The organism is Amycolatopsis sp. NPDC054798 (assembly GCF_053611505.1).
In genome coordinates this window covers 1-56,293 of the sequence record NZ_JBSHAM010000056.1, presented here as the reverse complement: position 1 = coordinate 56,293, position 56,293 = coordinate 1, and the positions used below count along the sequence as shown (strand labels likewise).

At 70.8% G+C, this 56,293-nt stretch carries 56 protein-coding genes and 2 pseudogenes (1 of these 58 cut by a window edge); 30 read left to right on the top strand and 28 right to left on the bottom strand.

Annotated features, from left to right (window positions below; translation table 11 throughout):
- The 4 genes and pseudogenes from ACWGIC_RS29585 to ACWGIC_RS29570 form a co-directional block, all read right to left on the bottom strand.
- On the bottom strand, positions 1–476 hold the start of the coding sequence (locus ACWGIC_RS29585; protein ID WP_452079198.1) for an isochorismate synthase. The gene continues 847 nt to the left of window position 1, outside the view; 476 of the gene's 1,323 nt are visible here — the first part of the coding sequence; its start codon is at positions 474–476; its stop codon lies beyond the left edge, outside the window.
- Positions 477–629: 153 nt separating this feature from the next.
- The gene (locus tag ACWGIC_RS29580) at positions 630–1,382 is read right to left on the bottom strand and encodes a 2,3-dihydro-2,3-dihydroxybenzoate dehydrogenase (protein WP_452079207.1); all 753 of its coding nucleotides are present in this window, start codon (positions 1,380–1,382) and stop codon (positions 630–632) included.
- Between the two features lie 240 nt (positions 1,383–1,622).
- A pseudogene (locus tag ACWGIC_RS29575) lies at positions 1,623–1,769 on the bottom strand (SDR family NAD(P)-dependent oxidoreductase); the annotation flags it as partial.
- Between the two features lie 89 nt (positions 1,770–1,858).
- Positions 1,859–4,096, bottom strand: a complete 2,238-nt coding sequence (locus tag ACWGIC_RS29570; protein WP_452079197.1) for a heavy metal translocating P-type ATPase — start codon at positions 4,094–4,096, stop codon at positions 1,859–1,861.
- 188 nt (positions 4,097–4,284) lie between these two features.
- Here ACWGIC_RS29570 and ACWGIC_RS29565 point away from each other — a divergent pair, with 188 nt between their 5' ends.
- Positions 4,285–4,518, top strand: a complete 234-nt coding sequence (locus ACWGIC_RS29565) for a hypothetical protein (RefSeq protein ID WP_452079196.1) — start codon at positions 4,285–4,287, stop codon at positions 4,516–4,518.
- Between the two features lie 53 nt (positions 4,519–4,571).
- Here ACWGIC_RS29565 and ACWGIC_RS29560 read toward each other — a convergent pair whose 3' ends face one another.
- Together ACWGIC_RS29560 and ACWGIC_RS29555 are read right to left on the bottom strand one after the other, a co-directional pair.
- On the bottom strand, positions 4,572–6,512 hold the full coding sequence (locus ACWGIC_RS29560) for a cytochrome c oxidase assembly protein (RefSeq protein ID WP_452079195.1): 1,941 nt from the start codon (positions 6,510–6,512) through the stop codon (positions 4,572–4,574).
- Between the two features lie 327 nt (positions 6,513–6,839).
- Positions 6,840–7,409, bottom strand: coding sequence for a sigma-70 family RNA polymerase sigma factor (locus tag ACWGIC_RS29555; protein WP_452079194.1), 570 nt, complete (start codon positions 7,407–7,409; stop codon positions 6,840–6,842).
- A 100-nt stretch (positions 7,410–7,509) separates the two neighbouring features.
- On the opposite strand from ACWGIC_RS29555, the gene ACWGIC_RS29550 reads away from it, so the two are divergent.
- Complete coding sequence (locus ACWGIC_RS29550; protein ID WP_452079193.1) at positions 7,510–8,247, top strand: zf-HC2 domain-containing protein; 738 nt, start codon at positions 7,510–7,512, stop codon at positions 8,245–8,247.
- Positions 8,248–8,601: 354 nt separating this feature from the next.
- On the opposite strand, the gene ACWGIC_RS29545 is transcribed toward ACWGIC_RS29550, so the two are convergent.
- Positions 8,602–9,210, bottom strand: a complete 609-nt coding sequence (locus tag ACWGIC_RS29545) for a DUF5134 domain-containing protein (RefSeq protein WP_452079192.1) — start codon at positions 9,208–9,210, stop codon at positions 8,602–8,604.
- Positions 9,207–10,556 carry a PepSY-associated TM helix domain-containing protein gene (locus ACWGIC_RS29540; RefSeq protein ID WP_452079191.1) on the bottom strand — a complete coding sequence of 450 codons (1,350 nt, stop codon included), beginning with the start codon at positions 10,554–10,556 and terminating at the stop codon, positions 9,207–9,209. The genes ACWGIC_RS29545 and ACWGIC_RS29540 overlap by 4 nt, the downstream gene beginning before the upstream one ends.
- 190 nt (positions 10,557–10,746) lie before the next feature.
- Between ACWGIC_RS29540 and mftA the strand changes: the two genes are divergently transcribed.
- The 7 genes from mftA to mftD are packed head-to-tail and all read left to right on the top strand — an operon-like array spanning position 10,747 to position 16,390.
- On the top strand, positions 10,747–10,851 hold the full coding sequence (mftA, locus tag ACWGIC_RS29535; protein WP_452079190.1) for a mycofactocin precursor MftA: 105 nt from the start codon (positions 10,747–10,749) through the stop codon (positions 10,849–10,851).
- Positions 10,841–11,134 (top strand): mycofactocin biosynthesis chaperone MftB, encoded by a 294-nt coding sequence (mftB, locus tag ACWGIC_RS29530; protein WP_452079189.1) that lies wholly within the window; start codon positions 10,841–10,843, stop codon positions 11,132–11,134. Before mftA ends, mftB begins: the two co-directional genes overlap by 11 nt.
- Positions 11,134–12,321: a mycofactocin radical SAM maturase gene (mftC, locus tag ACWGIC_RS29525; protein ID WP_452079188.1), complete on the top strand. Its 1,188-nt coding sequence runs from the start codon at positions 11,134–11,136 to the stop codon at positions 12,319–12,321. The genes mftB and mftC overlap by 1 nt, the downstream gene beginning before the upstream one ends.
- A gap of 1 nt (position 12,322) precedes the next feature.
- On the top strand, positions 12,323–13,012 hold the full coding sequence (gene mftE / locus ACWGIC_RS29520) for a mycofactocin biosynthesis peptidyl-dipeptidase MftE (protein WP_452079187.1): 690 nt from the start codon (positions 12,323–12,325) through the stop codon (positions 13,010–13,012).
- Positions 13,009–13,797: a mycofactocin-coupled SDR family oxidoreductase gene (locus tag ACWGIC_RS29515; RefSeq protein WP_452079186.1), complete on the top strand. Its 789-nt coding sequence runs from the start codon at positions 13,009–13,011 to the stop codon at positions 13,795–13,797. Before mftE ends, ACWGIC_RS29515 begins: the two co-directional genes overlap by 4 nt.
- On the top strand, positions 13,794–15,221 hold the full coding sequence (gene mftF, locus ACWGIC_RS29510; protein WP_452079185.1) for a mycofactocin biosynthesis glycosyltransferase MftF: 1,428 nt from the start codon (positions 13,794–13,796) through the stop codon (positions 15,219–15,221). Before ACWGIC_RS29515 ends, mftF begins: the two co-directional genes overlap by 4 nt.
- Positions 15,218–16,390, top strand: a complete 1,173-nt coding sequence (gene mftD, locus ACWGIC_RS29505) for a pre-mycofactocin synthase MftD (protein ID WP_452079184.1) — start codon at positions 15,218–15,220, stop codon at positions 16,388–16,390. The genes mftF and mftD overlap by 4 nt, the downstream gene beginning before the upstream one ends.
- 11 nt (positions 16,391–16,401) lie before the next feature.
- Here mftD and ACWGIC_RS29500 read toward each other — a convergent pair whose 3' ends face one another.
- The 3 genes from ACWGIC_RS29500 to ACWGIC_RS29490 form a co-directional block, all read right to left on the bottom strand.
- Positions 16,402–17,154, bottom strand: a complete 753-nt coding sequence (locus ACWGIC_RS29500; protein WP_452079183.1) for an alpha/beta fold hydrolase — start codon at positions 17,152–17,154, stop codon at positions 16,402–16,404.
- Positions 17,155–17,213: 59 nt separating this feature from the next.
- Entirely contained in the window at positions 17,214–17,798 is a 585-nt protein-coding gene (locus tag ACWGIC_RS29495) for a nuclear transport factor 2 family protein (protein ID WP_452079182.1), read from the bottom strand.
- A 64-nt stretch (positions 17,799–17,862) separates the two neighbouring features.
- Positions 17,863–18,555 carry a helix-turn-helix transcriptional regulator gene (locus ACWGIC_RS29490; protein WP_452079181.1) on the bottom strand — a complete coding sequence of 231 codons (693 nt, stop codon included), beginning with the start codon at positions 18,553–18,555 and terminating at the stop codon, positions 17,863–17,865.
- Positions 18,556–18,825: 270 nt separating this feature from the next.
- Here ACWGIC_RS29490 and ACWGIC_RS29485 point away from each other — a divergent pair, with 270 nt between their 5' ends.
- The 5 genes from ACWGIC_RS29485 (at position 18,826) to ACWGIC_RS29465 (ending at position 22,130) form a co-directional block, all read left to right on the top strand.
- Positions 18,826–19,653 carry a MerR family transcriptional regulator gene (locus ACWGIC_RS29485; RefSeq protein WP_452079180.1) on the top strand — a complete coding sequence of 276 codons (828 nt, stop codon included), beginning with the start codon at positions 18,826–18,828 and terminating at the stop codon, positions 19,651–19,653.
- An 82-nt stretch (positions 19,654–19,735) separates the two neighbouring features.
- Entirely contained in the window at positions 19,736–20,665 is a 930-nt protein-coding gene (locus ACWGIC_RS29480; RefSeq protein WP_452079179.1) for a hypothetical protein, read from the top strand.
- Positions 20,666–20,672: 7 nt separating this feature from the next.
- A complete protein-coding gene (locus ACWGIC_RS29475; protein WP_009076800.1) occupies positions 20,673–21,038 on the top strand; it encodes an RNA-binding S4 domain-containing protein in 366 nt (121 codons plus the stop codon).
- 94 nt (positions 21,039–21,132) lie between these two features.
- Positions 21,133–21,564 (top strand): hypothetical protein, encoded by a 432-nt coding sequence (locus ACWGIC_RS29470; protein WP_452079178.1) that lies wholly within the window; start codon positions 21,133–21,135, stop codon positions 21,562–21,564.
- Complete coding sequence (locus tag ACWGIC_RS29465) at positions 21,561–22,130, top strand: TetR/AcrR family transcriptional regulator (protein WP_452079177.1); 570 nt, start codon at positions 21,561–21,563, stop codon at positions 22,128–22,130. Before ACWGIC_RS29470 ends, ACWGIC_RS29465 begins: the two co-directional genes overlap by 4 nt.
- On the opposite strand, the gene ctaD is transcribed toward ACWGIC_RS29465, so the two are convergent.
- The 4 genes from ctaD to ACWGIC_RS29445 all read right to left on the bottom strand — a co-directional run bounded on the left by ctaD (position 22,131) and on the right by ACWGIC_RS29445 (position 25,415).
- Positions 22,131–23,837: an aa3-type cytochrome oxidase subunit I gene (gene ctaD / locus ACWGIC_RS29460; protein ID WP_452079176.1), complete on the bottom strand. Its 1,707-nt coding sequence runs from the start codon at positions 23,835–23,837 to the stop codon at positions 22,131–22,133.
- Between the two features lie 102 nt (positions 23,838–23,939).
- Positions 23,940–24,182 carry a hypothetical protein gene (locus tag ACWGIC_RS29455; RefSeq protein WP_452079175.1) on the bottom strand — a complete coding sequence of 81 codons (243 nt, stop codon included), beginning with the start codon at positions 24,180–24,182 and terminating at the stop codon, positions 23,940–23,942.
- Positions 24,183–24,187: 5 nt separating this feature from the next.
- Entirely contained in the window at positions 24,188–24,613 is a 426-nt protein-coding gene (locus ACWGIC_RS29450) for an SPW repeat domain-containing protein (RefSeq protein ID WP_452079174.1), read from the bottom strand.
- A 34-nt stretch (positions 24,614–24,647) separates the two neighbouring features.
- Complete coding sequence (locus tag ACWGIC_RS29445) at positions 24,648–25,415, bottom strand: acetate uptake transporter family protein (RefSeq protein ID WP_452079173.1); 768 nt, start codon at positions 25,413–25,415, stop codon at positions 24,648–24,650.
- A 199-nt stretch (positions 25,416–25,614) separates the two neighbouring features.
- On the opposite strand from ACWGIC_RS29445, the gene ACWGIC_RS29440 reads away from it, so the two are divergent.
- From ACWGIC_RS29440 to ACWGIC_RS29425, 4 genes are all read left to right on the top strand, one after another.
- Entirely contained in the window at positions 25,615–26,709 is a 1,095-nt protein-coding gene (locus ACWGIC_RS29440) for a calcium:proton antiporter (protein ID WP_452079172.1), read from the top strand.
- Between the two features lie 513 nt (positions 26,710–27,222).
- Positions 27,223–27,453 carry a hypothetical protein gene (locus ACWGIC_RS29435; protein ID WP_452079171.1) on the top strand — a complete coding sequence of 77 codons (231 nt, stop codon included), beginning with the start codon at positions 27,223–27,225 and terminating at the stop codon, positions 27,451–27,453.
- Positions 27,450–28,892, top strand: a complete 1,443-nt coding sequence (locus ACWGIC_RS29430) for an MDR family MFS transporter (RefSeq protein ID WP_452079170.1) — start codon at positions 27,450–27,452, stop codon at positions 28,890–28,892. The genes ACWGIC_RS29435 and ACWGIC_RS29430 overlap by 4 nt, the downstream gene beginning before the upstream one ends.
- A 5-nt stretch (positions 28,893–28,897) precedes the next feature.
- Complete coding sequence (locus ACWGIC_RS29425; protein WP_452079169.1) at positions 28,898–29,302, top strand: hypothetical protein; 405 nt, start codon at positions 28,898–28,900, stop codon at positions 29,300–29,302.
- A gap of 883 nt (positions 29,303–30,185) precedes the next feature.
- Here ACWGIC_RS29425 and ACWGIC_RS29420 read toward each other — a convergent pair.
- The 3 genes from ACWGIC_RS29420 to ACWGIC_RS29410 form a co-directional block, all read right to left on the bottom strand.
- Positions 30,186–31,745 (bottom strand): FUSC family protein, encoded by a 1,560-nt coding sequence (locus ACWGIC_RS29420; RefSeq protein ID WP_452079168.1) that lies wholly within the window; start codon positions 31,743–31,745, stop codon positions 30,186–30,188.
- A gap of 688 nt (positions 31,746–32,433) precedes the next feature.
- On the bottom strand, positions 32,434–34,596 hold the full coding sequence (locus ACWGIC_RS29415) for an ATP-binding protein (RefSeq protein ID WP_452079167.1): 2,163 nt from the start codon (positions 34,594–34,596) through the stop codon (positions 32,434–32,436).
- 62 nt (positions 34,597–34,658) lie between these two features.
- Positions 34,659–34,802, bottom strand: coding sequence for a hypothetical protein (locus ACWGIC_RS29410; protein WP_452079166.1), 144 nt, complete (start codon positions 34,800–34,802; stop codon positions 34,659–34,661).
- A gap of 519 nt (positions 34,803–35,321) precedes the next feature.
- On the opposite strand from ACWGIC_RS29410, the gene ACWGIC_RS29405 reads away from it, so the two are divergent.
- Complete coding sequence (locus ACWGIC_RS29405; protein ID WP_452079165.1) at positions 35,322–36,281, top strand: hypothetical protein; 960 nt, start codon at positions 35,322–35,324, stop codon at positions 36,279–36,281.
- A 286-nt stretch (positions 36,282–36,567) separates the two neighbouring features.
- Positions 36,568–37,218, top strand: a complete 651-nt coding sequence (gene shbA, locus ACWGIC_RS29400; protein ID WP_452079164.1) for an RNA polymerase sigma factor ShbA — start codon at positions 36,568–36,570, stop codon at positions 37,216–37,218.
- Between the two features lie 115 nt (positions 37,219–37,333).
- On the opposite strand, the gene ACWGIC_RS29395 is transcribed toward shbA, so the two are convergent.
- Positions 37,334–37,750 carry an STAS domain-containing protein gene (locus ACWGIC_RS29395; RefSeq protein WP_009076775.1) on the bottom strand — a complete coding sequence of 139 codons (417 nt, stop codon included), beginning with the start codon at positions 37,748–37,750 and terminating at the stop codon, positions 37,334–37,336.
- Between the two features lie 260 nt (positions 37,751–38,010).
- On the opposite strand from ACWGIC_RS29395, the gene ACWGIC_RS29390 reads away from it, so the two are divergent.
- The gene (locus ACWGIC_RS29390) at positions 38,011–38,718 is read left to right on the top strand and encodes a S1 family peptidase (RefSeq protein WP_452079163.1); all 708 of its coding nucleotides are present in this window, start codon (positions 38,011–38,013) and stop codon (positions 38,716–38,718) included.
- 48 nt (positions 38,719–38,766) lie between these two features.
- Here ACWGIC_RS29390 and ACWGIC_RS29385 read toward each other — a convergent pair whose 3' ends face one another.
- The 4 genes from ACWGIC_RS29385 to ACWGIC_RS29370 form a co-directional block, all read right to left on the bottom strand.
- A complete protein-coding gene (locus tag ACWGIC_RS29385) occupies positions 38,767–42,006 on the bottom strand; it encodes a helicase HerA domain-containing protein (RefSeq protein WP_452079162.1) in 3,240 nt (1,079 codons plus the stop codon).
- Positions 42,003–42,635, bottom strand: a complete 633-nt coding sequence (locus ACWGIC_RS29380; RefSeq protein ID WP_452079161.1) for a hypothetical protein — start codon at positions 42,633–42,635, stop codon at positions 42,003–42,005. Before ACWGIC_RS29380 ends, ACWGIC_RS29385 begins: the two co-directional genes overlap by 4 nt.
- 73 nt (positions 42,636–42,708) lie before the next feature.
- A complete protein-coding gene (locus tag ACWGIC_RS29375) occupies positions 42,709–44,319 on the bottom strand; it encodes a KGGVGR-motif variant AAA ATPase (RefSeq protein ID WP_452079160.1) in 1,611 nt (536 codons plus the stop codon).
- Positions 44,320–44,322: 3 nt separating this feature from the next.
- Entirely contained in the window at positions 44,323–44,898 is a 576-nt protein-coding gene (locus tag ACWGIC_RS29370; RefSeq protein WP_452079159.1) for a toll/interleukin-1 receptor domain-containing protein, read from the bottom strand.
- Between the two features lie 177 nt (positions 44,899–45,075).
- Between ACWGIC_RS29370 and ACWGIC_RS29365 the strand changes: the two genes are divergently transcribed.
- Positions 45,076–46,029, top strand: coding sequence for an SEFIR domain-containing protein (locus tag ACWGIC_RS29365; protein WP_452079158.1), 954 nt, complete (start codon positions 45,076–45,078; stop codon positions 46,027–46,029).
- Between the two features lie 280 nt (positions 46,030–46,309).
- Here the strand turns inward: ACWGIC_RS29365 and ACWGIC_RS29360 are convergent, their stop codons facing one another.
- A complete protein-coding gene (locus tag ACWGIC_RS29360) occupies positions 46,310–47,215 on the bottom strand; it encodes a serine hydrolase (protein ID WP_452079157.1) in 906 nt (301 codons plus the stop codon).
- Positions 47,216–47,219: 4 nt separating this feature from the next.
- Complete coding sequence (locus tag ACWGIC_RS29355; RefSeq protein WP_452079206.1) at positions 47,220–48,104, bottom strand: LysR family transcriptional regulator; 885 nt, start codon at positions 48,102–48,104, stop codon at positions 47,220–47,222.
- Between the two features lie 104 nt (positions 48,105–48,208).
- Here ACWGIC_RS29355 and bla point away from each other — a divergent pair, with 104 nt between their 5' ends.
- From bla to ACWGIC_RS29320, 7 genes are all read left to right on the top strand, one after another.
- Complete coding sequence (bla, locus tag ACWGIC_RS29350; RefSeq protein WP_452079156.1) at positions 48,209–49,105, top strand: class A beta-lactamase; 897 nt, start codon at positions 48,209–48,211, stop codon at positions 49,103–49,105.
- Entirely contained in the window at positions 49,102–49,623 is a 522-nt protein-coding gene (locus ACWGIC_RS29345) for a D-alanyl-D-alanine carboxypeptidase family protein (protein ID WP_452079155.1), read from the top strand. Before bla ends, ACWGIC_RS29345 begins: the two co-directional genes overlap by 4 nt.
- Before the next feature lie 136 nt (positions 49,624–49,759).
- Positions 49,760–50,518 carry a hypothetical protein gene (locus ACWGIC_RS29340; RefSeq protein ID WP_452079154.1) on the top strand — a complete coding sequence of 253 codons (759 nt, stop codon included), beginning with the start codon at positions 49,760–49,762 and terminating at the stop codon, positions 50,516–50,518.
- A 175-nt stretch (positions 50,519–50,693) separates the two neighbouring features.
- Positions 50,694–51,428 carry a hypothetical protein gene (locus tag ACWGIC_RS29335; protein ID WP_452079153.1) on the top strand — a complete coding sequence of 245 codons (735 nt, stop codon included), beginning with the start codon at positions 50,694–50,696 and terminating at the stop codon, positions 51,426–51,428.
- Between the two features lie 40 nt (positions 51,429–51,468).
- Positions 51,469–52,194 carry a maleate cis-trans isomerase family protein gene (locus ACWGIC_RS29330; protein WP_452079152.1) on the top strand — a complete coding sequence of 242 codons (726 nt, stop codon included), beginning with the start codon at positions 51,469–51,471 and terminating at the stop codon, positions 52,192–52,194.
- 66 nt (positions 52,195–52,260) lie between these two features.
- Positions 52,261–52,623, top strand: a complete 363-nt coding sequence (locus tag ACWGIC_RS29325) for a VOC family protein (RefSeq protein ID WP_452079151.1) — start codon at positions 52,261–52,263, stop codon at positions 52,621–52,623.
- 32 nt (positions 52,624–52,655) lie between these two features.
- Positions 52,656–53,111, top strand: coding sequence for a MarR family winged helix-turn-helix transcriptional regulator (locus tag ACWGIC_RS29320; RefSeq protein WP_452079150.1), 456 nt, complete (start codon positions 52,656–52,658; stop codon positions 53,109–53,111).
- Here the strand turns inward: ACWGIC_RS29320 and ACWGIC_RS29315 are convergent, their stop codons facing one another.
- Positions 53,112–53,741, bottom strand: a complete 630-nt coding sequence (locus ACWGIC_RS29315) for a hypothetical protein (RefSeq protein WP_452079149.1) — start codon at positions 53,739–53,741, stop codon at positions 53,112–53,114. It lies immediately after the preceding gene.
- Between the two features lie 129 nt (positions 53,742–53,870).
- On the opposite strand from ACWGIC_RS29315, the gene lexA reads away from it, so the two are divergent.
- On the top strand, positions 53,871–54,527 hold the full coding sequence (gene lexA / locus ACWGIC_RS29310) for a transcriptional repressor LexA (protein WP_452079148.1): 657 nt from the start codon (positions 53,871–53,873) through the stop codon (positions 54,525–54,527).
- A 52-nt stretch (positions 54,528–54,579) separates the two neighbouring features.
- Here the strand turns inward: lexA and ACWGIC_RS29305 are convergent, their stop codons facing one another.
- Together ACWGIC_RS29305 and ACWGIC_RS29300 are read right to left on the bottom strand one after the other, a co-directional pair.
- Positions 54,580–55,848, bottom strand: a complete 1,269-nt coding sequence (locus tag ACWGIC_RS29305) for a Bcr/CflA family multidrug efflux MFS transporter (protein WP_452079147.1) — start codon at positions 55,846–55,848, stop codon at positions 54,580–54,582.
- Positions 55,849–55,953: 105 nt separating this feature from the next.
- Positions 55,954–56,293: pseudogene (locus ACWGIC_RS29300) on the bottom strand (GH92 family glycosyl hydrolase); the annotation flags it as partial.

Sequence of the window (56,293 nt, the reverse complement as noted above, 5' to 3'; positions counted from 1 at the left end):
GTCCAGGGGGTTTGGCCGTCTGGCAATGGTGTTGCGGTGTTTTCGGGACCTTCAGGGCCCGGGCCTTCGGGATCTTCGGGGCCGTCGGAGCCTTCGGGGCTTGAACCGCTGCGGGATCCGGTCAGGGAACCCGCGGCTGGCCGCTCCCCGGAGTCCGCCGCCCGCGCGGCCTCGTCGCCCGGCGCCCCGGCCCGGCGCACCACCGCGGGCACGATCAGGCTGCTCCCGGAGTCCGGCCGGAATCCGATCGCTCCGGCCACGACCGGATTCGCGACCCCCGCCAGCACCGCGGCTTCCAGCGCCTCGGCAGCGGCCGCGGCCCGGTTGCCGGGCGTGCCGCGGACGTGCGCGTGCACCCCGTCGGCGAGCAGCACCCCGCGGGCCGACGAGTAGTAGAACGACCCCGGCAGGTACGCGGCCAGGAGATCCGCCGCCCGGTGGACCGGCCGCGGACGGGCCGGAGCAGGTGAGGACACGAGGTGAATTCCCTTTCGCACACGCGCAGGCGGCCGAGCCGCCCTCGTCCGTTCCTCGCGCAGGCCCGGACGTCGACTGTTCGGTTAGCCTAACCTAATGGACACTAACGTACCCGGACGAAAAGGAAAAGCCGCCCGGCGGGTCGACCCGGATCACGCGCGAAGCGTGGCGCCGCCGTCGACATAGAGGTTCTGCATGGTGATGTGCCGCGCCCGGTCGGACGCGAGGAACAGCACCGCGTCCGCGATGTCCGCCGGATCGGCGATCCGGCCGAGCGGGATCCCGACGCGGAATTGCTCCGGATTCCCCGCGATCACCCGGGCTTCGCCGGAATCGTCCGTCCACAGTAGACGTTGCATGTCGGTGTCGGTCGAACCCGGCGAGACGATGTTGCACCGGATCCCCGAACCGGCGAGTTCCAGGCCGAGACAGCGGGTGAGCATGGTCGCCGCCGCCTTCGAAGCCGCGTAGGCGGCCATCCCGGTGCGCGGGACACCGGCCGCGTTCGACCCCACAGTGACGAGCGCGCCGCTCCCCCGCGGCTGCATCCGCCGGGAGATCTCGCGCAGCACAGTGAAAACCCCGGTCGAGTTGACCGCGAACGTCGCCGCCCAGTCCTCGTCGCTGGTCTCGCCGACCGACCCCGGCCGCAACACCCCCGCGACGGACACCCCGATCCCGATCGGCCCCAGCTCCCGCTCGACGTCCGCCACGACCCGCACGACCGCCCCCGGATCGCCGACATCCGCGACGAACGGCACCACCCGCCCGGCGTTCGCGCCGACCGGCAGCGCGGCATCAACCGGGAGTTCGGCACCGAACTCCGCACGAGCCCGCGCCGCCTCCGCACCCGCCTGCGCCGCACCACGACCCGGGCGCGCCCCTGCCGCCGAATCGGCCGACAGGCGCGCGGAATCGCCGCCGCTCGTCACCCCGCCCGCTGGCACATCGCCTGAATTTCGCGCGATACCGCCACCCACGGAAGCCCTCGCCAGGGCGCTCTCCGAAAGTCGCCCACCAGCACGACTCTCCGACGCGCCCGCTGCAACAGAACCCGGCGCGGCAACGGCAACCGCTCCACCGTCCGAAGCACCCGCGGCAGGCACCGGACCCGGCCCCGCGCCGTAGTCCCGCGCGGCAACCTCCCGCAGCCCCTCCTCGTCGATGTCCACCGCGGCCACCACGGCACCGGCCCGCGCGAGCGCCTCCACGACGGCCGCCCCGATTCCGCGCGCACCGCCGGTGACCAGCGCGATCCGCCCTTCGATCCCGGCTTCCGCGTCCCGCGTCACCGCGCACCTCACCCTCCGTCGCCGACTGATTAGGCAAACCTAACCTAATCGAGTGACGGTCGACCAGGGTGATCCCGCCCACCTCTCGTTCAGCGGCTGGGCAGGAAGTTCCGCAACCGCAGGCTGTTGGCCACCACCAGCACCGACGACAGCGACATCGCGGCCCCCGCGATCAGCGGGTTCAACAGCCCGCACGCGGCGAGCGGCAGCGCGGCAACGTTGTATCCGAACGCCCAGACGAGATTGCCCCGGATGGTGCGCAAGGTCCGCTGCGCGAGCCGGATCGCGTCCGGCAGCACCGACAGGTCGTCGCGGACCAGGATGATGTCGGCCGACCGCAGAGCCAGATCGGTTCCCTCGGCGACGGCCAGCCCGAGGTCGGCGGTCGCCAGAGCCGGAGCGTCGTTCACTCCGTCGCCGACCATCGCCACCCGGTGTCCCTTGCGCTGCAACGCCGCCACCGCCGCCGCCTTCTCGCTCGGCAAGACCCCGGCGAGCACCTCGGGGATCCCGACCTCCGCGGCGACCGCCTGGGCGGTCACCTCGTTGTCGCCGGTCAGCAGAACCGTTTTCAGCCCCAGCCGATGCAACTGCGCGACCGCCGCCGACGCCGACGGTTTCACCTCGTCCCGCACTACGAGCATGCCCGCGACCTCTCCTGCCGCCGCCACGAGCACAACGGTCGACCCGCCAGCCTCCGCCGACGCCACCGCGGCCTCGACCCCCTGACCGATCGAAACCCCTTCGTCGACGAGCAGTCTCGGCCGCCCGACCACGACGGCTGTTCCCTCGACCACGCCGCGCGCCCCCAGCCCAGGCAATGCCTCGAACTCGGCGACTGCCGGAAGAACCTCCGGCCCACCGGCGACAATCGCTGCCGCGATCGGATGTTCGGACGAAGCTTCCACCGCGGCTGCGAGACGAAGCGCTTCCGGCGGCGAGAACGACCCGAACGCCTGGGTCTCAACGAGAGTCATCCGCCCCTGAGTCACCGTGCCGGTCTTGTCCAGCACGACGGTGTCGACCGTACGACTCGCCTCGAGCGCGTCCGGCCCCTTCACGAGAATCCCGAGCTGCGCACCCCGCCCGACGCCGACCATCAAGGCAGTCGGTGTCGCGAGCCCCAACGCGCACGGGCACGCGATGATCAGCACGGACACCGCCGCGCCGAACGCGTCGCGGACTGGGTTCCCGGTGAGCAGCCAGCCCGCGAGGGTCAGCACCGCCAGCGCCGAAACCACCGGGACGAACACCGCGCACACCCGGTCGGCCAGCCGCTGCACCGCCGCCTTCCGCTCCTGCGCGCGCTCGGCCAGCGCACTCATCTGCGCCAGCTGCGACCGCGCCCCGACCGCCTCCGCGCGCACCACCAGCCGGCCGTTCAGGTTGATACTCCCGCCGATCACCCGGTTTCCCGGCCCGACCTCTGCCGGGACCGGTTCCCCAGTGATGGCGCTGACGTCCACTGTGGACAGACCGCTGTCGACCGTTCCGTCAGCGGCGATCTTCTCCCCCGGCCGCACCGCGAACCGGTCGCCGACCGCCAGTTCGCCGATTCCGGCCAGCACTTCGCCGTCCGCGCGCAGAATCCGCACGTCCTTCGCCGCCAGCGCGTCCAGCGCGCCGAGCAGGTCCGCCGCGCCTCGCCGGGACCGCGCCTCGAAGTACCGCCCGGCGAGCAGGAACGTCGTCACTCCGGCCGCGACGTCGAGGTACACCGAATCCGCGCCCGGTGCGGTCGCGCCGAATCCGATCCAGTAACCCGCCTCGCTGCCCGAGCCGATCAGCACCGAGGCCGCCGACCACAGGTAGGACGCCAGCACACCCAAGGAAACCAGCGTGTCCATACTGGACGATCGATGCCGCAGATTGCGCAGTGCGGCCCGGTGGAACGGCGCCGCCGACCAGAAGACCACCGGGGTCGCGAGCAGCAGGCACACCAGCTCCCACAACGGGAATCGCAGCGACGGCACGAGCGCGAGCGTGATCGACAGATTGCCGAGCGGAACAGCCAGCACCGCGGCCACGATCAGCCGGCGGCGCAGATCGCGAACCCGCGCGTCGCGGTTTTCCGGGCTCGTTTCGCCGCGGACGGTCGCGGTGTAGCCCGCCCGCTCGATCGTCGCGATCAGCGAGGCGGGGTCGAGGTCGGCCGGATAGTGGACGCTCGCGCGTTCGGTCGCGTAATTCACCGTGGCGCGCACGCCGCCGAGCTTGCCGAGGGAACGCTCGACGCGCGCCGCGCAAGCAGCACAGGTCATCCCGCCGACGGCGAGATCGAGGTGACGGGTCGGGGTCGCCGCGGGGGCGGCGGTCTGCGTGGACATGGTTCTCCGGATTCCAGGACGGGCACGAGGCGGTGGCAGTGCCGGCTCCGGGAAGGCGGACTGATTTCCATCCTACGCCGGTTTTTCCGCCGCCACTCCTTCGGGTGACTTGGGAACCTTTCGCCTCGTTCTGACGACTATCCGGATGGTGGCAGTGTCCGACCCGACCCGACCAGACAGGAGCGACAATGTCCGAAACCCTTGCCGCGTCAGGCAATCTCCAGCACGTGACCACATTCTGCGGCAACTGCGACTGCGGCTGCCCGGAGCTGTTCCTCGACGAGGCCGCCCCGCCGGAGCGCCGCGTCGTGCTGACCGACGACTTCGGGCAGCGAGTGCAGATGAGCTTGGCGCAATTGAAAGTTCTCGTCGACGACGTCAAGGGAGGTTCCTTGGACAAGGTGGTGACTGCCGTGGTTTAGCGAAGGAACCCGGCTTGGCACAACGAGATCGCCGCAACTTCGCCGCCCGACGGCTACTGCCTTCTGGTCGCCAGGTTGGCGAGCATCGCGTTGTAGGCGGCGAAATCGTCGTCCTCGCCTTGGTCGAAGCGGCGGTCCAGCCGGGCGGCTTCGCGGTCGTCGTGGCGGCCCCACTGCACCAGCAGCGCCACGACGACCACAATCATCGGGATTTCCCCGGTGGCCCAGGCGATGCCGCCGCCCAAGCGCTGATCGGAAAGGAGGTCGGGCATCCACGGCAGGGACAGGTAGCGGTAGAACGTTTCGGCGATCACCGTCTGCTTGTTCATCAGGATCACTCCGAAGAACGCGTGGAACGGCATCACCGCGAACATCATGCCGAGCCGCGCGAGGTGCGGCAGCGAACGCGGCGGGCGGTCGAGGCCGATCACCAGCCAGAAGAAAACGTAGCCGGACACGAGGAAATGGAGGTTCATCAGCTGGTGCGCCCAGTGGTAGCGCATCGCCTCGCCGAACAGGCCCGAAAAGTACAGCGCGTAGTACGAGCCGACGAACACCACCGACGCCACCAGCGGGTGCGCGACCAGGCGCGTGAACCGCGAGTGCAGCAGCGCCACCAGCCACTCGCGCGGGCCGTCCGGTCCCTTGCCCGCCACCGGCGAAGCGCGCAGTGCGAGGGTCACCGGTCCGCCGAGCACGAGCAGCACCGGGGCGAGCATCGCCAGCGTCATGTGGATGACCATGTGCAGGCTGAAGGTTCCGGACGAGTACTTGCCCAAGCCGGACGACGTCGCGATCAGCACCGTCGCCCAGCCGCACGTCCACGCCCAGAACCGGCCGCGCGGCCACTCGTCGCCGCGGCTGCGCAGACGGCGCACCCCGGCCGCGTAGGCCACGACGGCGAGTATTGCCACGACACGGAGCAGCAAGTCCGGCCGCCAATCGAGAAAAAGCCGGGCGAACGTCGGAGGGTCAGGCAGGTCGTAGCCGAGCACAGTCTCGCCGACGGTCGCCGGATCGTTCACGAACGCCGGCGGCACCAGATGCGCCAATCCGGCCGAGACGCCCATCGCCCCGGCCAGCACCACAACCTCCGCCACGAGAGCTGCCGCCCCGCTGCCGCACCGGCGGCGCGCGACGGCGATCAGCACCGCCAACACTGCCGTGATCACGACCTTCACCCCGAGGAGCAAGCCATAGCTGGTAAGTAATCCGTCCGGACGAGCAAGTGCGAGACCGTCGACTGTCCCGGACGCGACGAGCACGACGAGACACCACGTCGCCACCCGCCGATACCGACGGAGCGCCACCTCTCGCGCCGAGCCCGAACCGCGGACGTGGATCAGCAGCGCGACCAGGGCCCCGGTCCACACCGCTGCCGCGATCACGTGCCACACCAAGGCATTCGTGGCCAGGTCGTGCCACGCACCGATGGAAACGTGCCCAGCGATCGCCCGCGGCAGCAACCCGATGACGGCGAGACCTAGCCATAACACCGTGGTGCGCCAGGTCAACGTGCGCCAGACGCCGATCGCCACCACCGTTGCCACCGCCAGGACGCAGAGCCACGCCTTGGGTTCCTCCATGGCGTCAACGAGGACGGTGAGATTCGCCAGATGCAACGCCTCGGAAACCGGTCGCCCGGATGCGTCAGCCGCGTCGAACGGCACCAGCACCGCGGCTGCGAGCGCCCAGACGCCCGCAGCCCCCGCCGCGGTGCGGGTCGCCGCGTACCCGTCCGGGGAGAGCCGCCCCGATTCGCCCGGCGGGCTCAGAAACGCCGCGAACACAAGCGCCCCGACGCAGACCACCCCGGCCGCGTCGGCGACCAACCTGAGCAAGGAGGTGCCCACGGACGTCAGCGAACCGGGAGCCGGATTGCCGACCACGGCGTAGACATCGCCCGCCGCCGCGACCGCCACCACGACAACCACCGCGGCAATACCGGCGGCGGCAAGCAAACCCCGCCGGTGCGGGGCCGGAATAGTGCGCACAGCAGAGTGGTCGGGCGGAAGCGGCGGCTAGTTCCCGCGATCTGGGTCACGGTCGTGATCGAGCGCCGGGGACAGCGGGCTGCCGGGTCGGCGGCTCTCGGCTCTCGGCTCTCGGCACCAGCGAGTTGCGGAAACGGCGGTTCCGACTCTAGTTCCCGGGCATTAGCGGGCGCCGGACCGACTGCTTCTGGCTCTCCGCTTGTCATCCGACGCGAGCAACGCCCCGCCCAGTCACCAAGAGATCCGCCTGCCCCGAGCAGCAACCCACCCGAACAGCCAAAGCATCCGCCTGGCCGCCGAACGACCACCAACCACCCAACCCCCGCATCACATCGCGGTGTCGCTCTCCTCCTGAGCACGCAGCAGATCGTCACGGGCGCGGGACACCCGCGACCGCACCGTCCCGACCGGGCAGCCGCACACCTCGGCCGCCTCCGCGTACGACAGGCCGAGGAACTGGGTCAGCACCAGGGCTTCGCGGCGGTCCTCGTCGAGGGTGTCGAGCAGCAGGCCGAGTTCGATCAGGTCCTCGAAGCCCGCCGTGCGCGTCCGGGCCGATTGTTCTTCGGCCGCGCGCTGCCAGTCGGCCGTCGTGGATTCGCGGGGGCGGACCGAGCGCGCCCGGATGCGGTCGACGACGACCCGGCGGGCGATGGACAGCAGCCACGTCCGCGACGACGACCGGCCCGCGAACCGCGGCAGCGAGCCGAACGCGCGCAGGTACGTTTCCTGGGTGAGGTCGTCCGCTTCGGCCGGGCTGGTGCGGTGGGCCAGGAACCGCCACGCGTCGGCCTGCGTCGCGCGGACCCAGGCTTCCAAAGCGGCGCGGTCGCCGCGGCCGGCGGCGAGGGCCAGCGCGGTGATCCGCTCGTCGTCGTGGTCGCGGCCGGTGGACACGGACCTCACGGTAGTCCATGCCTGCCGGGGGCGGTTCCGTGACCAGCCCCGGGAAAAATCGCCGAACCCGCCGGGAACCCGGACGCCGCTGCGAGCGACTATGACAGACGTGAGCTGTGAAATCTTCCGCGAAGCGCTGTCCGCGCGGCTCGACGGCGAAGCGGGTCCGCTGCCCGAACCGCAGGTCGACCAGCATCTCGAGACCTGCGCGTCCTGCCGGAGCTGGTACGAGCGGAGCGCGACGCTGCGCCGTAGCCTGCTGGTCCGCAGTGCGCCCGAGGTGCCCGACCTCACCGACCGGATCCTCGCCGAAACCCCGCCCCCGCCCCGCGAAAAATGGGGGCTGCGGGTCGCGCTGGGGCTGGTCGGGCTGGTCCAGTGCGGGCTGGCGTTCGCACAGCTGCTCGGCATGGACAACGCCCACGGCGGCGGGTTCATGGAAGGCCACCTCATCAACGAAAGCGCGGCCTGGAACCTCGCGGTCGGCGTCGGGCTGCTGTGGGCCGCGCTGCGGACCCGCGCCGCGGCCGGCCAGCTGCCGATGATCACCGGATTCGTGCTCGTCCTCGCGGTGCTCACGACCAGCGACCTGATCGGCGACCGGGTGACCGTCGCCCGGGTGCTGTCGCACGTCTTCCTCGTCGTCGGACTGGCGCTGCTCTACGCGGTCCACCGGCAGCACCGGCTCCGGCACCAGCCCGGCCCGGACCTCGCCGACACCGCCGGCGACCCGGACCAGACCACCGTCACGGCCCACGGCGCGCTCGCCCTGGTCCGCCCGCACCCGAAGCGCGGCCGCGATTCCCAACGCCCGACCGGACGGCACCGCGCCGCCTGACACCCGCTCGGAAATCCCGGCCCAGACAGCTCACACGGCCGGGAACGCGCGCCATCGCACATCCGGAAGACGGCCGCGCAGCCTGAAACAACCCGCCGCGCCAGACCTGCCCCGCCAAAGATCCGCCTTGGGCTACCAGGCTCCGCGCAGCCCAAGGCAAACCCGTGACGCGCGACCAGCCCGCCTCTAGCAACGCCACCACCAGAACAGGCCCGCACGATCTGCCCTAGGCACGCCAGCCAAATCCGCGACAGCCCCGGAAAACGACGTGCCGAACAAGGACAGCCCACCCGAACTCTCAGCCGCGCCAAACCCACGTCGGCCCCAGGCACCAGCGCCCCGACACCGACCAGCTCAGATCATCGCCACCGCCATCACCGCCATCCCCAAGCTCATCACGCCTTCCATCGCCAGCCCGATCTCCCGCCGCCCAGGCCGGGCGACCGTCCGGGCGTGATCGATCGCCCGGGCGAGCCATCCGATCCCCGCGACCAGGAAAACCACCGCCAGCACCGCCGCGACGACCACCACGTGCGCCGGAGCGTGCCCGGTCATGGTCATCCCGGCGCCGCCCATGTCCATCCCGGCGTGCTCGCCGCCCATCGCCGTCGCGGACATCGTCATTCCCGCCATGGCCGACGGCATCGCGAACGCCATCCACGCCATCCCGGCCATCATCAGCGCGTGGTGCGCTCCCGGCAGGCGTCCGTGCCCGAATCCCAGCGCCGTGCTCACCGCGAACCATCCGGCTGCCGCCGCGAACAGCACGACCTGGGGCAGCCGCGCGAAAGTCATCGTCGCCGGCCAGGCCATCGTGACCATCCCGGCGCACATCGCCGCGTGCAGCGCGTCCGCGACTCGTCCGCTCAAGACCGGCCGCCGCACGCATCGGTACAGGCAGAACGCCCCGGCCGCGGCGAACAACACGGTGAGAATCCATCGCAAACCCGGTTCGGCGATCATCGGACGGCCTCCCGGCGCGAGCCCAGCAGGCAGTCCACTGCCAGGAATCCCAGCAACGACACCCCGAACACCGGCAGGAACCACCCCACCACCGCCGCCCCGACCAGTACCGGAGCCAGCACTCGCCCGGGAATTCGCCGCCACGCGCCGCGCGCCGGCAATCTGCCGAAGCGCGCCAAGCCGTGCACGCCACCCGTCGACGACCTTCCGGATCGGCCTCGGAGCCACCACATCCGGTACCCCCAAACGACAACGCAGATCAGCACCGCCCCCAGCACCGTCAGCACAATCTGATTCGCCACCCCGAACAGCAATCCCATATGCGCGTCGATCCCCCACCGGCTCAGCTTCGCCGCGAGCGGATAGTCGGCGAACCTCAGCGTCCCGGTGATCTTCCCGGTACCGGGATCAACCGCCATCGAGTCCTGTTTGGACGGCCAGCTTCTCCCGATCTGCTGCACCACGTACCCGCCCCCGGAAGGCGGCCGGATCTCCACCGGGCCGGACAACCCGGCCCGCGCCGTCGCGTCGCGGACCGCCTGCCATCCGACGTCGCCCGGAGTTCGTGCCGCGGAAGAGACTGACGGCGTAGTCCAGTCCAAAGAGGACCGCAGATCGGTGATGTTCGCGCCCGCGTGCAGCGACCACGTCAACCCGGTGGCGGAGAGAAACAGCAATCCCGCCGCGATCCACAGGCCCGCCGAGCCGTGCCAGGAACGCAGCCGCCGCCGTCCGGGCTTGCCCGCGGACGGCAGCAGCACGGCACGCAGGCGTCGGCGGCGGCCGAGCCACAAAGCCACTCCGGCGAGCGTGATGACCCACAGCCAACTCGCCGCCAGCTCGCTGTAGAGCCGACCGAAATCGCCGAGATGCAGGTTGCGGTGCAGGGTGTCGATCCAGCCGCGGACCGGCATCGCCTGCCCGGAACCGTAGGTCTCCAACGCGCCCCGGACCTCGCCGTCGTGCGGGTTGACGAACACTGTGTACCGATAGCTCGGTGCCAGGCCCGGACGGTCGAAAATCACCTGCGTGGTGTCGGTTTCCGACGGTGCCGGGCGCACGCCGATGACCTTCCCGTCCGGCGCCTGACCGCGCGCGACACGAACCTGCTGGTCGAGCGGAACCGCGCCAGCGGCGGCCGGGACGTGCAGTTCCCGCGCGTAGACAGCCTGTTCCAGCTGCGGCGTCCACACGTACGCGATCCCGGTCAGCGCAGCGACCAGGAGGAACGGCCCGACGAACACTCCGGCGTAGAAGTGCAGCCGCAGCACCAGCGGGCGCAGCGCGGCCCATCCGGTCGCCGGTTCTCGTTCGGTGCGTGGCGCGTCGTCGATGCCGATGGCCATCCTGCTCCCTTCGCGTGGTCCGCCTCCTGAGGAGTCGGACCGGCGGGGCAGTCGGTTCCCGGCCGTGCCGAACCCCCGATCGGGTGTCCGGCGCGAGCGGGCCATTGCTTCTGGCACTGAGTGACAGTATTGTCGCCCTCACATTCGACACCGAGTGTCAAATATCGCCGGACGAGACAAGGGAGTCACGATGAGCGAGACGACAGCCGCTGCCGAGACCGCCGCCGAAGAGGTCGTAGCCGACGAATTGCTCGTCGAGGAGGTCTCGATCGACGGAATGTGCGGTGTCTACTGATCGCGGCGCCGCGGCGTTCGATCTGGACGGCGCTTGGGAGCTGGACAGCCGGGTCTCCATCCGGCCGGAGCGGTTCGGCGCGCTGCTGTACCACTTCGGCACCCGTCGGCTGTCCTTTCTCAAGAGCCGCACCATGCTCGCCGCGGTGCAGGCGCTGACCGACCACCCCTCCGCCCGCGCCGCCTGTGTGCGGGCCGGGGTCGCGCAGGCGGAACTGCCCCGCTACCGCGCCGCCCTCGCCGCCCTCGCGGCGTCGGACATGATCCATCCGAGGAGCGTGTGATGTCGCTTGTGGACGAATTCCAGTTCGGGCTCGACGCGCCGATCTGCCTCACCTGGGAACTCACCTACGCCTGCAACCTGTCGTGCGTGCACTGCCTTTCGTCGTCCGGCCGCCGCGACCCGCGCGAGCTGAGCACCGCCGAGTGCAAGGCGCTGATCGACGAGTTCGAGCGGATGCAGGTGTTCTACGTGAACATCGGCGGCGGCGAACCGACCGTCCGGCCCGATTTCTGGGAGCTGGTCGACTACGCGACCGAGCACCACGTCGGCGTCAAATTCTCCACCAACGGCGTCAAGATCACCGAGGACGTCGCGAAACGGCTCGCCGGCAGCGATTACGTCGACGTCCAGATCTCCCTCGACGGAGCCACCGAGGAGGTCAACGACCACGTCCGCGGCCCCGGTTCCTACCGCACCGCCATCCGAGCGATGGAGAACCTGCACGCCGCCGGGTTCGGGAACTTCAAGATTTCTGTCGTGGTGACCCGGCAGAATGCGGGGCAGCTCGACGACTTCAAAGCTCTTGCCGACCGCTACGGCGCCCAGCTGCGGCTCACCCGGCTCCGCCCGTCCGGCCGCGGCGCGGACGTCTGGGACGAGCTGCACCCCACCGCGCGGCAGCAACGGGAACTGTACGACTGGCTGGTGAAGCACGGCGAAAACGTGCTCACCGGCGATTCGTTCTTCCACCTCGCCGGGTACGGCGACGGCGGCCTGCCCGGGCTGAACCTGTGCGGGGCGGGCCGGGTGGTGTGCCTGGTCGACCCGGTCGGCGACGTCTACGCCTGCCCGTTCGCCATCCACGACACTTTCCTCGCCGGGAACATCCGCGGCGAAGGCGGATTCACCGGCGTGTGGCGGGAATCCGAGCTGTTCGCGCGACTGCGCAGCCCGCAGAGCGGCGGGGCGTGCACGTCGTGTTCGGCGTTCGACGCCTGCCGCGGCGGGTGCATGGCGGCGAAGTTCTTCACCGGGCTGCCGCTCGACGGCCCGGATCCGGAATGCGTGCGCGGCCACGGCGAACGCGCGCTGGCCGGGGTCGCCGCGGGCAGCGCCCCGAAACCGTCGCTGGACCACTCGCACCGCAAACGCAAGCGCGAACCGGTGCCGGTGAGCATCGGCATGCGCCGCCCGCCGGAACGGGCCTGCGACGAGAACCCGCTCGCCGGCTTCGCCCCGGGCCGCTGAGATGCGCCTGGCCGACCTGTCGTCGCCGGACGTCGCCGAACGCGCGGCGTCCGGCGCGATCCTCGCCGTGCCGCTCGGGGCCACCGAGCAGCACGGCCCGCACCTGCCGTTGAGCACGGACACCGACATCGCGACAGCCTTGTGCGACCGGCTCGCCGCGGAACGGCCGGACGTGCTGGTCGCGCCCGCGGTCCCCTATGGATCGAGCGGCGAACACGCCGGATTCGCCGGGACGCTGTCGATCGGGCAAGCAGCCACCGAACTCCTGCTCGTGGAGCTGGGCAGGTCGGCCTGCGAGACGTTCCGGCGGCTGCTTTTCGTGTCCGCACACGGCGGCAACGCGGCTTCGGTGGCACGCGCGGGCGCGACCCTGCGCACCGAATCACGGGACGTCTCGGTGTTCGAGCCGCGCTGGCAAGGAGATCCGCATGCCGGACGGCCGGAAACCGCTCTGCAGCTGGCTCTTCGGCCGGGCGCGGTGCAGATGGAGAAAGCCGTGCCGGGCGATAACCGTCCGCTGGGCGAGTTGCTTCCGGCTCTGCGCAAGGGCGGCGTACGCGCGGTGACCGACACCGGAATTCTCGGCGACCCCACCGGAGCGACGGCGGACGAAGGCCGGGATCTCCTCGACGACCTCACCGCGCAGTTGCGCGCGCACGTGCGTGACTGGACTTCCGCGGTGGCACCATGAGAGTCGCCCTAGTGACCGGTGCGGCGCGCGGCATCGGCGCAGCCACCGCGATGAAGCTGGCCGAGCAAGGCTGGGCCGTGCTCGCGGTCGACCTCGCCGAAGACGATCCCGCTCTCCCCTACCCGATGGGAACCGGCGAAGAACTGTCCACGGTGGTCTCCACGATTCGGGAAAACGGCGGCACCGCTGAGGAATTCCGCGCAGACGTCCGTGACCGGGCTCAGTTGACCGCAGCGGTCACGGAAGCGGAACAACGCTGGGGCGGACTCGACGCAGCCATCGCGGCGGCAGGCGTTATCGCAGGCGGAGTGCCGCTGTGGGAGATGCCTCAGGAACAGGAAGACGCCGTCCTCGACGTCAACCTTCGCGGCGTCCTCAACCTCGCCCACGCAGCGATTCCCGCGATGCTGCGCCGCCCGAAACCCCGCTCCGGCCGTTTCCTCGCCGTCGCGTCCGCCGCCGCCACGCGCGGACTGCCGACGCTCGCCGCGTACTGCGCGGCGAAAGCCGGGGTCGCCGGGTTGATTCGCGCGCTCGGCACCGAATTGGGCGACTCCGGCGTCACCGCCAACGCGGTCAGCCCGGGCTCCACCGACACGCCGATCCTCGCCGAAAGCGCCCGGCTCTACGACCTCCCCACGGCGCAAACGTTTGCCACGCAACAACCTCTGCAACGGCTGCTCGATCCCGCGGAGGTCGCGGCCGTCCTGGCTTTCCTCGCCGGACCGGAAAGCAGCGCGATGACCGGCGCGGTGCTCCCGGTGGACGGAGGGCTGGCGCTGTGACTACCCCGCTGCCCGCCGGATTCCGCCTCGCCAAAGACCCGAGCGTCAAACAGCTCTCCGACGGTCTCCTCTTCGGCGGCTCCCCCGCTCGCGTTCTGCGCCTGACTAAAGCCGGGCGCACGGCATGGACCCGCCTGGCCGAAAACCCAGTCGAGACCCCGGCAGAAGGCGTGCTCGCCCGGCTGCTCACCGACGCCGGGTTCGCGCATCCGTTGCCACCAGCCAAAACCGCCGACGCCACCGTCGTCGTCCCGGTCCGCGACCGCGCCGAGCTGCTGAGCCGCTGCCTCGCCGGACTCGACGGCCGCTACCCCGCGCTGGTCGTCGACGACGGATCCGCCGACCCAGCCGCCATCGCCGCAGCAGCCTCCGCGTACGGCGCGAAACTCGTCCGCCGCGACGTCAACGGCGGCCCCGGCGCCGCCCGGAACACCGCCCTGGCGCAGGTTTCCACCAGCTTGATCGCCTTCCTGGACAGCGATTGCGTCCCGTCGCCGGATTGGATCGACCAGCTCGCCGGGCATTTCGCCGACCCGCTCGTCGCCGCCGTGGCTCCGCGTGTGCGTCCGCTCGCTCCAGATACCTGGGCTGGCTGCTACACCCGCGCCGCCAGCAGCCTCGACCTGGGCACCGCCGCCGCGCGCGTCGCCCCCGGCACGCGACTGTCCTATGTGCCCACTGCCGCCCTCCTGGTTCGCCGGAGCGCACTGGAATCCGTCGCCCGCGACGGCTCGGTTTTCGATCCGGCAATGCGCGTCGGCGAAGACGTCGACCTCGGCTGGCGGCTCCACGACGCTGGCTTCCGGATCCGCTACGACCCTTCCGCACACGTCGACCACCACGAACCGACGACCTGGCGCGCCTTGCTCCGCCGCCGAGCCAGTTACGGCACCTCCGCCGCGCCGCTAGCCCTCCGCCGCCCGGCCGCGATGGCCCCGCTCGTCCTGCACCCGTGGCCGACACTCACCGTCGCCGCACTCCTGGCTCGGCGTCCGCTTCCGGCCGCTGCCGCGTTCACAGGCGCAGTGCTGAGCATGTCCCGCGCGCTGCGCCGAAAGGACGTGCCGACTCACGGTGTCGTGCGCACGATGGGCACCGCCGTCGGTCAAACTTGGCTCGGATTCGGCCGCTACAGCACACAATTCGCCGCTCCCCTGCTCGCCGCGCTCCTGCTGCCCGGCGGGCGAAAACGCTGGGGACGGCGAGCCGCGGTCGCTTCGCTGCTCGCCGGACCGCCGCTGACCGCCTGGCTGCGGCAACGCCCCGATCTCGACCTGTTCCGCTACACCACCGGCGCGGTCGCCGACGACCTCGCGTACGGCGCCGGGGTGTGGGCGGGCTGCCTCAACCACCGGACCGCGGTCCCGCTGCGGCCGCGCGTCGCCTGGCGCCCTCTGCGCGTCGACCCGAAGGGAAAACGATGAGCACCACCTGGTTCGAGTCTGTCGCCGAAGCACAGCGGCGGGCGAAGAAACGCCTGCCCGCGTCCGTCTACTCGGCACTGATCGCCGGTTCGGAAAAAGGGCTGACGCTGCAAGACAATCTGGCCGCGTACGACGAACTGCGGTTCGCCCCGCGCACCGCCGGACTGCCCGGAGAACGCGATCTGAGCACGAACGTGCTCGGCCGGGATGTCGCGCTGCCCGTGCTGATTTCGCCCACTGGCGTGCAGGCCGTGCACCCCGACGGCGAGGTCGCGGTTGCCCGAGCGGCCGCCGCGCGCGGGACGTCGATGGGGCTGTCGTCGTTCGCCAGCAAGCCCGTCGAGGAAGTGGTGGCAGCCAATCCGAACACCTACTTCCAGGTTTATTGGACGGGCAGCCGCGACGACATCCTGAGCCGGCTGGACCGCGCCCGGTCCGCTGGCGCGGTCGGGATCATCCTCACGCTCGACTGGTCGTTCTCGCACAGCCGCGACTGGGGCAGCCCGCACATCCCGGACAAGCTGACGCTGCGCGAACTGATCCGGTTCGCCCCCGAAGGCCTGACGCGTCCTCGCTGGCTGCTCGCCTACGCCCGCACGAAGAAACTGCCCGACCTCAGCGTCCCGAACATGGCCGAGCCCGGCACGCCGGTGCCGTCGTTCTTCGGCGCGTACGGCCAGTGGATGCAGACCGCTCCGCCGACCTGGGAAGACGTGAGCTGGCTACGGAAACAGTGGGACGGACCGTTCCTGCTGAAAGGCGTGTACCGGGTCGACGAGGCGCGCCGCGCGGTCGACGCCGGGGTCAGCGCGATCTCGGTGTCCAATCACGGCGGCAACAACCTCGACGGCACTCCCGCCACGATCCGCGCGCTGCCCGCGGTCGCGGAAGCGGTCGGCAGCGAGGTGGAAGTGTTGCTGGACGGCGGGATCCGGCGCGGCAGCGATGTCGTCAAGGCGCTCGCGCTCGGGGCACGTGCGGTCCTGATCGGGCGCGCGTACCTGTGGGGCCTCGCCGCGGGCGGGCAGGCCGGAGTCGAGAACGTGCTGGACGTGCTGCGCAACGGGATCGACTCGACGCTGCTCGCGCTGGGTCACCGCAGCGTGCGCGACCTGAGCCGCGACGACCTGATCATGCCGGAGGGGTTCGAACGCCGCATCGGTGCTTGACCGACTGTCTGCTATGGACTTTCGCTCGCGAAGAACCGCACCGCCGCGGCGGTGAACTCCGGCGAGGCCGACGCACCGTAATGATCGCCGGGAACCGAGGCGAACCGCGCGGTCAGCAGCCGGGCGAGCGGCTCGCCGTCAGCGTGCCCCTCGTCCTCGCTGCCGACCACGACCAGCGCCGGAACGCTGAGCGCGGCGAGTTCGCGCATCGGCACGACCGAGCGGAGCACGAGCATCAGCGCCCGCGGGTCAGCGCCGAGACGGCCGATCCAGTGCGCGGTCCGGGCGTCGGCCGGTTCCACCGTCCGGCCTTCGGTCAACGCCGTGAGCACCCGGTGCAGCGGACCGCCCCCGCCGCCTCGCCGCATGGCGGCAAGTCCTTGCCCGCCAAGGAGTATCCGGGTGGGCCGCGCGCCTCGCGCGACCATGCGGAGCGCCACTCGCGCGCCGAGCGAGTAACCGCCGAGGGCGTATCCGGTCAGCCCCAGCTGTTCGGCGAACGCGAGCCCGTCGTCGACGAGCACATCCGGCGGGTAGCACGCCGGATCGTCCGGCTGCGGGCTCGCGCCGTGCCCGCGGAAATCCGGCAGCAGCACGCGGAACCCTCGTTCGGCGAGCTGCGCGGCCAGTCCGCTGCGCAGCCACGCTTCGCCGGACGAGGTGAACCCGTGCAGCAGCACGACCGGCGTGCCCTCGCCCAGCTCGCGGTAGGCCAGTTCAAGCCCGTCGCGGGCGCGGAACCGGTGGACGGGCAGTGCGATCATGGGGTCCTTCCTGCTGGCCGGGCCCCATGATCGCACGCCCCGCGGCGGGTCCCCGGGGATCACGGCAACGGACGCGTCCCCGGCACCACCCACTCCCGGTCCACCCGGCCGTCGACCGCGACCAGCACCGCCAGCCCGCCGCGCTTCCCGTCCGACCAGGTCCCGGCGATGGTCTGGCGCACCGGGTCCAGCACCAGCTCGCCGTGCCACGGGTGCGCGTCTTTGGCCAGCATCTGCAATTCCTCGCGGTCCAAATCGCCTTCGCCGGGCCCGTCCGGCAGCTCCGAGCGACCGTCCGGCGAGGGAATCGTCCAGTTCCGCGCGACCTTCCCGCCGGAAAGCACGCACATGTCGGCCCCGGTGATGACCACGCCGTCGCGGCGGGTGACGTCCCAGGTGAACGCGAGCCGTTCGGCGCCGTCGAGGACGAAAGTGCGCGGGACGAACACGTTTCCGACCTCACGCTGGTACTTCGCGATGAACGCCTCGGCGTCCGCCGGGCCGACCAGCGGGTCGAGCCCGGGTTTGATGCCAGACCATTGGCGGCCGTCGGCGGTGAGCAGCCGGTGCGCGAGCGAGGCGTCCTCGTTCCACATGCGGCACCAGAGGGCGGGGATCTCTTCGGGGTTCAGTTCGTTGGCCATGCGACGACGATCGCGGCCGTCGGCGACACCGTCCTGTCGGTGTTTCCTCGCGACGTGGCGCAGGTCACTCCCCGAGCGGGCGGGCGGAGATCCGCGCGAGTTCAGCGTCGAGGTCGATCTCCCGGCGCTCGACGCGGTCGCCGGTGAGCGCGAGGGCGCGGATCCGGTCCAGCAGAAAGCCGCGGACCGCGTCGCGCAGGCGGCACCAGCCGAGCACGTACCAGCCCGCCGGACCCCACAGCAGGCCCAACGGCTCGACGTCGCGCTCCGTCTCCTGCCCTTTGGCATCCACATAGGACAGCCGAAGAACCCGCCGGGCGGCGAGCGCGGTGAGGATCGGTTCGCTGTGGACAGTCGTCGGTTCGGGCTTGCCGACCCGGTGCAGCCGCGCGGCGAGATGCTGTTCGGCGTCGCGGACGTCGGACGGCAACCGCGCGAGCACTTTGCGCGCCGCGGACTCCGCCGCACCCGCGAAGGGCGAACCAGCGGCCGAACGCAGCGCGACGGTGATCGCGATGGCTTCCTCCGGAGTGAGAGCAAGCGGCGGCAGGGTCCGCTCGCGGTCGAGACCGTAGCCGCCCGTCCGCCCGGTTTCGGTCCAGATCGGAACGCCCGCCTCGCGCAAAGCGACGAGGTCGCGTTCGACCGTGCGCACGCTGACCTCGAACCGGGCCGCGAGCCACGCCGCGGTCCGGGTGCGCGGCGCGACCGCCCGAAGCTCCTCGACGAGCGCGTACAGCCGGTCCGTGCGATTCACCCGGCCAGCCTACGGACCTGCGGATCCTCACCCGATCGGGTGGCTTCGCGGGCGACCGCCGTCACGAAAGCCGACCTCCGCTGTTCCGTTCGCGGGAGCCGCGACCGGCGCCGGTCCGTCCTGTGGAGGGCGGCGGACCGGCGCGGTCCCCTCGTTCGTCGGGGGACGAGGGGACCGCCGGGAGCGGGTCGGCGCAGGGGGCCGGCCCGTTCCCGGTCCGGCGGGGACACTTGACTCTCACACCGTGTCAGAGCGTGTGCTGGGAAGGTCATGTTCACCATCGGAGAATTCGCCCGCCACGGCCGGGTGTCGGTCCGCATGCTGCGGCACTACGACGCGCTCGGCCTGCTCCGGCCCGCCAGGGTCGACCCGCGCACCGGCTACCGGAGCTACACCGCCGGGCAGCTGGCCGCGCTGAACCGGATCGTCGCGCTGAAGGATCTCGGCTTCGGGCTCAGCGAGGTCGCCAAGCTGCTGGACGAGCAGATCACGGCCGAGCAGGTCCGCGGCATGCTGACGCTGCGCCGGGCCGAACTGGCCGAACGGGTCGCCGCCGACCGGCTCCGGCTGGCCGAGGTCGAGGCGAGACTCCGCACGCTGGAAAGCGAGCACGCCATGCCGGACACCGACATTCTCGTCAAGGACATCCCCGCGACCCGGGTCGTGCGGCTCACCGCGACCGCCGAAAGCTTCTCCCCTGACGCGATCACCCCGGTCCTGCGCCCGCTGTGCGCGGAACTGGGCCGCCGGCTGGAAGGATCCGACGCCGCCCCGGCCGGACCGCTGACCTGCTATTACGAAAAGCCCGCCGGCGAAGACGATCCGGTCGTCGTGCACGCCGCGCTCCCGGTGTCCGGCCCGGTCGCCGCCCCGAACGGCCTCGACGTGGCCGAACTGCCCGCCGCCCGCGCCGCGACACTGGTCCACCGGGGCCCGGCGAGCGGGTTTCTCGCCGGCTACCAGGCACTCGCCCGGTGGACCGACGAACACGGCTTCCGCGCGGACGGCTTCCCCAGCGAGGTCTACCTGCACACTTCCGGGGACGAACGCGAATGGGTCGTCGAACTGCGCGAGCCCTTCGCCGACGCGCCGCACTGACCGGCCAAGACCCGACCTTCGACGGTTGCGCCGCCGCTCGTTCCGGAGGCGAATGGGTGGGGACGACCCGAGGAGGACGCAGGTGTTCTCGACAGGTCCCGGCACCCAGCCGGACCGGCTCGCCGACGCGCTGGCGGACGGGCCGTTCAGCCGCGCCCTGACGCTGGCCATCGACCGCAGCGGGCTCGGCCTCGACCGGCTGCGCGACCGGCTCGCCGCGGCGGGGGCGGCGGTCAGCACCACCACGCTCAGCTACTGGCGGACCGGCCGCACCGTGCCCGCCCGCGCCCGCTCGCGCGTCGCGGTGCGGATTCTCGAGGGCGTGCTCGACCTGCCGCCGGGTTCGCTGACCGGGCTGATCGAGCGGGAGCCGGAACCGCCGCCGGTTCCCGTCGTGCGCTGGGAACGGTTGTGGGGACGGCGAAACGCCGTGCTGCGGGTGCTGAACTCGTTCGAGACGGCGTACCGGACTTCGCTGGTGGTGGTGAGCCTCCACGAGGCCGTGCACGTAGGCCCGGACCGGCGGCTGCACCGGCTGGAAGTGCGGGAGGTCCTCCGCGCCACGGAGGACGACACGCACATCCGGCTGGTCACCGCGCACGGCGTCGGCCCCGGCTGCGCGCCGCGCCTGGTGCGCACCCGCTACTGCTCGCCCGGGCGCACGGAAACCCTCGCCGAGGAAGGGTTCACGGTGGCCGAACTCGTCCTCGGCCGCGGACTGGACCGCGGCGAAACCGCGATCGCCGAATACGAGTTCGAGTTCACCGACGACCGCCCGGACTGGTCGTACGAGCGCCGGTTCCGCAACGCCGTGCACGAGCACCTGCTGGAGCTGCACTTCGCGCCCGGCTTCGAACCGCGCGCCTGCCACGCCTACCGGCTCGACTCCCCCGCCGGGCCGGAGACGACCGTCGCCGAACTGCCGATCACCGAGGGCCTGCCCGCGCACGTCGTGTCGGCCGCGGTCACTCCGGGGATCCTCGGCCTGCGCTGGCATTGGGACGCGCCATGATGGACGCATGGAATCGACGCGGATCGACCGCTGGCTCTGGGCGGTCCGGCTGACCAAGACGCGCGCCGACGCGGCGGCCGCCTGCCGGGGCGGGCACGTGCGCGTGAACGACCGCCCGGCGAAGCCCGCGACGTCGGTGGTTCCCGGCGACGAGGTCCGCGCCCGGATCGGGACGACGACGCGCGTGGTCGAGGTCGTGCAGGTGATCCAGAAACGGGTCGGCGCGGCCGTCGCGGCCACCTGCCTCATCGACCGCACCCCGAAGCCGCCGCCGGAAGCGGCGATCCCAGTCGCCCGCCGCGAGCGCGGCGCGGGCCGCCCGACGAAGCGGGAACGCCGGGTGCTGGACGAATTCCGCCGCCAGCAGGGCTGACCGCGCAAGCACTCTCGACCGGCGCTTCCTTGCGGGCTAATTTGCGTACCTTGTAAGCTTACAATGTACTCATCCACGACCCGAGGAGTCCGCTGTGAACCCGATCGCCGTCGCCGTCCCCCTGGTGTGGCTGGCCTGGCTCGTCCTGACCGAATGGGCGCCGATGTTCCCGCTCAACGACCTGACGCCGGGCAATCTCCGCCCGCGCCTGCTCGCCGCCGCGATCAACTACCCGTTTCCGCTGCTCATCGCCGCGGGGGTGGCACTGCACCGGCCGTGGTCGTCGATCACGGCGCTGGCGTTGTGCGCGCTGATCCTCGCCGGGCACGTGGCCAGCTGGTGGCTGCCGTACTTCGGGATCAGCTCGGCCGCCCAGCGCGAGGTCTACGCCCGCGACTACGCGCGCACCTGGAAAATCCTGCCGACCGCCGGGCACGACGTCGTCCCGGACGTCCAGCACCTGGTCGTCGGACTGCTCACCCTGGTCATGTCCAGCACGACGCTGGCTGCCACGCTGACCGCATGAACGACACGCCGCGCCGCCGGCCGGGCCGCCCGCCGCAGGTCAGCGCCGAGGAGATCGTCACAGCGGCGATCGGCCTCATCGACGACGAGGGCCTCGACGCCCTGACCATGCGAGCGCTCGGCTCCCGCCTCGGCGTCGCGGCGATGTCGTTGTACCGCCACGTTCCGCACCGCGACGCCGTGCTCGCCGCGGTCGTCAACCGCCTGGTCACCACCGCGCTCGCCGGACTGGAGCCCCAAGCGTCCTGGAAGGAGGCGGCGACCGGGTTCGCCGAGGCTTATCGCGCGATGTTGCTCAGCCATCCGAACGCGGTTCCCCTGCTGGCCACTCATCCGGTCGACGTCGACGCGGTGACGCCGCTGCTCGCGGGCGTGCTCGACCGGTTCGCCGCGGACGGCATCGCTCAGGAAACCGCGCTGATCGCGTTGCAGTCCATCGGCGTCTACACCCTCGGCCACGCACTCGCCCAGGTCGGCTCGCCGCCGGAGCCGGCCGGCACCGCCGAGTACTACGACCAGTGGTTTGCCGCCGGGCTCCACGCCATGGTCAAGGGTTTCCAGCCCTGATCAGGCGTCCGTTTTCTCCTTCGCCCGCCTGCCCCAATGGACGTGCTGCTCGTCCCGCAACCGCGCCACCGCTTCCGGATAGTGCAGTTCGAAAGCGGGCCGCTCGGAGCGAATGCGCGGCAGTTCGGTGAAATTGTGCCGCGGCGGCGGGCTGGACGTCGCCCATTCCAGGGAATTGCCGAAGCCCCACGGGTCGTCCACGGTGACCCGCTCGCCGTAGCGGTAGCTCTTCACCACGTTCCAGATGAACGGCAGCACCGAAGCGCCGAGAATGAAAGCTCCGATCGTGGAAATCGTGTTCAGCAAGGTGAACCCGTCGCTGCGGAGGTAGTCGGCGTACCGCCTCGGCATCCCTTGCGAGCCGAGCCAGTGCTGCACCAGGAACGTCGTGTGGAAGCCGATGAACGTGGTCCAGAAATGCCATTTCGCGAGCGATTCGTCGAGCATCCGGCCAGTCATCTTCGGGAACCAGAAGTAGATCCCGGCGAACGTGGCGAACACGATCGTGCCGAACAGCACGTAGTGGAAGTGCGCGACCACGAAATACGTGTCGGTGATGTGGAAGTCCAGCGCGGGCGCGGCCAGCAGCACGCCGGTCAGGCCGCCGAGCAGGAACGTGACGAGGAAGCCCGCCGACCACAGCATCGGCGATTCGAACGACAGCGTCCCCTTCCACATCGTGCCGATCCAGTTGAAGAACTTCAGCCCGGTCGGCACCGCGATGAGGAACGTCATGATCGAGAAGAACGGCAGCAGCACCGCGCCGGTGGCGAACATGTGGTGCGCCCACACCGCCACGGACAGCCCGGTGATGCCGACCGTCGCGAACACCATCATCCGGTAGCCGTACAGCGGTTTCCGGCTGAACACCGGAATGATTTCGGTGACGATCCCGAAATACGGCAGCGCGACGATGTACACCTCGGGATGACCGAAGAACCAGAACAGATGCTGCCAGAGGATCGCACCGCCGTTGGCCGGGTCGAAAACGTGCGCGCCGAGCCGCCGGTCCGCCTCCAGCGCGAACAGCGCGGCGGTGAGAATCGGGAACGCGATCAGCACGAGAACACCGGTGAACAGGATGTTCCAGGTGAACAGCGGCATCCGGAACATCGTCATTCCCGGCGCGCGCAGGCACAGAATCGTGGTGGTCATGTTGACCGCGCCGAGAATAGTGCCGAGACCGGACACGATCAGGCCCATGATCCACAGATCGCCGCCGGTGCCGGGGCTGTGCACGGCGTCGGACAGCGGCGTGTAGGCGGTCCAGCCGAAATCCGGGGCCCCGGCGGGCGTGAGGAACGCGCTCAGCACGATCAATCCGCCGAAAAGGTACAGCCAGTAGGAAAACGCGTTCAGCCGCGGGAACGCCACGTCCGGCGAGCCGATCTGCAGCGGCAGCACGAAGTTGGCGAAACCGAACACGTTCGGCGTCGCGTACAGCAGCAGCATGATCGTGCCGTGCATGGTGAACAGCTGGTTGTACTGCTCCTGGGACAGGAATTGCAGTCCCGGCTGGGCCAGTTCGCCGCGCATCAGCAGCGCCATCGCGCCGCCGACGAGGAAGAACGCGAACGACGTGCCGAGGTAGAGCAGCCCGATCTGCTTGTGGTCGGTGGTGCGCAGGATGCTCAGCAGCACCGAGCCTTTCCTGCCGCGGCGGGGCGCTTCGGCGATCACCACTGGCTGCGGTTTCAGCTGCGTCACGACCGACCTCCCGCGTACCCGCCGGTTGCCGGGCAGCCGAAAGCCGCCCGGCCTTGTCCGGGCCGGGTAACCACCCGCGGGTCGCGGCAAACCACGGCTTTCTCAGCGCGAGGGCAGCCGCCCGTCCGCCAGCGCCACACCGAAGACGACGGCTGCACCGATCACCAGGAACACCGCACCGGCCGCGGGTGCGGACGCCCACCACACCACGCCCGACGCGGCCACCAGCCAGGAGCCGACGAGTGTCTCCTTCCGGGCCGGCGACACCGCCTTGAGCGCACGCAATCCCGCGCCGCCCAAGGCGAGCACGCCGATCGCGAGCACCGCCAGCACCGGCCAGTACATCCTCCTTACTCCCGGAATTCGCCGTTGTGCCTGCGGTAGGCGACGGTCACCGAGATCACCGAGAAAATCGCCAGCAGCACGCCGACGATCAGCGAATTCGTGCGGATCGCGTCGCGATGGCCGTCCACCGGGTAGCCGAACGCGAAGGGCGCGGCGATGAGCCAGAACCCGATCGCGACGTTGACCAGTCCCAGCCAGCGCGCCCGTTCCGGCAGGCCGAACCGGACCAGCGCGACCGCCGCCACGGCGATCCCGCACGCCAGGCTGTTCCAGAACCCGGCCGTCGCGGACAGCGTGAAGGAGTAGCTGTATGCGAACGCCGCGACCACCAGCCAGGCCCCGGCCAGGAACTCGGCGGTGATCGGCAGCCTGCTCTCCCGCAGTTTGCGGTCCCGCGGAGTCAGCGCGGTGAGCGCCGTGCTCATCTTCATTCCGTGGTCACCTCCTCGGCGGGGGCTGCCGTATTCACTGCCCCGCCTTGATTCCCGGTTCGCCGTGATCGAACTGGATCGCCTGGTGCCACGGCACTGTCGTGGTCCGGGCGGGTCGCGGCGCGCGCAGGCCCATCGGCAGGATCACCCGGTGGTGCGCCGCTTCGAGCACCATCGCGCTGCACGCGTACCAGGCCAGCACCGCCGACCCGAGCAGGAAGTACGCCGCGATCGTGCGCACGACGCCGACGTCGCCGATCAGGCCGATCGCCAGCAGCGTCGCCCCGGAGGCGAGGACCGCGAGCAGCGCGCAGAGCACGAGGCTCTCCGCCAGCGCGGCGACCGCGCCGGTCCAGGTGATCGCCGCGAGGCCGATGAACCAGAAGCCGATCGCGGCCGCCGCGACCGGGCTCGCCGACGTCGAAGGCAGCCCGCCCAGGCCGACGAACAGCTGGTAAACGCCGTAGCCGAGCCAGAACGCGCCCCAGGAGCCGTGGACGACGGTGGCGAGCGCGTCGCGGGCCCGGTAGGACCACATCCCGGCGAGGAACTGCGCGACGCCGCCGAAAGCGAACGCGAACGGGGCCAGCAGCAGGGGCGTCGTCGTCGCGTCGCCGAACCAGCCGGCCAGGTTCGCCGCCACCATGAACGTCGAGACCGCGAACCCGGCGAGCCCCAGGATCGACGGCGCCGCCACCGGGCTCAGGTTGATGTGCGTGTGCTCGCGCCAGAACGAATACTCCGCGCCGTCGCCGCCGGCAGGCATCGCGCGGTCGCCGGCCATCTGCGTCTCACGGGTCATTTCCGGCTCCTTTCCAGCCGACCGCCCCTGTGCGCCGCGCGTACCCCGCCGCCGACCTGCGGAACCCTGCGATCAGTACGCCGAACGAGTGAATTTCGCCCCCCAGCTGAGCGACCGGGAGTGTCCATTTCGGACGCGACACTCCCCCGCGAGCACGGCATGCCAGGCGACGGCGGGTCCGATATGCCAGGGTGTGCGCATGGCGCGCGTCCGCGGTTATCTGTTGTCCTGGACCACTTTGCTGCCCCTGATCGCCCTGATCCTGCTGGCGCTCACCTGGGGCCGCACGCTGGGTCCGGTGCCGGTCGCGCTGGTGGCGATCGCGTTGGCGGGCACGGTTCTCGCCGCGGTGCACCACGCCGAGGTCGTCGCGCACCGGGTGGGCGAGCCGTACGGCTCGCTGGTGCTCGCGGTCGCGGTGACAGTGATCGAAGTCGCGCTGATCGTCACGATGATGGCTTCCGGCGGCGAAAAGGCCGACACCCTGGCGCGCGACACGGTGTTCGCCGCCGTGATGATCACCACCAATGGCATCGTCGGACTGTCGCTTCTCGTGGGCGCGCGCCGGTACGGGGAAACGCGTTTCCACCCCGAAGGCAGCGGGGCGGCGCTGGCGACGGTCGGCACGCTGGCGACGCTGAGCCTCGTGCTGCCGACGTTCACCGCGAGTACGCCCGGCCCGGCGTTTTCCGCGCCACAGCTGGCTTTCGCGGCTGGCGCGTCGCTGGTCCTGTACGCCACTTTCGTGATGACGCAGACCGTCCGGCACCGCGATTTCTTCCTCCCCGTGGACGCCGACGGCGAAACCCGTGAGGAAGAGCACGCGGAACCGCCGAGCCTCCAGAAGACTTTGGTGAGCGTTGTTCTGCTGCTGATCGCATTGGTCACCGTCGTCGGGCTGGCGAAGGTCGAATCCCCGGCGATCGAGGCGGGCGTGCGCGCGGCCGGGCTGCCGCAGTCGTTCGTGGGCGTCGTGATCGCCCTGCTGATCCTGGCCCCGGAAACCCTCGCGGCGGTCCGCGCCGCGCGGCGCGACCGGATGCAGATCAGCCTGAACCTGGCGTACGGCTCCGCGATCGCCAGCATCGGCCTGACGATCCCGGTCATCGCGCTCGCCTCGGTGTGGCTGAAGGGCCCGCTGCTGCTGGGCCTCGGGCCGACGCACATCGTGCTGCTCGCGCTGACTGTGGTGGTCAGTGTGCTGACCGTGGTGCCGGGGCGGGCTACGCGACTTCAGGGCGGGGTGCATCTGGTGTTGCTGGCGGGATTCCTGGTGCTGGCGATGAATCCGTGAGGTCGGCGGCCGGCGGGTTCACGGTGGGGCACCTCTGCTGACCGGATCTGCAACGTTCGCTAGGCCCCCGTAGCGCTGCGACGATTTGGTTGCTGTTTCCTGGGTTCCGCAGCACCTTCGCTGCCGGATTCCCCTCATTCGCTACGACCCGCAATGCCGCGCCTCGGCTGTCGGGCCGCTCTCTGCCCCGGGGTCAGCAGCGCGGTTCCACAGTGGAACGACTCCACAGTGGAGCACCTCAGCCGACCGGATTCCTGACCTTCACGCCAACTCCGCAGCGCCCCGCCGCGGTGGTCGTACCCGCAGTCGTCCCGGATTCGGCAATGCGGCCCCAGCAGAGCGCGGCGTCCGCGAACGAGATTCCGGATTAGCTTAATGACCTGACATCAGCCGCCCGCCCGCTGGTCGGGCAGCTTTTTCCGCCGCCAGCCGAAGCGCGGTCCGGCGTCCCGCCCACGGCCGAGGGAAGAAAAGGCCGCCGGTTTTGTCGGTGCAAATCCGTATCCTGGCCAAGTGAAGATCCAGCAGTCCCCTATCCCGTCCGCTGCGGCCGGTGAAGCCGCGCGCAGAGCTTTCCCCGGCAGCCGTCCGACGTTCCCCGGCCGTCCGGCGGCCGGTGCCCGCGTCGCTCGTGCCGCCGACCTCGCGCCTGTCGTGAGCGTCCGAGGCAACGCCGCCCGGCTCGCGACCCCTGAATTCGTCCGCCCGTCCGCCCGCGCGATGGCCGGCGAGGTGCGCCCATGAGCGGCTTCTCGTCTTCCGCCACGAAGGCCCCGGAGCGGCCGCCCACCAAGCCCGGGCTGCTGATCGGCGTGCTCGTGCTGTCGGCGTTCGTGATGATCCTCAACGAGACCATCCTGAGCGTCGCGCTGCGCGACCTCACTGTCGACCTGACCGTGCCGACCACCACGATCCAGTGGCTCACCAGCGGGTTCCTGCTGACCATGGCAGTGGTGATCCCGACGACCGGGTTCCTGCTCGAACGGTTCACGCCGCGGCAGGTGTTCGTCTTCTCGCTCGCCTCGTTCAGCCTCGGCACGCTGCTGTGCGGTCTCGCGCCCGGGTTCGGCTTGCTGATGGCGGGCCGGGTCGTGCAGGCGTGCGGCACGGCGGTGATGATCCCGCTGCTGATGACCACCGTCATGCGGCTCGTGCCGGCCGAGCGCCGCGGCGCGACGATGGGCACGATCAGCATCGTCATCGCGGTCGCGCCCGCGATCGGGCCGACGATCGGCGGCGCGGTGCTGTCGTCGCTCGGCTGGCGGTGGATGTTCTTCATCGTGCTGCCGCTGTCGCTGGCCGCGCTGGTCACCGGGATGCTGCAGCTGCGGATCGACAGCGAAACCCGCGCAGTTCCGCTCGACGTCCTCTCCGTGATCCTGTCCGCGATCGGTTTCGGCGGAGTCCTGTACGGCCTGGCGTCGGCGGGCGAATCGGCCGAGACGGCGCTGATGCCGCCGTGGCTGCCGATCGTCGTCGGCGTGGTTTCGCTGGCGGTGTTCGGGTGGCGGCAGCTTCGCCTGCAGCAACGCGACCGCGCCTTGCTGGACCTGCGGCCGTTCACCCACCGTCGTTTCACCGTCGCGCTGGGGCTCAGCGCGGTGCTGTTCATGTGCCTGATCGGCGTGGGCGCGATTCTGCTGCCGCTGTATCTGCAAACCGTCCTGCACAAGTCCACGTTCGTCAGCGGCCTGGCCGTCCTGCCCGGCGGTTTGGTGCTGGGCTTGCTCGGCCGTCCGGTCGGCGCGCTGTTCGACCGGGTCGGCGCGCGTCCGCTGGTGCTGCCCGGCGCGCTCGCGATGACGGTCGCGCTGTGGCTGTTCTCGTTGCTGAGCCCGGAGTCGCCGCTGATCGCGGTGATCGGCATCCACATCGTCCTGATGACCGGTCTCGGCCTGATGATGACGCCGCTGATGACCGAGGCGCTGGCGGTCCTGCCCGACCACCTCTACTCGCACGGCAGCGCGATCCTCTCGACGCTCCAACAGGTCGCGGGCGCACTGGGCACCGCCGTGTTCGTCAGCGTCGCGACCCTCAGCAGCGCCGAACACGCCGCGGTGAGCCCCGATTCCGACGGCCTGCAGATGGCCTTCGTCGTCGCCGGCTGCATCGGGCTGGTCGCGGTGGCCGGGGCCTGGTTCGTCCGGTCCACCCGCCCGGAACGAACGGAGGAGGAAGCCTGACGCCCGTGGACCCAGAACGGCTCGACGCCGTCGCCCGCGCCTACACCGCCTCGATGACCAGCATCCGGGGCCGACGCGTGCACCGGCTGGTGACGCGCCGGATGGCCGGCTACGACCACATCCTGCCGACCGTCACCGCCGACGGCACCCCGGCCCTGCTGGCGCTGTCCGCCGACGGCCGAGCCGCCCTCTGCCACAGCGACGGCCGCGGCCCGTCCGCGGATGTCGTCACGTGCGGCCCGACGCCTGGCGTCACCGTGACGTCCGCGCACGACCTCACGAAGGATTCGCTTCCGGTGCTGAGCTGGACCGTCCGGCATCCGGGGTTGCTGGACGTCACGGGCCCGCTCACGATCACCCCCGGCGAGGCGGACCAGGAGGAGATCGAGGCGGCCCTGCGTCCTCGGTAGCCAGCGAGTTCCGGGTCGGAGCCTGTCTCGACTGTCCGGTGTGCGGGCACGAGAGGCTCCGGGCCGCCGCTCGCTGCGGAGAAGGCTCGATCGCCGCTGCTCGCGGGTCGGCCCGACGGATTCGGCGAGCATCGGTGCTTGTCCCGGAGCGCATGCCCGGCTGGCGGACATCCGCGAGCACGTCATCGGGCACGTCCGCCAGGTCTGGCGGACGTGCCCGCGTCAGCCGATCCCCAGCGAACTCGGCTCCCGCTCAGCCCGGCGCGCGGCCACTCGCCAGCCAACCCTGGCAAGCTCGCCGCATCCCGCCAGGGCCGCCGCGCAGCCCGGCAACCTCACCGCGCCCCGCCGGTTCCGGCGCGCAGCCCGGCCCCTGGCTACCTCGCCGCACTCCGCCCAGGCCCAAACCACCCAGCCCGCCCCGGGCGACCTCACCGCACTCCGCCAGGCCCGCCGCGCAGCCCGTCCCCGGCTATCTCATCGCACCCGTCGGGTACGGCACGCAGCCCGTCACCAGCAAGCTCACCGCGCCCCGCCAGGCCCGGTGCCCGGCAACCTCACCGCGCCCCGCCAGGCCCAGCGCGCAACTTGTCACCAGCAACCTCGCCGCATCCCGCCAGGCCCAGCGCACAGCCCGATCCCCGGCAACCTCACCGCGTCCCACTGAGCCCGCCGCGCAGCCCCCTGCCCCAGACGACTCTCCCGATCCCGCCAGGCCCGGCAAACAACCCCTCGCCAGCCGCCGCTCGCAGCCTTGCCCCGCCCGCCGTGGCCACTCGCCAACTCTCCCCCACCAGACTCGCCCCCCGCCAAGACTGCCGCCCACCTCGAGCGAGCAAGTCCCCGAGCGCCTGCCCCCAAACGGGCCTGACAGGCACCCCCGTCACCGCGCAGCGAAGGCACGCTCCCACCGTTCGACGTCCCGCAACCCGCCCTCCGGCACCGTCCAGCAGGCCTGCAGCAAGTCGTAACCGTCGTGGACCAGGGCCGCGTGGGCAGGCCATCGCGCGGCGGCCCAGCCTGGTTCGTTGTGCACCGAATCCACCCCGGCCCGGGTCGCGCCTTCCAGTTCGAACTGGAGATCCCGGCGCGCAGCCGCACTCGGGACCGGCGCACCGGCCAGCACCGCACGGGCGGCGGCTCGCACGCGAGATCCGGTCCAGTCCAACGTCTTCCGATGCGCACGCGGCACCACCGCGTACTGCACGAGCACCGCCGCCGCGACCCCGATCGCCGTCTGGGCGAAGCGGTCCGCCACCGCTGGCCACACCGGGCCCGGCAGGCTCGCCACCCCGGCGGCCAGCAGCGCGAGCGGCGTGATGACGACCGTCGCGACGGCATAATTCCGCGGCACCACCAGCTCCACACAGAACTGCAGCACCGCCAGGATCAAGATCAGCACAATCCCGGACGGCGCGACCATCATCACCAGCCCGAACAGCACCAGCCCCGCCGCGGTCCCCACGAACCGGTGCAGCGCACGGACATTCGTCCGCCGCCGGTCCAATCCCTGCTGCAGCACCACCAGCGCGCTCAGCACCGCCCAATGCGGCCGTCCAAACCCGACTGCCACCGCCAGCTCTCCGGCGACCACGCAACCGGCTCCGACCCGCAACGCCGTCAACGCGGCATGCGAACGCAACGGAACCGCCCGCCGCAACCGGTACCCGATTCCCGGCCGGGGCAACGGCAGCTTCCCCGGCGGCAGCTCGACCGACTCCCCCGGCGAAGCGTCCGCGAACCGCCGGTGGGCAGCGAGCAACGTCGCCACCAGATCCGGTTTCGTGCCCCGGCGCGGATGTCCCGCGTCGTGCAGCGCAGTCCACGCCGCGGACACCGCGGCACCGGCCGCGTGCCGCGCCTCCGCCGTCTTCTGCTCCGCCGAGACGAACGCGTCGACCGCCCGCACCGCGCGTTCGACGGTCGTCCGCTCCGGTTTGGCCCGGTCGGCCAGCACCCCGGCCATCGACACCACGATCGACGATCCGACCCCTGCCGCAGCACACCCCAGCACGACCCACGGCCGGGCTCCCGCCTCGACCGCCGCCTGCGAACCCGCGCAAACGAGCGCGAAGAACAACGGCCCCGGCGGCCCGAGCCGCAACGCGTCGACGACGTACGTCGCCACTACCGCGACCACTGAGACCACCAGTACCGACACCGGCCCAGGCGGAACCACGGTCCCCACCGAAGCACCCAGCGCAGCCGCCGCAAGCAACCCGGCTCCGGCAGTCGCCACGACGCCCGCCCGAACCCGGTACGGCCGCCCCTCGCCGTACAGAACCGCAAAAGTCCCCAGCGTGACGAACAACGCCGAGGCCGACGCACCGGCCAGCACCAGCGCGATCCCCGGCACCGCGACCGCCGCCGCGGCCCGCAACCCCGCCGACCACCGCCGCCCGACCGGAGGCAACGCGAACATCAGCGCCCGGAACCCCGCCACGCGTGGCAACTGCTCAACCGGTCCGGGCGACGATCCCATCCGCCCATCCCAACACGCACCCGTCCGGCCCGAAAGCCCGGCCACGCCAGGCAGAGACGCCGGGCACACTCCCGCGCGCCGCCCACAATCGAACCCTGGCCGGAGAGCGACCGCCGACGAAGCCGTCGATGCCGAGCACGGCGAATTCGGATCCGGTGTGCGGCCTTCCGATCACGAACCGCGGAGCTGGGCTGCGCGGGGCCTCCGTCTCGTGTGGCCGGAAGCGAGCCAGGCACGTTGCTTGGGGCGAATGTCCGGGTCGTGGCGGCTCAGCGGAGCTGGCTGCGCAGGGCGTCGGTCGTGTGGCCGGAGGCGAGCCGGGCTCGTTGCCGGGGCGAATGCCTGGGCCGTGGGGCTGAGCTGCGCAGGGCGATGGTCTTGTCTGGCCGGAAACGGGCCAGGCACGTTGCTGGGGCGAACGTCCGGGTCGTGGCGGCTGAACGGAGCTGGATTGCGCAGGGCCTCGGTCTCGTCTAGCCGAAATCGAGCCGAGCACGTTGCTGAGACGAATGCCCGCATCGTGGCGGCTGAGCGGAACTGCCGCTGTGAATGCCTGAGCCGGATCTGATCGCCAGGTCACACCTCCACCCGCACGGCCGCAGAACCACCCCATGCCTCCGCCCAGTCCGTGGGAAAGGCGCAACGATCCTCACTGGAACTCCGCCCGTACAGCCGCCTCCCCCACCGTCACCGGATCCAGGCCGGGATGTGCGGCCTCGGCCCGCTCCCACTGCGACGCAGCCTCCCTCGCCGCTCCCCGCGCCGCGGCGACATTCCCCAGCCCCAGGCAGGCGCGCGCCGCCTCGTGCGTGCTCCCGCAGGCCTCCGCGCGCACCGCAGCTTCCCGGTAAGCCGCCTCGGCTCCCGAATGGTCCCCGGCCCGGAATCTCGCCCACCCCAGGCAGTTCAGCCCCATTACGACGTCCAGTTCCAGCCCCAGCTCCCCGAACACCGCCAGGGTTTCCTCCACCAGCCGGGCGGCTTCGCCCGGCCGCCCCAGCGCAGTCAGGACCAGCGCGACACCCCTTGCCGTGATGGCGCCGCTGCGCCGGTTGCCGGTCAGTGCGTAGAAATCGGCCGCGGAGCGCAATTCGCGCAGGGCTTGTTCGTGGTTGCCCCGGTAGTGCTCTGCCCACGCGGAATGCGCCAGCGCGGTCGCTTCGCCGTGGCGGTCGCCGAGGTCCCGGTACTCTTGCAGAGCCTGGCGAAAGCACCGGGAGGCCTCGTCCAGGTCGCCGCGGTCGGCGTGCGCGATTCCCAGGTTCGCGGTGGTCGTGGCGGCGGCCCAGCGGTTGCCGACGGCCTCGGCGGCGGCGCGCGCCCAGCGGTGCGTCGCGATCCACGGGTCCCACAATTTGGCCAGGTGGAAGAATCCGCACAGGAAGAACGCCAGCTGCCAGCAGCGTTCCGACTCTCCCGCCCGGCGGCAGAGCGCGACCAGGTTCGGCCATTCCGCGCGGAACCAGGCGATCGCGCTCTCCTGGTCCGGAAACTCCGCTTTCGGCAGGCCCGGCGGGTACGTCACCTCCGGGCGGTACCGCGGGCCGCTCATCGCCCGGTCCGCCCGTTCCGCGGCGGCGACGGAGAAATCGGCCAGGCGGTCGAAAGCGTCCTGGTCGGGCGTGCCGGAGGCGGCGAAAACCCTTACCAGGTCGTGAAAACTGTACCGGCCCAGCTGCGGCTGGGTGATCAGGTAAGCCTGGTGCAGGCGGTCGAGCAGGCGCTCCGCGGTCGAAGAATCCAGCGAGCCCAGCGCTTGCGCGGCGGTGACGTCGAAGTCCGGGCCGGGATGCAGGGCGAGCAAGCCGAACAACCGCGTTTCCGGCGGGTCCAATTGGCGGACCGACAACCGGAACGCGGCGGCCAGGCTTCGTTCGCCGTCGTCGAGTTCGCCCAGCCGGCGGGTCTCGCCGGTCAGGCGGCGTTCCAGTTCCGCGACGTCCCACGCCGGGTGGGCGCGCAGCCGGGCCGCGGCGATCCGGATCGCCAGCGGGAGACAGCCGCAGCGGCCGGCGATCCGCAGTGCGGCATCGGGGGGCGCGCCGGTCAGAGCGGCGACTAGTTCGGCGGCGGAGCCGGGCGGGAGGACGCCGAGCGACAGGTGGCTGGCTTCGTCCAAAGCGGGCAGGCGGGAACGACTGGTGATCACCACCCGGCATTTCGGTTCGGCGGGCAGCAGCGGGCGCACTTGCCCGGTGCTGCCCGCATTGTCCAGCACCAGCAGGAAACTCCGGCCGCGCAGGCAGGTGCGGAAAAGCGCGGCGCGGTCGTCGGGGTCGGCCGGGATCCGTTCGGCAGGCACCTCCAGGATCCGCAGCAGACGGTCGTGTGCGTCGGCGGGCGCGACCGGATCGTCGGAGGTGCCGCGCAGATCCAGAAAGAGGCTGCCGTCGGCGAAGGACGCTTCGAGCCGGTATGCGCACCGGACCGCCAGTGCCGTCTTCCCCGCCCCGCCCATTCCCGAAATGACGCAGACGCCGCCGTCCGATGCGAGAATCTGGCGTACGGCTTCGGATTCCGCGTCGCGGCCGGTGAAGTCGGCGGTCACCGGCGGGAGGCCGGACGGGCGGAGGTCCGGCCGGGTGCGTCGTTTGCCGGTTTCCGCGGGAACCAGTGCAGCAAGCGCACCGGGAGTGCCAAATTCGGATTCACATAAGGCGGCGAGTGCGGAATTCGGGGCCGCGAGACCGGTTTCGACTTTGCTCAGGTACCCCTTGCTGTAATGCACCCGCTCGGCCAGTTCGGTGAGCGACAGCCCGGCCGAGGCGCGCAGCCGCCGCAGTTCCGCCCCGAACGTCGCGCGCGCTGTCATCCGCCTCCACCTTCTTTCCTTTGCCAGTATGCCGATCCGGCAGAAACCGGACCGCGGTTTCGTCACGGCGCGGTCCGCGCCGGCACCGGCGGCGCGACCGGCGCGGGGCCGCCCGGATGGCTCAGCGCCAGCCCGGAGACGAGCGCGACCCCGGCGAGCCACAACGCGGCCCGCACCAGCAGAGAAAACGAACAGATGACCTTCACGACCACTCCTTCGGAGGATTTCCGCCCGCCTGATCGGCGGCTCGTCCCGAGAATGCGGGGCCGTGCAGTAATCGGGGAAGGAGTTTCCTGTTTCCAGCATAATCCCGTGAACCGGAAACGGCGGGCGGCGCCGGAGCCGGATTGCGCGGGAGCGAAGCACCGCCGGGGCGTGCGGTGAAAAGCATTCGGCTTCGGCGAGCCAGGCGGCCAGTGCAGCATGCCCGGCAGGCCGCGAACACAGCTTACGAGATCACAAACCGCCAGGCGAGGACAGCTGACCTTCCGCCAGCAACACGGACGAGACACCGGACGTCAGCAATGGGAAGCAGTCACCCGACGTTTCGGGAATGCGCCATCCGAGCGAATTTCGGCCGCGGATAAACCCGGCCGCACCAGCCGGACGCGGGAATGGGAAATCATTCCGGTCACAGTCCGTGCGCCGATGCCGGGCAAGGCTGGACATCCCCGCCCGCATTGCGGAACAGTGGCTGCGGGCGGGGAGACGCGAGGGAGGAACGGGTGGAACCGAACGCGGCGGACTTGGTCGCGGAATTGAAAGTGCTCCGGAAGGGGCGCGGCGTATTCACCACCCCGCTCGGGATTCGGGTCGGCCCGGTCCTGCGCGAGGTGTGCGGGATTCCCGACCACGCGGAAAACGTGGAGATCCGCGACCGGCTCGCGCACGTGCTGGAACCGCTGGCCAAGACGCTCCCGGACGACCTCCGGATCGCCGTGCTCGCGGCGTTCGCGATGCACGAGCCGGCGCGCAAGCCGTTCTACCAAGAGCGGGTGCACTGGGCCGCGCGCGAACTGGACCGCGACGACCGCACGATCCGGCGGCGCATCGACGAGGGCATCGAGCACGTCGCGCAGCTCGCCCTCGCCGGACCGCGCGAGGGCGACCGGAGGCCCGCGCCCGACTGCAGCTGGCACACCGAGCTGCTGCGCGTCTCCCTTGCGCTGGACCAGGATCGGCCCGAGGTGTTCGAGTTCCGGCGGATCGTCGCCGACGCCGACGAGATCGCCGAACTGGACCTCGCGCTCACCCTCACCACCACGTCCGCGACCTCCGGGCCGGTGCGGGAAAGCGATCTGGACGTCGACGTCTTCCACGGCGGCACGCTCGTCCGCCGCGCGATGGAGTCGAACGACCGGGTCGGCCTGGCGCTGCAGCTGGCCGATCCGCTGCCGCGCGGGAAAACGCACGACCTCGCGCTGCGGTTCCGCGCGGAATTCCGGCATCCGCACTACGTGTGCGTGCCGCGGCATCCGGTCGACCAGTTCGATCTCCACGTGCGCTTTCCGGCCGCGCCGCCGCCGGAAATCGTGCGGCTGGACCGCGTTTTTCAAGACGATGCACGCGATCTGGGCGCACGCGGCGACGTGGTGCACCCGGACGGCTCAGGCGAGGTGCATTTGCGGTTCGACCATCTCGCGCCCGGTTTCGCCTACGGCATCCGATGGAGCCCGACCGGCTGAACCTCGCCGGCCGGGCCCGCGGCCGCGGTCAGTGCGTGATCATCGCAGTACCCCTTCCTGATCGGGACAACCCTTCGACCGCACCGGGATCGCTGCCGTGCCCGCACGCGCTACCGGAGGAGGGAACCTGTCCAAGATCTGTCCAAGTCCGAGCGAATCCCGTTGCCGCGCAACGGACAGAAGCTGGACAACACCCGCGCGGGCGCAACATCCGGGCGCGCGCCGCCGACTCCCGCAGCGAGCGGGCGAGGACCACCGCGGCCGCCCGTACGAAAGGAACGACCCTATGTCCACCGCCACCGTGACCGAGCCGGTCGAAGGCTACGTCCCGCTCGCCGCGCTGCCTCGCCCCTCCGGGCTGGCCGAGCGCCTGGAGACCGTGGTCCGCGCCGCGCGCGCCGGAGTCCCCGGCGCCGCTCCGGAACTGCTGGCGCTGCTGAAGCCGGTGATCGCGCGCTACTGCCGGGCCCGCATCGGCGGACGCGACCTGTCGTACCTGTCGGCCGACGACGTCGCGCAGGAAGTGTGCATCGCGGTCCTGCAGGCGGTGCCGGGCTACGAGGACCGCGGCGGATCGTTCCTGCACCTGGTCCGCGCGATCGCGGCGAACAAGGTGGCCGACGCGTTCCGCGCGGTGTCGCGCGACCGCTCGCGGCCGGTGTCCGACGTCCCGGAGAACCCGGATCTGCGCGACGGCCCCGAATCGCACACGATGACCGCCGACCTCGGAGCCTCGCTGGGCAGGCTGCTGGCCGGGATGCCGAAGCTGCAGCAGGAAATCCTGACGCTGCGCGTGGTCGTCGGCCTCACCTCGGCCGAAACGGCGAAGGCGCTGGGGATCTCGCCGGGCAACGTCCGGGTGACGCAATGCCGGGCGCTGGCGAAGCTGCGGGACTCGATCGAGGAGCAGGGGCTGGCCGAAGCGCTGCTGGCGTGAACCCCTCACCTCGCCCGCGCTGGTCCGGACCACGGGAGAAAAAATCCCGGAAGTTCACCCGCTCGGGCCACCGCGCCGGGTCCGGCGGGCCCGGAACGCCCGGATCCGGACCGGCTCAGCCGGCGTCGAGCCGCCGTTTCATCCGGCGCAGGAAAGCGATCCGGTCGGTCTCCACGCGGACCGCCGTGCGGTCCGGGTAGATGTCGAACACCCCGGTCATCCCGGTCTCGGCGAGCCGGCGGCCCGCCGCGCCCGAGGGGTGCGCGAGCAGCCGCAGCACCACGCCCTCGGCGGCCGCGCGGTCCTGAGCGGCCCGCAGGACGTGCACGCCCGCGTCGCTCAGCTCGGTCAGCCCGGTCAGGTCCAGCACCAGCGCCATCGGGCGTTTGGCCAGCGCGAACGTCACCGCGCGCACCACCACCAGCGCGGTGCCGGCGTCGAGTTCCCCCGCCAGCAGCAGCGTGAGCACGTCGAGGTCGTCGTAGCGGTACGACGACTTCAGCCGTGCCGATCCCTGTGAGCCGGCTTCCATCCGCGTGCTGCGCTCCCTGTCCTGGCGGGGCCCGTCGCCCCCGCTCGTCCACCCGACACCATTCTGGACCCGGGGGCACGGTGACCGCGCTCACACTCCGGGTCCGCGCCCCGGCGAGCGCGGCCTGGTCCGCTTGTCCTACGACGAAAGTCGGGACCTGCACCGGCCCGACCTTCGGCGGGTTCCGTCATTTACCGACATTCACGACGGTGGGTCAGTACCTGACAGCTACTCCCCGTACCCACCGGAGATGATCACCAGTGCGAATCGCGCGTACCGCCGCAGTCCTGTCCGGCCTGGCCTTCGCCGCCGTCGCCGCGGCGGCCCCGGCCACCGCCGCTCCCGCCCAGCCCGCCATCATCGACGGCAGCACCGCCGACTCCCTGCACGCCGCCGCCCGGATGTTCGCCGGGGGCCAGGAACTCTGTTCCGCCACGATCATCGCGCCCGACTGGATCCTCACCGCCCGGCACTGCACGCAGGGCGCGGGCGGCAAGCAGATCACCTTCCACGTCGGCAGCCTCGACCAGACCCAGGGCACCGAGGTCTCCGCGACGTCGGTGCACGATGCGCCCGACGCCGACATCTCCCTGGTCCAGATCGACCAGAAGGTGCAGACCGAGTACGCGCCGCTCGGCACCGCGGGCGACGTCAACGTCGGCGACACCGCACAGGTCTACGGCTGGGGCGCGACCTGCACCGACCAGCCGGAGATCAACTGCCAGTCGCAGGTGCTGAAGGTGGCGAACGTCCAGGTCACCTCGGTCGACTGCCCGGACGGCGCGGCCGGCGTCTCGGTGTGCGCCAACCGCGGCGACGGCATCACCGCCGGCGGCGACTCGGGCGGCCCGATGTACGCCAACGGCAAGCAGGTCGGCGTCGCCTCCACGAGCGACCGCCAGTCCTACACCGCCTACATCAACGTCACCCAGTACCGCGACTGGATCCAGTCGGTCGCGGGCGTCTGATCCGCAGCGGCCCGGACCCGGACGGATCCCCGGGTCCGGGCCGCGGGTTCACCCCTCCCCCCGCACCTCCCCGTTCCTGGCCCGGGCGAGCACCTCCTCGACCCGCAGCGGGCTCGCCGGATGGTGGCTCAGGCACAGCGGCGCCGACACCCGCCGGAACCCGAACGCCTCGCCGGACACGTAGAACTGGGCCCGCTCCAGCCGGGAAATGTCCGCCACCGGACTCCCTTTCGCGCGCGCCATCTCGTTCGCCGCGGCGATCTGCGCCGGGCTGTTGAGCCGCCCGAAGAACTGCGTCATCGCGTTGCCGGCGATCTGGTTGTGCAGGCCTTTCGGGGCCTGTGTCGCGAACAGCAGCCCCAGCCCGTACTTCCGGGCCTGCGCGGCCAGCACGATCGTGCTGCGCGTGCTCGCGGTGAGCGAACCCGACGCCGCGAGCGTCTGCGCCTCGTCCATCACGAACAGCCCGCCCAGCGGCCGGTCCCCCGCCGGATTCCGCTTGATCCACGCGAACAGCTCCATCTGCAGCTGGTTCACGAAACTCTGCCGCTGGGCCTCGGACGGCAGCCCGGCGAAGCTGATCACCGAGATCCGCGCCCGCTTGCCGGTTTCCGGGGTGAGCAGCAGCGCCGGGTCCACCGGGGTCCCGGCTCCGGCGAACAGCGGGTCGTTGACCATCGCGGCCTTGAGCAGTTCCGCGACTTCGGCCGCGATTTTCCGCCCGCCGGTGAGATTTGTGACGCCCTCGGGCAGATCCTCGAGGACCTCGATCAGCTCCGGCAGGCTCCGCGACCCGGTGCGGGCGTGGTGCACGATCGTCTGCCGCAGCACGGCCAAGCCGATGTCGGCCTTCGCGGTGCTGCCGGTCAGGCGGGCCTGCGGCGCGAGCGCGGCCACCGCCACCTCGACGGCGGCGGAGAACTCGTCCTCGTCGTCGAGCACCCCGGCGAAGTCCGGCAACGGCTCGAACCCGAGCGGACGCCCGGCGGCGCGGCCCGGCGTCCAGACGACGACGTCGGTGCCTTCGAGATAACGCTCGGCGAGCCGGGCGTCGTCCGGGCCCCATCCGTCCGGCGGACTCGGCCACGGGTCGCCTAGGCGGGCGAGGTCGTTGTTCGGGTCCAGCACGATGGACGACACGCCGCGCAGCGCGCATTCCTCGATGATCCGGCGCAGGAGCACGGTTTTTCCCGATCCGGAACCGGCGAAGACGGCGGCGTGCTTGCGGAGCGCGGAGAGTTCGATGCTGACGGGCTTGCCGGAGCCGGTTTCGGAACCGAGGACGAGGGGGCCGTCCGGCGGGGGGTGGGTTCCGTCGGAACGCGGGGCCTGGGCGGTTCCGGTGCGGTGGGGTCGCGGGGTCTGGGCGGGTGGGGTGAAGAGGGAGGGCTGGTTCGCGGGTGCTGCGTTCACGGGTGCCGGGTTCGCGGGTCGTTCGGCAGCGGGTCGCGGGGTCTGGGGTGTCTGTCCGGTGCCGCCGGGGCGCGGGGCGGCGTCGGGGAGGACGCCGGAGAGCAGCTGGGAGCGGCGGGCGGGCCTGCGGTCGATGAGCCATTCGTGGACGTCCGGGCCGCCCTTGACGAACATCTCGTCCAGCGCCCAGAAGGTGCGGACGTCCGCTTCGGACATCTTGAGCCGCATCCCGCCCGCTGCTTCGAAGGCCCGCAGTTCGGCTTGGGTTTTTTCTCCTTTGGACCACGACGAGTTCCGGATCAGGATGAGATGGCGGTTGTCCGCGCCGGGCCGCAGCCCCGCCGCCGACCGGGCCTTCCGGAACCGGCTGAGCACCGCGATCGGATTCTTCGCCGAGATCGCGCGGAACGCCCAGTGCTCTTCGAGATCCTTGGCCTCGTCGAGGGTGTGGGTGAGCCAGGCGTGCAGTTCGTCCTCGCTGACGCGGGTGTCCCACTCCATCTCGTCGTCGCCGACCTCGGTGATCCAGCCGCGCAAGGCGGCCGAGAGCAGCCGGGGCATCACCTCGTCCTCGACCTTGTGGTCGAGCAGCGCCGACGGATCCGCGTCCGCCCGGAGCTGGTCGAACCAGTCGTCCAGTTCGGTGAAGCGATCGGGTTTCGGCTCCGGGCGCGCGGGCAGCACCGCAGGTGCGTCCGGATTGAACGTGGTCAGCTCCTGCACCCGTTCCGCACGCACGCAGGCATCGATGTGCGCACCGATCCTCCTCAGCAGTTCTCGCGGCGTGTACTCGTCCCACGGACCGGCGAACGCCGAGGGAGCGACCGGCCACGTCGAATGCGGCGGAGTGAAATCCATTGCGGCGTAAGCGACCCCCAGACGCCGCTCGACCAGCTTCCGGCCGATCTCGGCATCCAGCACCCTGCCGAGCGTGAGCGATTCGCGGAACCGGTCTCCGACCGAGTCGGCGGCTTTGTCCTTGATCTGCATCCAGGTCGGGGGCAGGCAAGCGAGGACGGTCATCGTCCTCCGGGTGATCTGGCGCAGCTCCATCAGCCCGTCCGCGATCTGGGCGACGAGGAGGTCGTTGTCCTTGCCGCGGCCGATGTCCCGCGTCTGCCGATCGGAAACGGCCAGCAGCGTGTCCAGCTGATCGACTCCGATGACCAGCGGCCCAGTGAGCGCGAGCAGCCGCGTGATGTCGTGCACCTGGTCGCGCGCGGACTTCGGCTTCGCCCGGATGCCCCACTTGCGCCGCGCACCGGATTTCGATTCGTCGAACCGGCCGAGGTACTCGTCGCCGATCTCGTTCTGAGTCAGTTCTTCCGCGGCGTACAACACCAGCGCGCGAACAGTGTCCGCGCATTCGACCGCGACCTGGCGGTCCATCGTCCGCAGAGCCAGCAGAAAATCATCGAGGTGCGAACGGGTCAGCCCGCGACCGCTCAGCAGCGCCGAAGTGCTTTCCCACGGCACGTCGCCGCGCTCGCACACCCGGCGCACGAAGCTGCGCACCTGCGGCTCGCCCGAATCGTCCAAACGCGACAGTCCTCGGCGGAGCGCGTCGGCGGTGTCCTCCCAGAACGCGTCGCCCGCGGTGAGGTCGTCGAGAAAGAAGTAGCCGCCCGCCCGGTGGGCTGCCCGCCGGACCATGCCGAGCAAATGGGTTTTGCCCACGCCCTTCATGCCCTGCATGACCAGCCCGATCGGGCTGGGCCCGTCGCTGGCCGCGGCATCGCGGATGCCGACGTCGATCGCGGCCATCACGTCGGGATGCAGACCGTCCACGTGGTACGGAGAATCCCGCCACACGTGGTCAGGCGTGTCCGCCCAGTCGAACCGCAGGGTCGCCAATACCGCCAGATGTTCGATCATGACGCCTCGATGGAGAGCAGATGATTGTCCTCACCGCCAATGCGGACGGCTGCTTCCTTGTCCTCGTCGGTGAGAGCCTTGCGGTTCGATTCCGGCACCAAATGCGCTTGTCCGGTCCGGCTCAGCTGCTTGAGCACCGCGTCGACCTCGGCGACAGCAGCGCCGCCCAGCAGCGGCCGGAGATCCGCCAGGCCGACCCAGTCCCGGGGCGAACGGGCGAGTTTCCGGTACGCGGTGCGGATCCTTTCCTCCAGGTTCACCGCCTGCGGCGCGTTGCCCTCCCCTCCGGTGAAAACATCCTTGAGCCGGACATTGTGCAGCCGCAGGTACTCGAAAAACCCGTGCAGCGCCAGATAAGCCACCACCGTCAACGTGCTCCGCACCGGTTCCGGCGGGTTTCTCGCGGCCAGTTCCTCCTCGCACCAGTGCCAGCCGTCGTCGGTGAGCTGGTGCACGAACGCACGGCCGGATTTCCTGCTGCTGACGTACTTTTCGTTGAGCTTCAGCCGGTCCCTCCCGTCGAGCGAGAAGCCCGCGGCCTGGCGCAGCTCCGGGTTCGACATCTCCTGGCCGTGCACCATCAGCGCGATCATCGCCGCGGACTGCTTGTGGCTCAGTCGTTCGTGCATCCGCCGTCCTTCCTCACCGGGGCATCCCGGCCGCGGGCGCGGCCGGGGCGTTCTGGGGTTCGAGCGGGCGCGGCTAGCTGCCGGTCACCCGCACGTCGAGCACTCGCCGGGCCCAGGCCAGCGCGTTCTGGACCCGTTGCGGCGGCGGCACCGCGCCCTCGTCGTCGCGGCGCGGGCGCAGCAGCACGGCCAGGTCGGCGCCGAGTTCCTGCGCCCGCACACTGTCCCCGGCCCCGACCGCGGCCGGGATTTCGCCGGCGAGGTCGTCGACGAGGTCCCACAGTCCCGGGCGCAGCCGGGCGTGCACGGCTTGCCGCAGCAGGGAAACCAGGTCGGATTGGCCGGTGTCGACCAGGGTCCGGCCGGCGCCGATCTCGTCGGCGAGGCTGCGCGCGACCGTCGCCGGGCCGGTCGCCGGGCCGAGCCGCAGATACCGCACGCTGCCGAGGTAGCCGGACAGGTCGCGAGGGTCGGTGCCCTCGGTGAGCACCAGGATCAGCTTGCGGTCGTGGCCGAGGGTGCGGTGCAGGAACAGCTCCGCCTCCGCGGACTGCCATCGGCTCGCCTTGCCGTCGATCACCAGGCACAGGTGCTGGGCCTCGGTTTCCGCGCGGCCGAGCCGGGACCGGTCGCCGGACAGCGATTTCCCCACCCGGATCCCGAGTTTTTCGAGTTCTTCCGCTACTGCCCGGGAGGCAGTCAGGTTCGAGCGCGGCATGCTCACCTGGATGTCGTAGGCGAAGTCTTTCTTCTGCGGGCGCACCGCGGCCACGTACGCGTCGCGGTTTTCTTCCAGCAGTTCGGTGCGGTCGAAGGAATGCGCGATCACCGCGGCGACCGTTTCGAGCGCGAAGCCGACCTGGTCCGCGCCGGGGCTTTCCTCGTGCAGCACTGGAAGCTGCTCGCCGAAGGTCCAATACGACACGTACGGCAGAGTGAGGTGCCGCGCCATCACTTCCGGCAGGACGTCCTGGTCCAGCCAGGGTTCGAACAGGCTTTTGGTCTCCTCGACGCAGAACTTCCGCCATTTCTCCGAGCGGTCGTACTCCTCGCGCGTGTCGAACCGCGAGAGCACCGGCAGCACCGGCAGCTGCGGACGGTCATACGGCAGGGCGTTCCGGGCGACGTTGGCCCGTTTCGCGATGTCCACGGCGCCGCGGACGCTTTGCCGGTTCGCGGTGTAGAGGACGACCAGCCGGTCCGGCAGGTGCGCCGCGCAGATGCCGCCGACGTCGGAGATCCCGGTGCGGCTGTCGAGGAGGACGTAATCGTAGTTCGCGGTCCAGTGGTCCCGGCACTTTTCGAGGTACGCGCCGAACCGGTCGTCGTACAGGCTTTCCCAGTCGATTCCCTGCACCTGCGCGGGATAATCGAGGCTGTCGCGGCCGGCGGCGAGGAAATCGAGCGTGCCGGGAGAATCCTCGCCCGCGGACAGCCGGACGACGTGCCGGTCCGGCTGGACGGTCCCCGCCCGGAAGTCGGTCACCAGGTCCACCACGCCGCCGTCCGGTTCGCGGTCGAGCATCGGCCGGAAATAGTCGCTCAGGCCGGGTGCTTCGAGGTCCCAGTCGACGCACAGCACGCGATGGCCCCAGCGCGCCAGCAGCACGGCGATGTTGGCCAGCGCGAAACTGCGGCCGACGCCGCCCTTGAACGAATAGAACGTGATCACGGTCCCGGCCATCGGTCAGAATTTCGGGACGCGCGCGGTGGGCGGATCGTCCGGCAGGGGGGTGAGCACGGGCCAGTCCGGCTGCCACGGAGGAGCCGCGCTGATCAATTCCTCCACCTCCCGCGCGATCACGTTCATCCTGTCGTGGAAACCGATGTATTTCGGCGAAACCTGGAAATGCTCGTACGGATGGTTCCAGTCGGTCAGGTTCTGCCACTTCCGCTGGTGCGCGAACGGCGGGAAATTCTTCGAATCGGCGTAGATCACCGGGTAGATCAGCGTGGCCGGGCGCGCGCCGCCGGCGAGTTTCTCGCGATGCGCCATCGACGCCCATTCGGCGAGGCACCACTCGTCGTAGAAGTACTGTCCGGACGCCACCGGGACGAGAATCCTCGTGCGCTGCAACGCGTTGCGCAGTTCGTCGGGCCAGCGGTCGCCGACCCGGACCGAGCCGTCGAAGAACACCTGGACCTCCCGGTCGAGGTTGCCGTCGAGCAGTTCGCACAGCCGGGGATGGAAATGGTTGCGCACCCACCGGGCGATCGGATCCGCGGTCCGCAGATAGCTGATGAAAACGTCGTAGTGGTACACCTGGGCAGCGCTCCCCGTCGATTTCCGCGTCCTGGCGATCCGACCTCGGCCCCGACGATACCTTTGGCCCCCGCCCGGACAAGGGACAGATTGTGGACACTTTGTGGCCGAAAACCCGCGGCCTCCCGCCGGACCCGAAACTGGACCGGTCGCCGCCGCCGGAATTCGAGGAGCCCGATGTCCGCCCCCGCCGCACCCCGGATCTTCATCAGCTACGCCCACGACACCGCCGCCGAGCATTACCGGCAGGTCGGGACCTTCGCCACTTTCCTGCGCGCCCGGATCGGGCTCGACGTCCGGCTGGACCAATGGGACGACGCCTCCCGGCTCGACTGGTCGGCCTGGGCGATCCGGAACATCCGCGCCGCCGATTTCGTGCTGGTGGTCGCTTCGCCGGACTACCGGCGGCGCGCGGACGGCGAAGCGCCCTTCGACGAGGGCCGCGGCTCCCAGTTCGAGGCGCGGATCATGCGCGACGCGCTCACCCGCGATCTGGAGCGCGAGACCAGCCGCATCCTGCCGGTGGTGCTGCCCGGCGCTTCCGTCGAGGACATCCCGGCGTTCCTGACCCCGTATTCCACCACGCATTTCCGGATTCCGGACTTCACTGACGACGGTGTCGCCGGCCTGATCTCGGCGATCACCGGACGCAGCCAGAACGAACGGCCGGTGCGCGGGACGTGGCGCGGGGCAGCCGATTCCGCGCCCGGCCCGGTGCTGGCGACCGAACTGCGGTGGCGCGAGAAAAGCGCGGACATCACCGCCGGTTCAGCGCGGATCGACGGGATCTGCTACGAGCACAGCGTCGTTTTCCGCACCGCCGGGCCGACTTCCGGGGCGTGGGCTTTCGCGGAAATCGACCTCGGCGGCTCCTACGCGCATTTCACCGCGGTCGCCGGCGTGCTCGACGACGCCGAGGACGCGGCCTTCCAGACCGGCCTGTTCTGCGTCCGGCTCGACGGCGAAATCCGCCACCTCGACCATTCCGCTTTCGGCAGCCCGCGGCACACCGAACTCGACGTCACCGGCGTCCAGCGGCTGCGGCTGGAGATCCGCCGTCCCCCGGCGGGCCCGGCTGCCCGCACGACCCGCCCGGCGGCACTGGCCTGGGGAAACCCGACTCTGCGCTGAGTGCGTGTTTCCTGCTTTCCAGGAAACACCTTGTCCGTCCTCCTTCCCGGATCGCATTCTGGGTGCACGCCGCTCGTTCCGGGCGGTTCGCCGAGAATCACGGAAACCCGGAAAACCGCGAAATCACGCGATTTCGCGGCGGGGATTTTCCGTGCCTGGATCCGGGAGGGAGGTGCGGGAAAATGCAGACGCACGGAATCGTTCTCATCCTCACGCTGCTGGGGCTGGCCTGACGCGGAAACCGGCCGGATTCGCCGCGAGGGCGGATCCGGCCGCCCGGTCAGCCGCGTGCCCGCAGATGATCCCGCAGCGCCCGCGCGACCCGCGCCATCAAAATCTCCGCCTCCGGCTGGATCGCCGCCGGCACACGAGACTCGGTAAGCGCGGCGACCGCGAACGCCTGGCCGTCCGAATGCTCCACCACCCCGATCTCGTGCCGCAGATTCACCAACGTCCCGGTCTTCGAGGACCATTTCGCGGAATCAGACGCGAAATCCGGCGCGAGCCGTTGGCGCAGCAGGTTTTCGCCCATCAGCTCCCGGACCCGCGCGGCCACGTCCGGGTCGATCTTCGACGGCGTCCACAGCGCGGTCAGCAGATCGGCGAACGCGCGGGCCGAACCGGAACTCGCCCGCGAAACGTCCAGCTGCCGCACCGGATGCCCCTGCCCCTCGGTCACCGCGCCGATCGCGAGCGAGTGCGCGAGGTGCACATCGGCCGCGTCGAACCGTTCCACCGGCGTGTCGTTCAGCTCGCTCAGCGAATGCCGCACCGAGATGCCGTTGATGCCCCATTCCCGCACCGTCCGCGTGACCTCCGCGGGCGAGGTCAGTCCGAACAGCTCGTCGGCGGCCGCGCTGTCGCTGATCGAGGAAGCCAGGTACATCAGATCGGCCACCGACACCCGTGCCGGATGCCGGAACCGCGCGAGCCCGGTCGGCCCCGCGCTCCGGGCCCGGCCGGGTTCGATTTCCACCTGGTGCGCGCCGTCCAGTTCGCCGCGCCGGATCCGGTCCTCGGTCACCGCCACGAGCGGGACCTTGACCAGCGACGCGGTCGCGAACTCCAGGTCGGGCTCGATCCCGATCTCGCGGCCGGACCCGAGGTCGCGGACGAGGAACGAACCTCGCAGCCCGCCCTCGTCGAGTTCGTCCCGCAGCCGCGCCAGCAGCGCCTCAGTGTTCACGGCGTCAGTCTGCCGCAACGCTCGCGCCGAGACAGCGCGCGATCGCCGCGCGCAGCGGCGTCCGCACCCGGTCGACGTCGTCGCCGAGCCCGGCCGCCACGTCGTATCCCCTGGCGAGCCGGACACCGCCCGCCGGCCGCCACGCCAGCCCCAGTTCCCGAGCCTGATCCGCCGAGCACAGCAGCAGATCCGCCGACCCGAACACGCTCGCCGCGGCCGTCGTCAGCGTCGCGGCGACCTCCACCTGGGCGGGCAGCAGCCCGGCCGCGTCCCGCGCGCGGAACACCCGGTCGCGGACGTGCGGCACGTCGTCCTCCGGCTGCACCCACACCCGGCGGCGCGCACCCGCCGACCGGCCCGCGCGCAGGGTTTCCAGGTGCACCACGGCTTCGTCCGGATCGGCCTCGCTGGCCAGCCCGAGCGGCACCGTCCAGACCCCGTCCTCCGGCGGGACCGCGACGAGCGCGGCCCGCACCTCCTGCGTCCGCACCAATTCGGCCCGTTCGGCGGGCCCGGCGACGCGGAACTCCAGGAACACCTCGGCCGTCCGCGCCTGTGCTTCGAGTTCGGCGAGATCGCGGGTGGTCGAAGTGTCCGGGACAGCCAGCCGCAACGGCCGCCGGCGCGCGCGCTGAGCGTCGTGCTCCATCGCCTCGGCGAGCCGGACCAGGCGCTGCGCGGACGGCAGCAGGTCCCGGCCGAACGGCGTGAGCCGCGCCCGCCGGGTGGACCGGTCGAACAGCCGCTCCCCCAGGTGCCGTTCGAGCGCGGCGATGCGGCGGCTGGCCACCGGCTGCGGGATCTGCGCGACCGCCGCGCCGCCGGTGAAGCTCCCCGCTTCGGTCACGCTCACGAACGCCTTGCAGCACGCCACCAAGTCCACGACCAGATCTTATGCCAGATTCGCATCAAATCGCACAGAAGTGTCTTGGACCGCATGAACCGGCCGGAGGCACGCTTCAGGGACTTGATCGACTTCGGAGGGAGAACCCCGTGTTCCGCAGGCTGACCCTGGCCTCGTTCGCATTGGTCGCGCTAGCCTCGTGTGCCACACCAGCAACACCGGACGCCTCGGCGGGCCCGTCGCCGTCCGCCGCGCCGGTCGCGGCCAAGACGGTCGTCCAGCCGGATTTCGCCGCGCTGGAAAAGGCTTTCGACGCGCACCTCGGCGTCTACGCGATCGACACCGGCGACGGCCGCGAGGTCGCTTATCACGCTGACGAACGCTTTGCCTACGCTTCCACGCACAAGGTGTTCACCGCGGCAGCCATCCTGCACCGCGGGGACGATCTGAACCGGACGGTCACGATTCGGCAAAGCGATCTGGTGCCCAATTCCCCGATTACGGAGAAGCACATCGGCGAGCAAATGTCGTTACAGAGCGTCCTCGACGCTGCGCTGCGTTACAGCGACAACACAGCGGATAACCTGATGTTCCGCGAAATCGGCGGTCCGGCCGGGCTGGCTGCCGAGCTCCGCCGGGTGGGGGATACGGTCACCCACGTGGACCGCATCGAGCCCGCTCTCAACGAGACGAGCCCTGGTGACGTCCGGGACACGACCACCCCGCGGATCTGGGCCAAGGACCTGCGCGCCGTCGCGCTCGACGCGGGACTCCCGGCGGACAAGCAGGCTGTGCTCACCAAGATCATGCGCGCGAACACCACCGGGGCGCACGTGATCCGCGCCGGCGTGCCCGCGGACTGGCAGGTCGCGGACAAGACCGGGAGCGCCGATTACGGCACGCGCAACGACATCGCCGTGCTGTGGCCGCCGCACCGGGCTCCGATCGTGCTCGCCGTGCTGTCCAATCGTCCGCAGAAAGACGCGAAGACCGACGACAAGCTGATCGCGCAGGCCGCCGCCGCGGTCGTGAAGGCGTTGCCGTGACCGGAATCTACCGAGTGGCCACCCACGTGCTCGCGGTGCTTTTCGTGCCGGTCGCGTGGGTGGTCGCGCGGGGCCGGGCGCGGCACGTCGCGTGCCAATGGGCGCTGGGGGCCCGCTATCCGGCGGAAAACCTCGCCGGGCTCACCCCCGGCACGTACGCCGCGTTCACCGCGGCGCGCACCGAAGCCTTGTGGCGGCACGGAATCCTGCTCGGCCTGACGTCCGGGCACCGCGACGCCGCGACGCAGGCCGACCTGTTCCACGCCGAGGTGCGGCGCGCCGGTTCGCACGAACTCGCGCTGCACCTCACGCTCCCGCCCGCGCAATCGCAGCACGTGCAAGGCGTCGCGCTCGACGTGCGGCCGTACGAGGGCGCGCAGTGGCTGGAGGTCCACGGTGGACGGTTCGGCCTGTATCGCGTGTACGACAACGAATGGTGGCACTTCGAGTACCACCCGAACGGCCGCCCGCAGCGGCTGCCGCACCCCGGCTACGCCGCGACCCGCGCCGCCAGCTGACGCCTGTTCGTCCACAGTGGACCAGGCGGAAGTCACGAATACGTGACAGAACCGGGCAAGCCGTAACGAACCGCCGAACCGGGCGATAAGCGGATGAGCCCGGGGGCGTCCTGGGCCTGTCCCGAACGGAAATCGCATGATTCGCCCGGTCTCGAACCGTCTCCTTGTGCGCTACGGCGCCGTCGCGGCCGCCGCCGCGCTCGCGTGCACCGCCTGCTCCGGCTCCGGCGGAAACGCCCAGCCGCCCGCCGCCGGCGGACCGGCCGCGAGTTCGCCCGCCGCGGCCGCCGCGCCGTCCGCCGCCCCGATCGACGCCGCGAAGGTCGGCGAAACCGTCAAGGCCGCGATGAAGAAGTCGACCGCGGTGCACGTCAAGGGCTCGAAGAGCGAAGACGGCAAGATGAAGGTCGACATGCAGTTCAACAAGGACAGCGTGAGCGGCTCGATCGAGAAGGACGGCGTCGAGGTCCCGGTGCGGCGCGTCGGCGACAAGGTCTGGATGCGGTTCAGCAAGTCGCTGACCAAGGAGGCCGGGCTGCCCGCCGAGGCCGCCGCGATGGTGAACGACAAGTGGGTGTCGCTCGACTCCCAGCTCGGACAGGGCCTCGGCGAGGCGTTCAAGCTGTTCCTCGACTACGACGTCTTCGTCGGCTCCATGGCCGACGACGCCGACAAGCCCGGCTACTCCGCGGCCGAACCCGCCGACGTGGCGGGCACTCCGGCGCTGCGGTACAAGAACGGCACCAGGACGATTTTCCTCGAAGCCGCCGGATCGCACCGCTTGCTGCGCCTCGAATCGCCGTCGGAAGGCACGATGGAGTTCACCGGCTGGGACCAGCCCGTCCCGGCCCAGGCCCCGCCCGCCGCGGAGATCTACTCCGGCCCCGGCTCCTGATCGGACGGTCTCGCGTTCCCGCGCCGCTCGGGAACGCGAGGCCTTCGTCCACTGTGGACCGGCCGCGTCCGTCACGAATCCGCGACGGACGCGGGCAAGCCGTAACGGGTCGCCGGACCGGGCGATAAGCGGATGCGCCCGGGGGTGTCCTGGGCCTGTCCTGAACGGAAAACGCATGATTCGCCCGGTCCAGCAACGTCTCCTCCTGAGCTACGGCGCCATCGCGGCCGTGCTCGCGTGCACCGCCTGCTCCGGCCCCGGGAGCGATGCTGCCCCGGCGCTGACCAGTGCGGCCGCGAGTTCGCCGATCAAGCCGTTCGACGCCCCGCCCGATGCCGCGACGATCGGCGACACCGTCGCGGACCAGATGAAGATGTGGGTCGCGATCCACGTCAAGGGCGGCGACGACCGGACGACGAAGCTCGACCTGCAGATCAACCACGACAGTGCAGGCGGCTCCATCGAGAAGGACGGCGTGGCGATGCCAATGCTGCGCGTCGGCGACAAGGTCTGGATCAAGTTCAGCAAAGGGCTGGCCAAAGCGGCCGGGCAGCCCGCCGGGGCCTACTCGGCGGTGGACGGCAAATGGGTGTCGACGGACTCCCCGATGGCCCGGGTCTTCCGCGAGGCGCTCAAGCATTTCCTGGACCTCGACGTCTTCGTCGACACCTTGATCGACGACCTCGACCGGCCCGGCTACTCCGCGGCCGAACCCGTCGACCTGGCGGGCACTCCGGCGGTGCGGTACCGGAACGGCAGCAGGACGATCTACCTCGAGCACCCCGACTCGTCGTACTCTCTGGTGCGGTACGAGTCCCCGAAGCAAGGCACGCTGGACTTCAGCGGGAGCGGCCCCCAGCCGTTCCAGGCCCCGCCCGCCGCGGAGATCTACTCCGGCCCCGGCTCCTGAAGTTCTGCCGTCCGGGCGGCCAGGTGCGACACTGCCCCAGATGATCGGTTTGCTGTATCCCACTCGCGACTGCGCCGAGGACGACTTCACCGCGCTGGCCGGCTGCCTGGACGCCCGGCCGGGCGTGGAGTTCGCCTACGTGCCCTGGGCCCGGCGCACGGTCGAGCGGGAGAACGTCCAGGCCGCCGTGCGCGAACTGAGCGAACCGGACCGGCTGGTCCGGACCGCCGCGACCTTCACGACGTCCCCGCGAGTGGTCAGCTGGGCCTGCACGAGCTGCAGTTTCATCGACGGCGTCGAAGCGGCCAAGACGCAAACCGCTGCCCTGTCGGACGCACTGGACATCCCGGCGAGCAGCACGTCGCTGGCGTTCGTCGCGGCTGCCCAGCGCCTCGGCCTGGACCGGGTCGCGCTCGCCTCGGTGTACGCCGCGGAGATCACTGACGCGTTCGAGGCGTTTCTCGCCGAGGAAGACATCTCCACTGTGCATGCGGTGTCGGCCGACGCCGGTTCGGACCGCGACCTGGCGAAGTGGGACAGCGACCGCATCCGCGACCTCGTCGATTCCGCCGCCTCCTCGGACGCCCAAGCCGTGCTGGTCCCCGAGACCGCGCTGCACACCGCGCCGCTGCTCGCCGAACTCGAGAACCGCGCGGGCAAACCGGTGCTCACCGCGACGCAGGTGACACTCTGGCACTGCCTCACCCTGCTCGGCCGCCCCGCCGCTGGGCCGGGCCTCGGCACCCTTCTCGCCCACCCGCATTGATCTGTCTACTAAGGACAGATCAGGTCCCGGGCATAACCGCGGCCGATCGCGGGTAATTCCTCGATCATGAGCAGCCATCTGATCGCCATCACCGTCGACTGCCAGGACGCCGACGCGCTCGCCGAATTCTGGCGGGAAGCGCTGGGCTACCCGCCCGCCGAGCGATGGCCGGACAGCCACGGACTCACCTACGTCGAACTGAAAGCGCCGGACCGGCCGTCGCTGCTGTTCCAGCCGGTGCCCGAGGGGAAGACCGTCAAGAACCGGCTGCACCTGGACATCGCGCCGGACACGGTGGAACAGCGCGACGAGGTGGCCCGCCTCGTCACCCTCGGCGCGAAAGTGGTGGACGACCCGGAGAACGACCACTGGATCGTGCTGAAAGACCCGGAGGACAACGAGTTCTGCGTTCTTCCCCGGCGGTCCTGACCCGCGTCCGGCCGCGGGCTACGATCTTCGCCGTGCCCGATTCCCGAGTGCCCGCCCGTCCCGACCTGGGGATGCTCGCCGGGCGGCTGCTGTTCGCGGTGCAGCGGGAGCTGTTCACCGCGCTGGCCGCGGAGGGCTTCGGCGACCTGAGCCCTCGGCACGGCGCGGTGCTCGCCTACCTCGGCCCGGACGGGGCGCGGGCGACCGACCTGTCCCGGCGGTCCGGACGGCGCAAGCAGGTCATCGGCACGATGGTCGACGAACTCGAAACGCTCGGCTACGTCGAACGCCGTCCCGACCCGGCCGACCGGCGCGCGAAACTCGTCTGCCCGACCGAACGCGGGCAGGCCATGATCAGTGCCTCGACCCGGATTCTCGCCGCGATCGAGGACCGGCACGCCCAGCGGCTCGGGCGAAGCGCGTACGCGGAATTCAAGCGGGTGCTCACCGAGGTCACGGACGAGCAGCGGCGCTTCGCCGGGCAATGATCACTGGCCCGGCCAATTCTGCTGCGGCGGGCCGGAGGCAGGCCATTGCCCCGGCATCGGCTGCTGCGGATACGGCTGTTGCTGCGGGTACGGCTGGGGCATTCCCGGAGCGCCGTACTGGGGCGGAACCGGACCCGGCTGCGGATACTGCTGTCCCGGGTACTGCTGCCCCATCGGAACCTGCCCCGGATACTGCGGCACCCCCGGAACCGGTGCCCCATAAGGCATTCCGTATCCCGCCGGCGGAGGCGTCTTCGCCGATACCGAGGGCAGCCACAGCACCACCGCCAAGGCAGTGGCCAAGGCGAACACGACGCTTTCTTCCCAGGAATGGGCGACTGCGAGCAGAACGAGCGCGCACAGCAGCTGCACCGGCGCGGCCCAGAGCAACATCCGCCCGACCGGTTGCCGCCGCGCGAAAATCATCCCCACGCCGACCAGTACCACGATCGCGAGCAGTCCGGACACCATCAACACGTACGTGGAGACACCGCCGTGTTTTCCGCCGCCCGCGAGATAGAGGACTGCCCAGATCCCCCCGCGTGCCGTGTAGACCTCCAGCAGCACGAGGAACACCGCCACCGCGATGCCGATCCCCGTCACTTTGGGCCGCTCCACCGGCTGAGTCATCCCGGTCCCCCTCCGTCACCCTCCGGAGGGAACACTCTACCAAGCGCGTCCACAGTCCACAGTGGACTAACCGCCGGAACAACGCCCCCGGCCCCGGCGACCGGCCCGGACGCCGTCTACGATCGGCCCGTGACCGCCTACTACGACGACGTCTTCGACGACCTCGACGCTTCGGCCCTGCCCGAGCGGCAGCAGCACATCCTCGCCACCATCCGGGACTGGGTGGGCAGGCACGGGTATTCGCCGAGCACTCGCGAGATCGGCGAAGCGGTCGGGCTGCGGTCGACGTCTTCGGTGTCGAAGCACCTCGCCGCGCTGGAGGACAAGGGTTTCCTGCGCCGCAGCCCCAGCATCTCCCGCCCGATCGACGTGCGCGCCTTCCTCGGCGACCTTCCCTCGCGCGAAAGCGGCGATTCCGTGCCGGTGCCGGTGGTCGGCGACATCGCGGCCGGCACGCCGATCTCCGCGCAGGAGCACGTGGACGACGTCATGCAGCTGCCGCGCGGGCTCACCGGCCGCGGCACCGTGTTCGGGCTCCGCGTGCGCGGCGATTCGATGGTCGACGCGGCGATCTGCGACGGCGACATCGTGGTGGTGAAGCAGCAGCCCGAGGCGCATTCGGGCCAGATCGTCGCCGCGATGATCGACGAGGAGGCGACGGTGAAGGTCTACCGCCGCCGCGACGGGCACGTCTACCTCGAGCCCCGCAACCCGGCCTACGACGTGATCGACGGCGACCGGGCCACGGTGCTCGGCGTGGTCGTCTCGGTGCTCCGCAGCATGTGACGCCGCGAGCGGCGATGCCGGGAACCGGCACCGCCGCTCGCGACCCCCAGCCTCAGTCGACCGCCACCGGCACCCGGGCGCCGGCCAGCTCAGCGCCTTCCGCCGGTTCGGCGACCCGGCCCTGCCACGGCCGCGCGATCAGCCACAGCACCAGCCCGGAGACCACCAGCCCGCCGAACATCACCGTGGCCATCGCGGCCGCGTTGTTGCCCAGCAGGCCGACCACCGGCGAGACCGCCGCGCCGACGCCGAACTGCACCGCACCCAGCAGCGACGCCGCCGTCCCCGCGTTGTCGCCGTGCGCGTCGAGCGCGACCGCGGGCGCGTTGGGCAGGATCAGCCCGGCGAAGAACAGCACCATCCACACCGGCACCGCCACGCCGAACATGCCGCCGAACCCGGTCAGCGCGGTCGCCAGCAGCACCGCGGCCGACGCCGCCGCGGCGACGCTCGCCGCGAGCAGCACCTGGTGCGGTTCGAACCGGTTCATCAGCCGGGCGTTGACCTGCGTCGCGGCGATCAGCCACACCGCGCTCGCCCCGAACATCAGGCCGAACTGCTGCTGGTCCAGCCCGAACTGCTGCTGGAACACGAACGACCCGCCGCTGACGAACGCGAACAGCCCGGCCATCGCGAACCCGGCCACCAGCACCAGCCCGACGAACGAGCGGTCGGCGAACAGGCTCCGGTAGGACCGCACGGTCGTGCGGAACCGGAACGGCTGCCGCCGCGCGGGCGGCAGCGTCTCCGGCAGCACGAGCGCTGCCGCGACCCCGCTCGCCAGCCCGATCGCCGCGAGCGCCACGAACACCCCGCGCCAGTGCGTCCACGCCAGCAGCGCGCTGCCGAGCGTCGGGGCCAGCACCGGGGAAACGCCCATCACCAGGATGAGCTTGGACAGCAGTTTCGCCGCGGCGCGATCGGTGTAGAGATCGCGCACCACGGCCAGCGCCAGCACCGCGCCCGCCGAGGCCCCCAGCCCCTGCAGCACGCGCGCCGCGCTCAGCAGCTCGACCGTCGGAGCCACCAGGCACAGCAGCGACGCGAGCACGTGGATCGCACTTCCCGCGACGAGCGGGATCCGCCGCCCCATCGCGTCCGAAAGCGGGCCGGCGATCAGCTGGCCGAGCCCGAGTCCCAGCACCGTTCCGGTGAGGGTCAGCTGGATCGTCGACTCCGTCGTCAACAGTTCGCGGGTGATGTCCGGCAGCGCCGGAAGATACATGTCGATGGACAGCGGCCCCAGTGCCACCAGAACGCCCAGCACGAGCACCAGCTTCAGCTGGCCCCCGGACTTCGGCGCTTCGCGTGTTTCGTTCACGCCACTCCCCTTCGTCGTGAGCACGCCAGTCACTGACGAAGAAGAGGCCCAGGAAATTCCGGGATCCGCGAACAGATCACACCCTGGGAATCCTGCTTGACAAACTCAGCCGAGACCGAGTGCGAAAACGTGGAGGTCAGGATCGGCCGGAAGAGTCACCGTCGCGATCTTCCTGCCGTCCGGGATTTCCAGCGGCGAAGTGGCGTAAACCGAGGCGCCGATTCCCTGGCCGCCGGGCTGATTCCGGTGCGCGGTGCGGGCCACGAGCGTATTGCCGAACACTGGTTCGGTGCTTCCGCCCGGCAACACCCAGTCACCGAACGAAAGATCGGCGGTCGCTGTGGTGCCGTCGGTGAACGCCACGGTCGCGGTCCCCCGGTGGTCGCCGTTCGTCGCCGAGCCGACGAAAAGCAGGCGGCCGGCTGAAGTTCCACCTAGATCGAGC

What these genes read in the sequence shown, in the direction of transcription:
- ACWGIC_RS29325 (WP_452079151.1), top strand. Translation starts at nt 52,261, where the DNA reads ATGAGCAGCCATCTGATCGCCATCACCGTCGACTGCCAGGACGCCGAC.
- ACWGIC_RS29445 (WP_452079173.1), bottom strand. Translation starts at nt 25,415, where the DNA reads ATGACCCGTGAGACGCAGATGGCCGGCGACCGCGCGATGCCTGCCGGC.
- mftA (WP_452079190.1), top strand. Translation starts at nt 10,747, where the DNA reads ATGAGCGAGACGACAGCCGCTGCCGAGACCGCCGCCGAAGAGGTCGTA.
- ACWGIC_RS29495 (WP_452079182.1), bottom strand. Translation starts at nt 17,798, where the DNA reads ATGGCCAACGAACTGAACCCCGAAGAGATCCCCGCCCTCTGGTGCCGC.
- ACWGIC_RS29330 (WP_452079152.1), top strand. Translation starts at nt 51,469, where the DNA reads ATGATCGGTTTGCTGTATCCCACTCGCGACTGCGCCGAGGACGACTTC.
- ACWGIC_RS29380 (WP_452079161.1), bottom strand. Translation starts at nt 42,635, where the DNA reads ATGCACGAACGACTGAGCCACAAGCAGTCCGCGGCGATGATCGCGCTG.
- ACWGIC_RS29450 (WP_452079174.1), bottom strand. Translation starts at nt 24,613, where the DNA reads ATGAAGATGAGCACGGCGCTCACCGCGCTGACTCCGCGGGACCGCAAA.
- ACWGIC_RS29465 (WP_452079177.1), top strand. Translation starts at nt 21,561, where the DNA reads ATGAACGACACGCCGCGCCGCCGGCCGGGCCGCCCGCCGCAGGTCAGC.
- mftE (WP_452079187.1), top strand. Translation starts at nt 12,323, where the DNA reads ATGCGCCTGGCCGACCTGTCGTCGCCGGACGTCGCCGAACGCGCGGCG.
- mftC (WP_452079188.1), top strand. Translation starts at nt 11,134, where the DNA reads ATGTCGCTTGTGGACGAATTCCAGTTCGGGCTCGACGCGCCGATCTGC.
- mftD (WP_452079184.1), top strand. Translation starts at nt 15,218, where the DNA reads ATGAGCACCACCTGGTTCGAGTCTGTCGCCGAAGCACAGCGGCGGGCG.
- ACWGIC_RS29430 (WP_452079170.1), top strand. Translation starts at nt 27,450, where the DNA reads ATGAGCGGCTTCTCGTCTTCCGCCACGAAGGCCCCGGAGCGGCCGCCC.
- ACWGIC_RS29500 (WP_452079183.1), bottom strand. Translation starts at nt 17,154, where the DNA reads ATGATCGCACTGCCCGTCCACCGGTTCCGCGCCCGCGACGGGCTTGAA.
- ACWGIC_RS29395 (WP_009076775.1), bottom strand. Translation starts at nt 37,750, where the DNA reads ATGGAAGCCGGCTCACAGGGATCGGCACGGCTGAAGTCGTCGTACCGC.
- ACWGIC_RS29545 (WP_452079192.1), bottom strand. Translation starts at nt 9,210, where the DNA reads ATGATCGCCGAACCGGGTTTGCGATGGATTCTCACCGTGTTGTTCGCC.
- ACWGIC_RS29515 (WP_452079186.1), top strand. Translation starts at nt 13,009, where the DNA reads ATGAGAGTCGCCCTAGTGACCGGTGCGGCGCGCGGCATCGGCGCAGCC.
- ACWGIC_RS29565 (WP_452079196.1), top strand. Translation starts at nt 4,285, where the DNA reads ATGTCCGAAACCCTTGCCGCGTCAGGCAATCTCCAGCACGTGACCACA.
- ACWGIC_RS29315 (WP_452079149.1), bottom strand. Translation starts at nt 53,741, where the DNA reads ATGACTCAGCCGGTGGAGCGGCCCAAAGTGACGGGGATCGGCATCGCG.
- ACWGIC_RS29385 (WP_452079162.1), bottom strand. Translation starts at nt 42,006, where the DNA reads ATGATCGAACATCTGGCGGTATTGGCGACCCTGCGGTTCGACTGGGCG.
- ACWGIC_RS29335 (WP_452079153.1), top strand. Translation starts at nt 50,694, where the DNA reads ATGATTCGCCCGGTCCAGCAACGTCTCCTCCTGAGCTACGGCGCCATC.
- ACWGIC_RS29440 (WP_452079172.1), top strand. Translation starts at nt 25,615, where the DNA reads ATGGCGCGCGTCCGCGGTTATCTGTTGTCCTGGACCACTTTGCTGCCC.
- ACWGIC_RS29375 (WP_452079160.1), bottom strand. Translation starts at nt 44,319, where the DNA reads ATGGCCGGGACCGTGATCACGTTCTATTCGTTCAAGGGCGGCGTCGGC.
- ACWGIC_RS29475 (WP_009076800.1), top strand. Translation starts at nt 20,673, where the DNA reads ATGGAATCGACGCGGATCGACCGCTGGCTCTGGGCGGTCCGGCTGACC.
- ACWGIC_RS29570 (WP_452079197.1), bottom strand. Translation starts at nt 4,096, where the DNA reads ATGTCCACGCAGACCGCCGCCCCCGCGGCGACCCCGACCCGTCACCTC.
- ACWGIC_RS29365 (WP_452079158.1), top strand. Translation starts at nt 45,076, where the DNA reads ATGTCCGCCCCCGCCGCACCCCGGATCTTCATCAGCTACGCCCACGAC.
- ACWGIC_RS29455 (WP_452079175.1), bottom strand. Translation starts at nt 24,182, where the DNA reads ATGTACTGGCCGGTGCTGGCGGTGCTCGCGATCGGCGTGCTCGCCTTG.
- shbA (WP_452079164.1), top strand. Translation starts at nt 36,568, where the DNA reads ATGTCCACCGCCACCGTGACCGAGCCGGTCGAAGGCTACGTCCCGCTC.
- ACWGIC_RS29340 (WP_452079154.1), top strand. Translation starts at nt 49,760, where the DNA reads ATGATTCGCCCGGTCTCGAACCGTCTCCTTGTGCGCTACGGCGCCGTC.
- ACWGIC_RS29415 (WP_452079167.1), bottom strand. Translation starts at nt 34,596, where the DNA reads ATGACAGCGCGCGCGACGTTCGGGGCGGAACTGCGGCGGCTGCGCGCC.
- ACWGIC_RS29540 (WP_452079191.1), bottom strand. Translation starts at nt 10,556, where the DNA reads ATGGCCATCGGCATCGACGACGCGCCACGCACCGAACGAGAACCGGCG.
- ACWGIC_RS29485 (WP_452079180.1), top strand. Translation starts at nt 18,826, where the DNA reads ATGTTCACCATCGGAGAATTCGCCCGCCACGGCCGGGTGTCGGTCCGC.
- ACWGIC_RS29550 (WP_452079193.1), top strand. Translation starts at nt 7,510, where the DNA reads ATGACAGACGTGAGCTGTGAAATCTTCCGCGAAGCGCTGTCCGCGCGG.